This window comes from Paenibacillus silvestris, assembly GCF_009882985.1.
Classification (GTDB): Bacteria; Bacillota; Bacilli; order Paenibacillales; family NBRC-103111; genus Paenibacillus_E; species Paenibacillus_E silvestris.
Genome location: NZ_WTUZ01000020.1, coordinates 170985 through 228655, shown reverse-complemented (window position 1 = coordinate 228655; position 57671 = coordinate 170985). Strand labels below are relative to the sequence as shown.

Annotated in this window: 47 protein-coding genes (2 of these 47 cut by a window edge); 41 read left to right on the top strand and 6 right to left on the bottom strand. The window is 41.4% G+C overall.

Features of this window, described 5'->3' with window-relative positions; genetic code table 11:
* On the top strand, positions 1–1218 hold the 3' portion of the coding sequence (locus tag GQF01_RS16440) for an EAL domain-containing protein (RefSeq protein WP_161407827.1). It extends 1194 nt beyond the left edge of the window; 1218 of the gene's 2412 nt are visible here — the last part of the coding sequence; its start codon lies off the left edge, out of view; the stop codon is at positions 1216–1218.
* A gap of 20 nt (positions 1219–1238) precedes the next feature.
* Here the strand turns inward: GQF01_RS16440 and GQF01_RS16435 are convergent, their stop codons facing one another.
* The 4 genes from GQF01_RS16435 to GQF01_RS16420 all read right to left on the bottom strand — a co-directional run bounded on the left by GQF01_RS16435 (position 1239) and on the right by GQF01_RS16420 (position 6867).
* Positions 1239–1436, bottom strand: coding sequence for a hypothetical protein (locus GQF01_RS16435; protein ID WP_161407826.1), 198 nt, complete (start codon positions 1434–1436; stop codon positions 1239–1241).
* Positions 1437–1615: 179 nt separating this feature from the next.
* Complete coding sequence (locus GQF01_RS16430; protein WP_235959948.1) at positions 1616–3136, bottom strand: sensor histidine kinase; 1521 nt, start codon at positions 3134–3136, stop codon at positions 1616–1618.
* A gap of 313 nt (positions 3137–3449) precedes the next feature.
* Positions 3450–5018 (bottom strand): response regulator transcription factor, encoded by a 1569-nt coding sequence (locus GQF01_RS16425; protein ID WP_161407824.1) that lies wholly within the window; start codon positions 5016–5018, stop codon positions 3450–3452.
* Positions 5005–6867: a cache domain-containing sensor histidine kinase gene (locus GQF01_RS16420; RefSeq protein ID WP_161407823.1), complete on the bottom strand. Its 1863-nt coding sequence runs from the start codon at positions 6865–6867 to the stop codon at positions 5005–5007. Before GQF01_RS16420 ends, GQF01_RS16425 begins: the two co-directional genes overlap by 14 nt.
* A 183-nt stretch (positions 6868–7050) precedes the next feature.
* Between GQF01_RS16420 and GQF01_RS16415 the strand changes: the two genes are divergently transcribed.
* The 7 genes from GQF01_RS16415 (at position 7051) to GQF01_RS16385 (ending at position 17621) form a co-directional block, all read left to right on the top strand.
* Positions 7051–7974, top strand: coding sequence for an ABC transporter permease (locus tag GQF01_RS16415; RefSeq protein WP_161408221.1), 924 nt, complete (start codon positions 7051–7053; stop codon positions 7972–7974).
* A gap of 15 nt (positions 7975–7989) precedes the next feature.
* The gene (locus GQF01_RS16410) at positions 7990–8862 is read left to right on the top strand and encodes a carbohydrate ABC transporter permease (protein ID WP_161407822.1); all 873 of its coding nucleotides are present in this window, start codon (positions 7990–7992) and stop codon (positions 8860–8862) included.
* Positions 8863–8923: 61 nt separating this feature from the next.
* Positions 8924–10600, top strand: coding sequence for a type 2 periplasmic-binding domain-containing protein (locus tag GQF01_RS16405; protein WP_235959816.1), 1677 nt, complete (start codon positions 8924–8926; stop codon positions 10598–10600).
* A 107-nt stretch (positions 10601–10707) separates the two neighbouring features.
* Positions 10708–11658 (top strand): sugar phosphate isomerase/epimerase family protein, encoded by a 951-nt coding sequence (locus tag GQF01_RS16400; protein ID WP_161407820.1) that lies wholly within the window; start codon positions 10708–10710, stop codon positions 11656–11658.
* Positions 11659–11691: 33 nt separating this feature from the next.
* Complete coding sequence (locus GQF01_RS16395; protein WP_328803471.1) at positions 11692–13407, top strand: hypothetical protein; 1716 nt, start codon at positions 11692–11694, stop codon at positions 13405–13407.
* Between the two features lie 16 nt (positions 13408–13423).
* On the top strand, positions 13424–15646 hold the full coding sequence (locus GQF01_RS16390) for a glycoside hydrolase family 88/105 protein (RefSeq protein WP_161407818.1): 2223 nt from the start codon (positions 13424–13426) through the stop codon (positions 15644–15646).
* 274 nt (positions 15647–15920) lie between these two features.
* Positions 15921–17621: a glycosyl hydrolase gene (locus GQF01_RS16385; protein ID WP_161407817.1), complete on the top strand. Its 1701-nt coding sequence runs from the start codon at positions 15921–15923 to the stop codon at positions 17619–17621.
* Positions 17622–17687: 66 nt separating this feature from the next.
* On the opposite strand, the gene GQF01_RS16380 is transcribed toward GQF01_RS16385, so the two are convergent.
* The gene (locus GQF01_RS16380; RefSeq protein ID WP_161408220.1) at positions 17688–18245 is read right to left on the bottom strand and encodes a collagen-like protein; all 558 of its coding nucleotides are present in this window, start codon (positions 18243–18245) and stop codon (positions 17688–17690) included.
* Positions 18246–18684: 439 nt separating this feature from the next.
* Between GQF01_RS16380 and GQF01_RS16375 the strand changes: the two genes are divergently transcribed.
* From GQF01_RS16375 to GQF01_RS37100, 26 genes are all read left to right on the top strand, one after another.
* Positions 18685–19719, top strand: coding sequence for an HD-GYP domain-containing protein (locus tag GQF01_RS16375; RefSeq protein ID WP_161407816.1), 1035 nt, complete (start codon positions 18685–18687; stop codon positions 19717–19719).
* Positions 19716–20015 carry a response regulator transcription factor gene (locus GQF01_RS16370; protein WP_161407815.1) on the top strand — a complete coding sequence of 100 codons (300 nt, stop codon included), beginning with the start codon at positions 19716–19718 and terminating at the stop codon, positions 20013–20015. Before GQF01_RS16375 ends, GQF01_RS16370 begins: the two co-directional genes overlap by 4 nt.
* 188 nt (positions 20016–20203) lie before the next feature.
* A complete protein-coding gene (locus tag GQF01_RS16365; RefSeq protein WP_161407814.1) occupies positions 20204–20965 on the top strand; it encodes a YveK family protein in 762 nt (253 codons plus the stop codon).
* Positions 20946–21611 carry a CpsD/CapB family tyrosine-protein kinase gene (locus GQF01_RS16360; protein ID WP_161407813.1) on the top strand — a complete coding sequence of 222 codons (666 nt, stop codon included), beginning with the start codon at positions 20946–20948 and terminating at the stop codon, positions 21609–21611. Before GQF01_RS16365 ends, GQF01_RS16360 begins: the two co-directional genes overlap by 20 nt.
* Before the next feature lie 42 nt (positions 21612–21653).
* Positions 21654–22937 (top strand): efflux RND transporter periplasmic adaptor subunit, encoded by a 1284-nt coding sequence (locus GQF01_RS16355; protein WP_161407812.1) that lies wholly within the window; start codon positions 21654–21656, stop codon positions 22935–22937.
* A 21-nt stretch (positions 22938–22958) separates the two neighbouring features.
* The gene (locus tag GQF01_RS16350; RefSeq protein ID WP_161407811.1) at positions 22959–24680 is read left to right on the top strand and encodes a hypothetical protein; all 1722 of its coding nucleotides are present in this window, start codon (positions 22959–22961) and stop codon (positions 24678–24680) included.
* 14 nt (positions 24681–24694) lie between these two features.
* A complete protein-coding gene (locus GQF01_RS16345; RefSeq protein ID WP_161407810.1) occupies positions 24695–24901 on the top strand; it encodes a hypothetical protein in 207 nt (68 codons plus the stop codon).
* A 71-nt stretch (positions 24902–24972) separates the two neighbouring features.
* Positions 24973–25755, top strand: coding sequence for an ATP-binding cassette domain-containing protein (locus tag GQF01_RS16340; RefSeq protein ID WP_161407809.1), 783 nt, complete (start codon positions 24973–24975; stop codon positions 25753–25755).
* Entirely contained in the window at positions 25755–26024 is a 270-nt protein-coding gene (locus tag GQF01_RS16335; RefSeq protein WP_161407808.1) for a PqqD family protein, read from the top strand. Before GQF01_RS16340 ends, GQF01_RS16335 begins: the two co-directional genes overlap by 1 nt.
* On the top strand, positions 26011–26466 hold the full coding sequence (locus tag GQF01_RS16330; RefSeq protein WP_161407807.1) for a signal peptidase I: 456 nt from the start codon (positions 26011–26013) through the stop codon (positions 26464–26466). Before GQF01_RS16335 ends, GQF01_RS16330 begins: the two co-directional genes overlap by 14 nt.
* A gap of 23 nt (positions 26467–26489) precedes the next feature.
* The gene (locus GQF01_RS16325; protein ID WP_161407806.1) at positions 26490–28280 is read left to right on the top strand and encodes an ABC transporter ATP-binding protein; all 1791 of its coding nucleotides are present in this window, start codon (positions 26490–26492) and stop codon (positions 28278–28280) included.
* The gene (locus GQF01_RS16320) at positions 28246–29274 is read left to right on the top strand and encodes a nucleotidyltransferase family protein (RefSeq protein ID WP_161407805.1); all 1029 of its coding nucleotides are present in this window, start codon (positions 28246–28248) and stop codon (positions 29272–29274) included. The genes GQF01_RS16325 and GQF01_RS16320 overlap by 35 nt, the downstream gene beginning before the upstream one ends.
* Before the next feature lie 195 nt (positions 29275–29469).
* Positions 29470–31404: a lasso peptide isopeptide bond-forming cyclase gene (locus tag GQF01_RS16315; RefSeq protein WP_161407804.1), complete on the top strand. Its 1935-nt coding sequence runs from the start codon at positions 29470–29472 to the stop codon at positions 31402–31404.
* Positions 31405–31418: 14 nt separating this feature from the next.
* Positions 31419–31556, top strand: coding sequence for a paeninodin family lasso peptide (locus tag GQF01_RS16310; protein WP_161407803.1), 138 nt, complete (start codon positions 31419–31421; stop codon positions 31554–31556).
* A 109-nt stretch (positions 31557–31665) separates the two neighbouring features.
* Entirely contained in the window at positions 31666–32592 is a 927-nt protein-coding gene (locus GQF01_RS16305) for an aldolase (protein ID WP_161407802.1), read from the top strand.
* Between the two features lie 3 nt (positions 32593–32595).
* The gene (locus tag GQF01_RS16300; RefSeq protein WP_161407801.1) at positions 32596–32895 is read left to right on the top strand and encodes a lasso peptide biosynthesis PqqD family chaperone; all 300 of its coding nucleotides are present in this window, start codon (positions 32596–32598) and stop codon (positions 32893–32895) included.
* 38 nt (positions 32896–32933) lie between these two features.
* On the top strand, positions 32934–33335 hold the full coding sequence (locus GQF01_RS16295) for a lasso peptide biosynthesis B2 protein (RefSeq protein WP_161407800.1): 402 nt from the start codon (positions 32934–32936) through the stop codon (positions 33333–33335).
* 30 nt (positions 33336–33365) lie between these two features.
* The gene (locus GQF01_RS16290) at positions 33366–34550 is read left to right on the top strand and encodes a nucleotidyltransferase domain-containing protein (protein WP_161408219.1); all 1185 of its coding nucleotides are present in this window, start codon (positions 33366–33368) and stop codon (positions 34548–34550) included.
* 11 nt (positions 34551–34561) lie between these two features.
* The gene (locus GQF01_RS16285) at positions 34562–36367 is read left to right on the top strand and encodes an ABC transporter ATP-binding protein (protein WP_161407799.1); all 1806 of its coding nucleotides are present in this window, start codon (positions 34562–34564) and stop codon (positions 36365–36367) included.
* 191 nt (positions 36368–36558) lie between these two features.
* On the top strand, positions 36559–37794 hold the full coding sequence (locus GQF01_RS16280; protein ID WP_161407798.1) for a glycosyltransferase: 1236 nt from the start codon (positions 36559–36561) through the stop codon (positions 37792–37794).
* Entirely contained in the window at positions 37791–38903 is a 1113-nt protein-coding gene (locus GQF01_RS16275; protein WP_161407797.1) for a polysaccharide pyruvyl transferase family protein, read from the top strand. The genes GQF01_RS16280 and GQF01_RS16275 overlap by 4 nt, the downstream gene beginning before the upstream one ends.
* Before the next feature lie 17 nt (positions 38904–38920).
* Positions 38921–40102 (top strand): glycosyltransferase, encoded by a 1182-nt coding sequence (locus GQF01_RS16270; protein WP_161407796.1) that lies wholly within the window; start codon positions 38921–38923, stop codon positions 40100–40102.
* Between the two features lie 20 nt (positions 40103–40122).
* Positions 40123–41679 carry a lipopolysaccharide biosynthesis protein gene (locus GQF01_RS16265; RefSeq protein WP_161407795.1) on the top strand — a complete coding sequence of 519 codons (1557 nt, stop codon included), beginning with the start codon at positions 40123–40125 and terminating at the stop codon, positions 41677–41679.
* 36 nt (positions 41680–41715) lie between these two features.
* Positions 41716–42831, top strand: a complete 1116-nt coding sequence (locus tag GQF01_RS16260) for an acyltransferase (protein WP_161407794.1) — start codon at positions 41716–41718, stop codon at positions 42829–42831.
* A gap of 37 nt (positions 42832–42868) precedes the next feature.
* Positions 42869–44038 (top strand): acyltransferase family protein, encoded by a 1170-nt coding sequence (locus tag GQF01_RS16255; protein ID WP_161407793.1) that lies wholly within the window; start codon positions 42869–42871, stop codon positions 44036–44038.
* A gap of 45 nt (positions 44039–44083) precedes the next feature.
* The gene (locus GQF01_RS37100; RefSeq protein WP_161407792.1) at positions 44084–45244 is read left to right on the top strand and encodes an acyltransferase family protein; all 1161 of its coding nucleotides are present in this window, start codon (positions 44084–44086) and stop codon (positions 45242–45244) included.
* Between the two features lie 53 nt (positions 45245–45297).
* On the opposite strand, the gene GQF01_RS16245 is transcribed toward GQF01_RS37100, so the two are convergent.
* Entirely contained in the window at positions 45298–47454 is a 2157-nt protein-coding gene (locus GQF01_RS16245) for a right-handed parallel beta-helix repeat-containing protein (RefSeq protein ID WP_161407791.1), read from the bottom strand.
* Between the two features lie 194 nt (positions 47455–47648).
* Between GQF01_RS16245 and GQF01_RS16240 the strand changes: the two genes are divergently transcribed.
* The 7 genes from GQF01_RS16240 to GQF01_RS16210 all read left to right on the top strand — a co-directional run.
* Complete coding sequence (locus GQF01_RS16240) at positions 47649–50066, top strand: right-handed parallel beta-helix repeat-containing protein (protein WP_161407790.1); 2418 nt, start codon at positions 47649–47651, stop codon at positions 50064–50066.
* A 403-nt stretch (positions 50067–50469) separates the two neighbouring features.
* A complete protein-coding gene (locus GQF01_RS16235) occupies positions 50470–52299 on the top strand; it encodes a polysaccharide biosynthesis protein (protein ID WP_161407789.1) in 1830 nt (609 codons plus the stop codon).
* 64 nt (positions 52300–52363) lie between these two features.
* The gene (locus GQF01_RS16230; RefSeq protein ID WP_161408218.1) at positions 52364–53518 is read left to right on the top strand and encodes a glycosyltransferase family 4 protein; all 1155 of its coding nucleotides are present in this window, start codon (positions 52364–52366) and stop codon (positions 53516–53518) included.
* The gene (locus GQF01_RS16225) at positions 53503–54609 is read left to right on the top strand and encodes a glycosyltransferase family 1 protein (RefSeq protein WP_161407788.1); all 1107 of its coding nucleotides are present in this window, start codon (positions 53503–53505) and stop codon (positions 54607–54609) included. Before GQF01_RS16230 ends, GQF01_RS16225 begins: the two co-directional genes overlap by 16 nt.
* 5 nt (positions 54610–54614) lie before the next feature.
* Positions 54615–55505 (top strand): glycosyltransferase family 2 protein, encoded by an 891-nt coding sequence (locus tag GQF01_RS16220; RefSeq protein ID WP_161408217.1) that lies wholly within the window; start codon positions 54615–54617, stop codon positions 55503–55505.
* Between the two features lie 14 nt (positions 55506–55519).
* Complete coding sequence (locus GQF01_RS16215) at positions 55520–56584, top strand: EpsG family protein (protein ID WP_161407787.1); 1065 nt, start codon at positions 55520–55522, stop codon at positions 56582–56584.
* 29 nt (positions 56585–56613) lie between these two features.
* Positions 56614–57671, top strand: the 5' portion of a protein-coding gene (locus GQF01_RS16210; RefSeq protein ID WP_161407786.1) for a glycosyltransferase family 1 protein. Its footprint extends 79 nt past the window's final position; 1058 of the gene's 1137 nt are visible here — the first part of the coding sequence; the start codon lies at positions 56614–56616; its stop codon lies off the right edge, out of view.

Genomic DNA, 57671 nt, shown 5'->3' with positions numbered 1-57671 from the left:
CATAACAATCAGGAGACTGTGGCTGTGTTGTTTCTGGATATTTACCGGTTTAAATGGATCAACGACTCCTTTGGTCATCTTGTTGGGGATCATGTGCTGAAGCAATTCTCCGCGTTAATATCAAGCAATCTGCCAGCGAATGGCTCAGCCTCAAGACTTAGCGGGGACGAATTTGTTATCTTATTGCCGCATGGAGACAGGGAGATTGCTGAGAATCATGTCATCGATATCATGAAAAGATTGGAAATACCGTTGCAGGTAGACGGAAGAGAATTTTATGTATCTACCAATATAGGGATATCACTCTATCCGCAGGATGGACAATCATCAGAAATTTTACTGAAAAATTCAGATCAGGCCATGTATGCGGCGAAAGAGCAGGGGCCAAACAATTACCGCTTTTTCCGAAAAGACATGAAAACCAAGTTTACGCAGCGAGTTGCGATTGAGCAGCAGTTGCGTCACGCCATCGATAATGATGAGTTAACTTTAGTTTATCAGCCTAAATTTGATGCGTGTACGTGCGAATTGGTGGGAATGGAGGCGTTGCTTCGCTGGCATAATGAGGAATTAGGAAGCATTTCACCACAGACGTTCATTCCGGTTGTCGAGGAATCCCGGCAAATTATTGAAATTGGTCATTGGGTGCTCCATAAGGCTGCAGAGCAAATGAAGAAATGGCAGGACGCAGGATTAGGTGCCGTCTCGATGGCTGTCAACATATCGGCGGTACAGCTGCACCATGAGCAGTTCATTCCTTCGATTCATGAGATTCTGCAAACGTATCAATTGGAGCCTAAATGGTTGGAACTCGAAATGACGGAAAGCATCGAAATTAATCGAAGCAGTATGCTTGAGAAGCTGAGGACCCTTAATCGCATGGGCGTAAGGCTGGCTGTGGATGATTTTGGCACGGGCTATTCGTCGATCAGTTATTTGCAGAAATTTCCAATCAATTCACTTAAAATTGACAAGTCCTTCGTTCAGCGCATCTCCGGCCCTCATTCGGATCATTCACTCATTGAGGCCATTATCGCCATGGGCCGCAGTCTAAAGTTAGAAGTCATCGCCGAAGGTGTTGAAACGGAGGAGCAACTTGCTTATTTAAAAAGTCATGGCTGCCATCAGGTGCAAGGTTATTTGTTTGCAGCTCCTTTAACAGCTGGGGAGTTTGAAGCGATCTATGTGAAAGGAGCCAAACTGAACAATATGGCGTAAAAAAAACGGACCGCCAGGGCTTATCCCTGGCGGTCTCTTGCGGCAGCATCGTCCATACCCGTGTTATAAGGTAAATAAGGAAAATAAGGAATGGGGACTGGCGTACTGTTCACATTTGTAGGCTTAATAATGATGTCCCCCGGAACGGTTTTCCCAGGTGGTAATTGAATGATACCGCTTCCATCATAATACACAGGTTTATTTGGTTCTGCAGCCATTCCTTATTCCTCCTACAAAGGGGATTTTTGTGACTACTACTGATACCTAATGTATGACGATAAAAGGATTTAAACAACGTGTTTCTTACGGAAATTGTTAGGCAAATTGAATAGCACAAACAGCAGACTGGGAAGCTTCCCGATCTGCTGTTTGTTGTGCTTATAAAAGGAGCCGGCCGCTAGACTTCAACCGTTGGAAGCTTAAAGCTAAAGACGGAGCCTTGACCAATCGCGCTTTTCACTTCCAGCGCCCCGCCGTGATCGACGGCAATCTTTTGGCAAATGGAGAGACCTAGACCTGTGCCATTTTCTTTGGTGGTATAGAAGGGATTGAAGATTTGCTCCATTTCACTTTCGGACATGCCTTCGCCAGAATCTTCGATTTCAATGATCGCGAGTTCATTTTCCTGTTTAATGCGCACGTGAACATCGCCGGGATGTGTCATCGCTTCGAATGCATTTTGGATCAGATTAAGCAGGACTTGTACAATTTTATCTCGATCGATGAAGATATAGAGTGCTTCTTCTGTATCTTCAAAAATGATGGTATGCCCGCGATAAAGCGCATCCGATTCTGCTAATGACAATACGCGATCCAGACACTGCGTGATAGATTCCGGCTTCATGTTGCTGATATGCGGTTTGGAGAATTGCAGGAATTCCGCAGTCAGCTCATTCATTCTTCGAATTTCATTCATAATTAATTCATGCCAAGGCTGGATATTGTATTGGCTTTTGGTCGCGATTTGCATGAAGCCTTTGATCGTTGTAAGCGGGTTGCGAATTTCATGTGCCATCCCTGCCGCTAGTTCGCCGATCATCTTCATTTTCTCGGAACGGAATAGGTGCTCCTCCCGTTTAAGCCATATTTCGCGTTTGCTTCGGAACAAGCGCTCCTCGGCCAAAGAGATGAGTTCTTCCTTTGTTGAGGCCTCAAGAGGATGCTGAGCAAAGCTGTAAGTCACTTGAAAGCCTAAAATATTCGAATCCAAGGATTCGCTAATGTTAGAAATAAGGTTCTCTTTCTCTGGTAAAATGAGGGCAAACCGATCTCCCGCGTAACGGGACATGGCATAGGAATCATAGAAAATGCTGCCGAGCAACAGCGCGATTTGATTCAATGTTTCATTACCATTGTGTATATTCTCGTAATTTACCGATTTGAAATCCTGGAAGTCCAATAAAACTAAAACAAAATTGTAGCGTTTAATCATTAAGCTTTCAATGGTGGTTACATAGCCCTCATAATTGAGCAGTCCTGTCAGCGGATCATGCGTCGTGAGATAATCATTTTCTTCGCGCAAACGTTTCTTTTCTGATTCAGATCTAAGCACATATTGTAAAAGCAGCACGAACAAAATGGCACTTGCAATATCATAGATCGAAACGACGAGATTGTAAGTGGTAAAGGGTACATAGGATAGACGGATAATCGTATATATACCTATGTACATGAGTGCTTTCTGTATGGTGAAGGCATACTTCTGCCCGCTTTGAATGGAGAAGGCGATCAAAATATAATACAGCATTAAACACCAATTCAAATGACTGGACCAATGAAACAGCGCGAGGAGTATAAACTGGATGTTGGTTAAAAAAGGGAGCTTTCGCTCGAAGGCGATGCTGAGGTAGAACGCGCAGCCGAGTAGTATGACTGCGGTGATATTCGGTGCATTCCCCATTGCTATGGATGATACCATGGTCAAGCAACAAATAAAGGGGATGCCTATATGTTTGATTATCTGGATGACCAACGGTTAACACTCCCGACTCTTGTATAGAATTGGCAATCTTCATCTTTTAGATTATAAACGAAGTTGGATTCAATATATGTCGGTTTATGTCACGGATTTCGTTAATTTTTGATGTTTTTTTTTAGTGTGCTCGACATTAATATATTAACTGTTCCAGTACTTTATAGGGATTTAATTGAACATGTAAAAAGCCCGAATTCTCAAGCGCTTGAGAATTTGGGCTTTTATTATATCAAATGTAGGTCCTCCTCAATTATATTCATTTTCCAATTTTAATATCAGAGTTCCGATACTCCTTGGGAGACATCTGGAATTGCTGCTTGAATACATTGGTGAAATAATTCGGCTCGTCGAAGCCAATGGCGCATGCGATCTCGAATATTTTCATATCCGTGTTTCGCAGCAATAGCGCTGCTTTATCCATGCGCAGGCGGGTCACGAAGCGGGTAAAACTTTCGCCGGTTGCTTTCTTAAATAGCACGCTGAAATAGCTGGAATTGAGGTGAAGATGAGCGGCCACATCCGTCAAACGGCACTCCTCATTGTAGTGCTCCTCAATGTATTTGGTAGCTTTTTCGATGACGTTGTCACTTTTGGACGCCTGCCAGTTATTAAATAGAAACAGGAAGTTGTTCACCTGCGCATCTGCCCAGCGAAGGACGTCCTCCACCGTCCAATGCGCTTGTGGCATGTCGGTCGGTATGCGGGCTGTCGCTTCTTTGCCGTCAGGATCGAACTGCTTTTGAATGGTTCCCAGCATAGCAATCGAAAGCGTTAGCGCTTGAATTTTCATATCTTCAGGCGACTGATGGGACAGATCGATAAGCAACTGATTAAGAAGCTGCTGCAGCGCGTTTTCCTGTGCGATCAGGATAGCGGACATGAGCTTCATCTCCAGCTCATTGACTTTCGCTTGATTCAAGGAGAGCGTCATGCCCGAGCCTGTTCCCGCTTCTTTATCAAGCCGCCTGCCATCAGACTCTGAAGAGGTCCCACTGCTCTTGAATTGTTCATAAAATTCAGCAAGCTGCTTATAGGAGGGAGCAGCTCCCATAGCTTGAACGCTCACACGCATGTTCAAATACTCTAAAGAAGCATCCTGTACAGCTTGGATGAAGCTTTCGTCTGGCCCAGGCTTACCCGCGACCACGACGAAACGATCGTGTTCGACCAAGAGGAGCCTGGCAGGAATACCACAACCCTTCAATAGCTCTTCGGCGATATTGGAGAAAGCAAATTGCAGTAAGCTGAGGTCCGATTTGCCGTAGTTTTTGTGGGCCAAGTCTTCGCTGCTGAGCTGAAGCAGCCATAACTCCTTCGACAGAAGAAGCTCATCCATGTTCCTCATGGCCTCGTACGACGAAGGCAGATTTAATAAAGCTGCACGCAGCTCTTGATCCTGCTGCAAGATGCGCTGAGCAAGGAGATGCTGCTGCTGAGCGTATTTCTCATAGTACCGCTCAGAGGCTTTATTCATAACCTGCATGACATCCTGCTCTGTGCAAGGCTTGATAAGCAGATCGAGTGCTCCGAGCCTGACGGCTGCCTGGGCGTATTCGAAATTTTTGTAGCCTGTAAGGATGATAACCAGCAGGTCCGGATAATGTTTCCGTAAATGCCCTACAAATTCGATGCCGTCCATGACGGGCATGCGAATATCCGTAAGCACGAGGTCAGGCTTGACCTTATCGACCAATGCCAGAGCATCTTGCCCATTGCTGGCCTCCCCGACAACGTTCCAGCCAATCTGTCCTTCTTCGAACATTTTGATCAAGCCCTTACGGAAGTTAGGCTGGTCTTCAACAATCACTACGTTACCCTTCAACATGCTGGCTCAGCTCCTTTCTTGTTGGTTGATTAGGCAGGATTAGGCGCATCGTGGTTCCGCTATTAACAACACTTTCAACTTCGAGGCGGTAAGGCTGCCCGTGAACGAGCTCAAGCCGCCTAACAACACTGCGAACACCAAGGTGTTCCCGTCCATCTGAGCGCTGTGGCAGCGAAGTGCCCTTCGGTCCGAGCAGAATGGCAATCGCAGATTCATCCATGCCGCAGCCATTATCGGTCACTTCAATTTCCAGATGCTCAGGATGCTGACGAGCTCGAATAAGCAAGACTTTGTGGGACACCTTATTCCGAAAGCTATGTACGAATACATTTTCTACGAGAGGCTGGAGGAGGAAGCGCATCATCTCACTGCCCTGCACCTGCTCATCGGCTTGGATAATCGTTTCCAGATCGGGTTCGAATAATTCGGTTTGCAGCTTCACATAATTGCGAATTTGCTGGAATTCCTCCCTCACGGTTGTCAGTGTCCGGACGGGCATCAGGGAGTATTTAAGCATTTCCGAAATGGTAGCGATTAAGGCAGCGGTGTCCTTTTCATTTTGCAAATACAGCTTCCAATAAATTTCATTAAACATATTGTGCAGGAAATGTGGGTTGAGCTGCACCTGCAGCGCCTTGAGCTCGGCTTCTCTTTCGCTTAGCTGTGTGAGATACACTTCTGTAATCAACCTGCCGACCTGTTCGGCCATGGCATTGAAGCTCTCGCCCATATAGGCCAGTTCATCCTTGGTGCGGATTTCAATGCGGGCACTGAAATCACCGGAACGTACTTTGCGCAGCCCAAGCAGCAGATCCTTGATCGGTCTCAGGAGCTTGCCTGTCGAGATGACGATGAGAATACTTGTTAATAGAATACTGATTAAGCCCGTATACACAATGCGTTTGGATAAATTTTTGTTTTTAAGTTGAATGTCGGAAAGGGATGTTGAGCTGACAAGCTTGAAGGAGGTCGCTTTGGATACTCCCTGTACGTACAGATGATTGTTCATCACGCGGGTTTCGTTCATATCCCTTAGCAGCTGCGCTTTCTCAGCTGTTTCATGCGTGGAATTACTATACAGCAATTCCTTGTTTTCGTTGTACAAATAGACTTCGCCTGTGCCGTCTTTGGTTAATTCCTTTAATATGCCAGCAAAAAATGATTCATCCACAGCCATCACGAGAACACCGTAGGTCTGCAGGGCACTATTTTTCATCAGCCTAGCGATAATAATCGTTTGCCTGAAACCACTCGGCTCAATGGAGCTAGGCAGAGGCATGCTCATCCAGGCTAAATTCCCGTAGGTATCATTTAGTTTTGATTGAATGGTTTGAAAGGTAGGGTCATCCAAGTTCTTGATCGCAGAAGTCGTGTAGCTGAAATAAGAAGGATTTCCGTTTAAATCATACAGATACATCCCAGTAATGTAAGGCGCGTCGGATTTGATTTGGAAAATCTGCTCTTCAATTTGTTTCTTATCATAGTAGAGATTGAAGGCATCGGAATCCTCTTGTGAATTGATTCGTTTGATGAGCATTTCAATTTGCGGATTGAAGACCACGGTCTGGGAGACGCGTACAATCTCCTGAACCTTCATTTCGACTTTGGCCAAAGCCTCTTCATTCGTGCGGGAAAACTGCTTGCTGATTTCCTCTTCGAATAGTTTCAGATTATACTGATAAGTCAAATAACCGGTAATTCCGAAGGCAAGTAAAATGATGGCGGACAGGCTAATAATTAATCTAATCCTGAAGCTGCGGTTGATGCCTATGAGTAGTTGTCGCCAGATTTGCATCTCAGATTCCCCAATTTGCTTATAGTTTGCAAGCCATAACGTTGCTGAGGACATTATACAATATTTTTTTCATATAAAAATCGCTTCCATCCATTACCTAATGAATTTATAGAATCTTCTATAATTTTTTAAGGGTTTTGATACATGAACCCGCTATGATAGGATTCATACCAAAGAATTAGGGAGTGAGCAAGCATGAGCAGTCGAATCGAAGAACCTCCTGTCACTTCATCATCTATGCACCTGCACAAGACAGCTTCTTTAAACCGGAGCAGGCGATTAAAACAAAACATTCCTTTGTTCATCATGCTAATTCCAGTTATCGCTTATTATGTGTTATTCAAATATTGGCCTATGGGCGGACTTGTTATCGCTTTCAAAACCTATAATTTTGCGGATGGCATATGGAATAGCCCGTGGGTGGGGCTGAAGAATTTTAGGCTTTTATTTTCTAGCGCGAGTACACTCCAAATCATATGGAACACCTTTTGGCTGAGCTTTCTAAGTCTGGTACTCGGATTCCCGGTTCCCATTTTCTTGGCTATTTTGCTCAATGAGGTCAGGAAGTCGTGGTTCAAGAAATGGGTGCAAACGATCATTTATTTACCGCATTTTTTCTCTTGGGTCATTGTATCAGGTATCGTCTTATCGTTATTTGCAACCGATTATGGTTCCATCAATAAGGTGCTCAAACTATTCGATCTGGAGCCGATTACCTTTCTATACGAGTCGAATTCATGGATAAGCATTTTCATTGCTTCAGGCATTTGGAAGGAAATGGGCTTCAGTACCATCATCTACTTGGCCGCTCTTACGACCATTGACCCTTCGCTGTATGAATCAGCCTGTATGGACGGAGCTACGAAGTGGCGTCAGATGTGGCACGTAACACTTCCTGGCATTCGCCACACCATTATATTATTGCTGATATTAGCCATGGGGAAGATTATGGAGGTTGGGTTTGATCAGGTTTATAACTTACAGAACGCTGCTGTTGCGGACGTGTCGGAGGTTATTAGTACTTACATTTATAAAATAGGGCTGGGCAGCTCACAATTCAGCTTAACGACGGCCATGGGACTTTTCGAATCGGTCATTAGCTGCAGTCTTGTGCTGATTGCCAATCAGATTGCCAAAAAATTTGATCAAGCTTTGTTCTAGAGAGGAGGACATGTATTGAAAGCGACTAGAGGAGAAAAGCTTTTCTATACGATCAATTACGTGCTGCTTGCATGTATTGCCTTAACTTGCATCCTGCCGTTTATTCATATCATAGCGTTATCGCTGAGTGATCGGTCATCTGTAGACTCAGGTCATGTCTTCTTTTGGCCGATAGGCCTGCAGTTCACAGCCTACAAAATTTTCTTCATCGCAAGCCCAGCTTTCAATGCGTTCAAAAATAGCGTATTCATTACCGTGGTCGGCGTGGTACTAAGTTTGCTCGGCACTATTTTAGCTGCTTATCCGTTGTCCAGATCCTATTTGTTCGCTCGTCGCTATCTAGTTCTCGGCATGGTATTCACGATGTTATTCGCTGGTGGCTTAATTCCCACTTATCTGGTTGTCAAAAACATGCATCTCATCGATTCCTATTGGTCCTTATGGTTGACAGGATTCATTAGTACTTACAATATGCTGCTGATGAAAAGCTATTTTGAGAACATTCCTTATGAAGTGCAAGAAGCTGCGCGAATTGATGGATGCAGTGACACCTCACTGCTCATTCGAGTCATATTGCCGTTATCCATGCCGATGCTCGCCACTCTAGCGTTATTTTATGGCATTAATTATTGGAACGCGTTCATGAGTGTGCTGATGTATATTAACAAGAGCGAAATGATGAATTTAACGGTCGTTGTCCAAGCGATGCTGCAAAAAAACGATCTGCTCAACTCGCCTTCCCTGAATAGTGAGGAGCAAGCTGCGGTTGCTACAGAGATGGTGAAAGCTGTGGGGGTTGTTGTCATGGTTGTGCCTATGCTGGTGATTTATCCTTTCTTGCAGAAGTATTTTGTCAAAGGCGTAATGCTTGGATCCGTTAAGGGTTAATATCGTTGGTGTTCCCGTTTAACAAAACTTCACTATAAAATTTTGCAGGGGGAAAATGCGCATGAAAAACATGAGATTGTGGCTTGGAATGACCGTAGGGGTTGTTGCACTTGGAGCAACGTTGGTTGGTTGCAGCAGTGATAAAACAGAAGGAACAGCAGCTACGACGAGCAGCAAACCGGGGGAGGAGAAGCCGGCTAAGCGCGGAGATGTGACCGTATCCATGTACGATCGCGGTGCCGTTCCTGCATCGGAGGGTTCGTATGAAGAGAATCGCTGGAGCAAATGGATTAACCAGAACGGACCTGTGAACGTGAAGTATGTTCCTATTCTGCGCAGTGATTCAACGAAGAAACTGAATGTTCTGTTTGCCTCGGGTTCTGCGCCGGATATCGTCAACGAGTACACGACTCCTTTTCGGGGTAGCTTGTATGATCAGAAGCAACTGCTCCCTATTGATAACATTTTACAATACATGCCTGAATACCAGAAGCTGCTGACGCAATATCCACAATTGAAAAAAGCAGGGACGAAACCCGATGGCAAGCTGTATGAGATCGGTAAGGTCAAAGAAGCGGTTCCGGCTCATATTTTGCTCATTCGGACAGATTGGTTAAAGAAATTGAATCTGGCTATGCCGACAACAACCGATGAATTATTGAATGTCGCGAAAGCATTCGCAGACCAAGACCCCGATGGTAACGGGAAAAAGGATACGTATGGCCTCAATATGAGCACATATTCCGAGCAAGCCATCAATGAGATGTTCGGTGAGAGTTCATCTAGCTCGCTGCTAGCTTGGGATCTTAAGGATGGCAAAGTGGTCCGTGCGTGGGACAAAGAACTTGCTTCGCTTACCTTCAAGAAGCGTCTCTATGATGAAGGTTTGATTGATAAAGACTATATTAACGATAAAGACGGCGCTAAGGCGAAACAGGACTTTTTGAATGGAAAGATCGGTATTTACGTGAAGTTCACGGGAGGCTGGTATGACTTTGTCATGAACGACCTTACGACATTGCAGAAAAATGCACCTGGAGCGGGCGTGGCACCATTAGGTTATCCGAAGTCTCCGCAAGGGACATTTACGGGCGCAATCGATAATCCGGTTCAGATGACGACCGTTGTGAATGCCAAAGCGAAGGACCCGGAAGCTGTTGGCCGCTATCTTGATTTTATTATGAAGCCGGAGACGGCTAAAAAGATTGTCAATGGAGACGAAGGTACCCACTGGAAGCAAGCTCCGAATGGTTGTCCACAAGCGATAGATCCTGCTAAGTCTAAAAATGAAGTAGGCTACGCGTATGACTATACGATGTTCTTCTCATCGGGCGTTGATAAATGTACGTATGTACTCAATGGTTTCAATGCGGAAGTGCCAGCGCAAAAAGCGGGAATGGATATGTATAAGGAAGTTCAGAAGCTCTATTTTGACCCGCAAAGAGAATATCCTGGGATTACTTTAGGTGACCACATGCCTGTGTATAGTGCCGATCTTCAAGTCATTAACACAACGATTCTGAAGGAAAAAGGCGACTTATTCGTTAAAGCAATTCTTAGCGGCGCTAAATATACACCAGATCAAGCGATTAAAGATTCGCAAGCGGCTTGGGCGAAAGCAGGCGGTCAACAGCTCGAAGATTTCATGAACAAATGGTATCAAGAGAATAAAGACACAGCTTTCCTTGCGAAGGATGCGATGATTATCGCGAAGCAACAAATGGAAGCAGTCAAGTAATTTGCCGCGGCTGTCCACGGGCTTAGCTCCAAGTAGAAAGGCCAGTTCATCCCCTACTTATGGAGAAGGGTGATCTGGCCTTTTTCCTAACATAGAGGAGGCATGACATGATCGACAAAGGCGAATATTCGTTTTCAACCTGCTGGAATAGTAAGAAACATACCAATGGCCGGGATATGGTGGAGGAAATTAAGGGACTGGGCTTCCGGTATGTAGAGCTGAATTACAATGTGACCGAAGAGATGATGAGAACCATTGAACCGATGATCGACAAAGGGGAAATTGGCATTTCGAGTGTACATAATGTATTTCCGTTCATCAACGATGAGGATTATGATACCGATTCCGTCATGCTGGGTTTTGATGATGAAGAGAAGCGCAAGCGCTCGGTGGAGCTGCTCATTCGGTCCATGGCGTATGCCAATCGATATGGCGCCAAAGCCGTAGTCGTACATCCTGGTGAAGTGCCATTTGCTTATAATATCGATCTGGATTTGAAGAAGCTGTATCAGGATCACGGGAGGGAGTCGGCAGCGTATCAAGCGCTGTGGCAGAATATGATGGAAAGGCGCGAGCAGCTGAGTCCTAGGTATACGAAACGGATTCAAGATAGCTTGGACGAAGTAAGTGATTATGCAGCGAAAAAAGGATGGGCAATTGCGCTTGGCATCGAAACGCGATCGAGATCGTATCAGATGCCGACGCTGATGGAAGCCAAAACGATTTGCGACAATTTGGAGGGCAGTCCTGTTCGTCTGTGGTATGACATCGGTCATGCTATGATGATGGATCGAATGGGTTTGTACGATAATTTGAAAGAGTTAGAGGAAGTTAAGCGCTACATTTATGGTGTGCATATTCATGAAACACTAGGGCTTTCCGACCATTGGTGTCCCTATGTGCATAGTAAAGATCCACATTACTTTGATCACTTTCTTGAGGCTATCGACATGGCTGAGGTTAAAGTGTACGAGTTGAAGGCAGTCTGTCAACCGGATGAGATCGATGAGAGCCACAGGCTTATTACAAGTAAAATAGCAGCTAGGAAAGGACAATAGGTGATACAAATGGACTTCATATATAAGCGATTAGTGGCAAATAACGACGATCTGGCGGCATCTGCGCTAGACAAACAAGTGCTCGATCCAGCATCCAAGTATTACGGCGGCGTGATAGATGAGACGGGCATTGCGCGCGCAAGCCATCATAGTACGCCGGTTTATATCGCTGCATGGGCAACGGCTTTGGTGAATCCAGACTCCAGATTCTACCATAGCGAGTCAATATCAGCTGCCTTGGAGTTATCGGCCATTTTTATGCTAAACAGGCAGCATGCGGACGGGACGATCTCGCTGGGTTCAACCAATTATAACTCTCCGCCTGACACTGGATTCGTGATTGGCGGCGTAGCGCAGATTTATCAGCTGCTGGCTGGTCATAATTGGGCGGCCTTACAGCCGATAGCAGACAAATTAAAGCTGTTTCTTGAACGTACGATACCGGCCATGCTGACAGGCGGCTGTCATACGCCGAATCATCGCTGGGTGCTTACGGCTGCTTTAGCCCAGTTGTATGATATTTTCAAGAGGCCGGAGCTCCTCGCGCGAGCGGATGAATGGCTGGCTGAAGGCTTGGACATTACGGCAGATGGCGAATGGACCGAGCGGAGCAACGGGATCTACAATGCCGTCAGCAATGTTGCGCTGTATCATACCGCCCGCCTGTTGCATCGTCCCGAATTATTGGATAGCGTGCGCCGAAATCTGCGCATGATGGTCTACCTGATCCATCCGTCAGGGGAAGTGGTAACCGACTATTCAGGCCGGCAGGATTTCGGCCAAACCTACGACATGGCTACCTACTATACGATTTATCGTCTGATGGCCGCACATGACAAGGATCCAGCTTTTGCTGCTATGTGCGATTATGCGGCCGCTTTCGTCAAACGTCCTGATGGCGTAAACAATAATGCTCTGCTTCACGTACTGCTTTATCCAGAAATCGAGGAGACTATCCGTGATTTGGATCGTGCTGAGCTGCCTGATCACTATACTTGCATCCTTAATCAGCTGCACCCTATGAATGAGCACTTGGGCTTAATTGATGCAGTCGGCCATCATCTGAAAATTCAGCACAGCTCCATGCATTTGGCATTCGGCGCGCCAGTCGTACGCATTCGCGAGAAGGATAAGAGCATAACGATTATGCCGCAAACACCGTCTTTCTTTTCGCTTCGTCATGGGAAAGTAAGGCTGCTGGGCATTAAGCTGTCTACGTCCTTCTCTCCGGGTATCGTCAAATTCGATCAGTTAACCGCTGAAGATGGCGTCTATCGACTAGGAGTCGTTATGGAAAAAGGCTACAACGGACCTATCCCGCAGCAGCACCTTCCCCTTTCGGCGAAAGGCACGGTAAGTCCTTGGTATTTGCTGCCGCATCAGCATCGGCCGATGACACATTTGCAAACGCATGAGCTGCAGGTGGAGATCAGACCCAATGAATCCGATTGGACAATCCGCATTCATTCCGATGAGCGTGAAGACATCTTTACGCAGCTGACCTTTATTCTGGGCAATGAAGGAGCAGCAGAGGGGGAAGATTTGCAGGATGCAGGAGACGGGAAATATTTCCTCAAAAGCGGGTCTATGACTTATCAAGTGGAGGAAGACCGCATTGAAATATCCACAGGAGCTTTCGAACACTTGCTGCCTATACTTCGAGAAGATCAGCACCCGGCGGGCTGCCAATATGTCCACGTGAACCTAGTGACGCCATTCGACCGAACCTTCACGGTACGGCTGCTGTAGAAAGGATTGTGGAGAGATGACAACCTATTTCAATGAGCAAGAGAGCATTCAGTCGCGCTTAGGTCGTGACGAGAAACGCATGCTTAAAGTGCTTGCTGACCGGTATATCGGGGCCAATCCTCCTGTGCCGTTCGCCTTTCGGGCGTTCAATCGGTCAGGCATTTTGCAAAATGACGAGGGCTTATTCGACCTCAATCTTCGCCATAGATTCCCAGAGGCAAGGCAGGGACAAATTTCCTATGCTTACTCGCTTGTATGGAGTGATAGTGATCGGAATCTAGACGTACTGATGCGTTGCTTGGGCCCGATTCAGTTTTATTTTAATGATGAACTCTCCTATCGTTCCAACGTTATGGATGAGCTGAAGCCTGATGCCACCGTCAAGTTAAACCTGAATTTCGTAAAAGGCTGGAATCGTCTCTTGATAAAAGCCAAAATGACCCCAGCAGGCTTCGGATGTTTATTCGGATCCGACGAAGCTAAAGTCAGAATCCTGAATGTGCGTTCTCCTTTTGCAGAAAGAGTGGGGCAAGCAGGATGGGTCTACTCTGTTCCTGTCGACTCTGATCTGTACGAGAGGAGCCCACTGCCCGCAGCGTTTTCTTCCGAGAAGGAGCACGGCGTCACTTGGTTGCCGGCATGCAATTGGAGCGAAGAGGAATTAGCCATGCAGGTTTGTGAGCGCTTGTTCGGCCTGCAACCCGGAAAGGTGGCATATGCTTGGACTCAGCTGGATGCTGTCAGCAGCGGCAAGGTCTCTTATGTGCTACAGGGGGCCACAACAGGGGCGCTGACGGTTTGGGTAGACGGCCATCAGGTGGCAGCGACGAAGACGGAAGGCAGCTTCCAAGTCGAAGTGCCGCTTGCTTATGGCAAACATGATGTTGTTGTCCGCAGCGAGTGTGAACCCGCTTCACGTTCGTGGGGCTTTACGCTGCATGCGCACGCGGGCGGAGAACAGGTGCCGTTCCATTCGCCTGTTGATGTGCATGGTTCGGGTGAGGCATGGCTCTATTTGGGTCCCTTTGATGCCGATATGGAGCTGAATACCAACGAAATCGCCACGACGAAGCGCGTTTTTGCGAACCAGTATTGGCGCTTAGACCGCCCTGAGACGTGGATTCGTCCCTACTATGAGAACGCCATGCTGAGTAACAAATGGACCGTCGGGAATGTTACCAACTTTGCTCGCTGGGATTATCCGCTGGGGGTGACCGTCTATGGTCTGCTGCAAACAGGTCGTTTACTGGAGCGGCCGGATATTCTCACGTATGCGCAGGAGCACGTTCAAAGCTGTACCGACATGTTCGAGTATTCGCTCTGGGACCGCGAGCAGTATGGGTTCCCGGCTATTAATCAGCAGTTGGTCATGATGAAAATGCTCGACAACTGCGGCTCGTTCGGATCTGCCATGCTGGAATCATATAAAGAAGATAAACATTCGAGTTACCTGCCAATTGCTGAAAGGATTGCCAACTTCATGCTGCAGCAGCTGGAGCGGAAGGAAGACGGAGCCTTTTATCGCGTGTGTCAGGATGAGTATTCGGAGAATACCATGTGGGCCGACGATCTCTACATGAGCACGCCTTTCCTGTGCCGTTATGCGGCGGTAACGGGAAACCGTGAAGCGCTTGATGAAGCGGCCAAGCAGTTCCTATTGTTCCGGAACTACTTGTTTATGCCGGAGCAGCGCCTCATGTCCCACGTATTTGATTTCAAATACGGGATGCCGACAAGAATTCCGTGGGGACGCGGCAACGGATGGACCTTATTCTCCCTCACCGAGGTGCTGGAGGCATTGCCGGCAGATCATGCGCTTCGCGCTGAGCTTATCCACTTCTTTGGCGAGCTGTGCGCGGGTTATGCCGAGCTTCAAGCAGAGAGCGGATTGTGGCATCAGGTGTTGAATGATCCGGACGCGTACCAAGAAGCTTCTTGCACGGCGATGTTTGCGTATTCGTTTGCCAGAGGCGTCCGTTTCGGCTGGTTCGAGGAGCCACAGCAGTACATTCAGGCCGCGCTCAAAGCTTGGGATGGCCTGACGCGGTATGCTATTGACGCACAGGGGAATGTGCATGGCGTTTGCAGCGGCTCAAGGTACGCTTTTACAGCCGACTATTACAAGAAAGATCTGCTTACCGTTACGAACGATAACCATGGGGTAGGCATTATGATGCTGGCGGGTACGGAGATCGTTAAGCTGAAGGGTTGGTTAATGGAGCTCGCAAGCAAGGGGTAAGGACAGTCAGTCACGGCGGAGTTTATGCTTAAAAAGTTCTATTTATATTTGTCGATTACTGACAAAATATGGTATTCATAGTTCATTCCTCTAGTATGCGAGAGAGATTCTCTCAAAATAGTAGAGGTTTTTTTGTGTTTTCTACAATTTATTACAGTTTACCTAAGCAAATAGTGCTAAAGGTGCATAGTATAGGATTATGGCAGAAGGAAGTCTGCTAGATTCATATAAAAAGTATGCAATTAAACCATAACATTGCGAGGTGAGTAGGAGGATGCTTCCGATTAATTCAAAGGCTAGCCAGAAAACGATTGATGTTTTGAATTACTTGTATACGATATCAGGTTCCAAAACATTAACGGGTATTCATAACTGGCTGGAGGACCCAAATGGTTACGTCAATGAAATCAACAAGTTGTACGGTGATTACCCTGGAGTTGCCGGGTATGAAATGGGACCTATTTCAAGTCAGACAGCTGCACAGGTCACAACTCAAAGACAGAATGTAACGAATGCAGCGAAGAAATATGTTCAAAGTGGCGGTATTGTGACTATGATGTGGCACCAGAACTATCCGCTCACTACCTATACGTGGTCCAATGTGCAAAGGAGTACGACAGATGCGGAATTCAACCGTGTATGTACACCAGGTACAGCGGAGTACAATTGGCTTATCTTGGAGTATGATAAGGTTGCGGTCTTTTTGAAACAGCTCAGAGATGCCAATATTCCTGTTCTTTGGCGCCCGTACCACGAGATGAATGGTGGCTGGTTCTGGTGGGGGAAGAAGCAAAACTATCGAGTACTCTGGGACATTATGTATGATCGGTTTACGAATTATCATGGCTTAAATAACTTACTTTGGGTTTGGAATGCGAATGCGCCTAAGAGTTCAGATATTAACCCTTACTTGACACATTTCGTAGGGACGAGCAAATGCGATATCTTAGGCACGGATTTATATATGTATGGCAGCGAACCCTTTAAGCAGGAATATTATGAGGGTCTCGTGGCCCTATCAGGTGGCAAACCAGTTGCCGTTGCAGAGATCGGCCAATTATTCCCAAGCTCAGCCTTTACTAACCAACCCAAATGGGCATGGTTCATGGTGTGGGCGAATCATCTGTATGACTATAATACCTCATCTCAGCGAAATGCCTTATACACGACTTCCGTAACAAGAACGTTGAATCGAAGTGAGGTCACGATGCCAGCTCCGGATATTCAAGCGCCGACAATGCCGACGAACTTGGCGGTGTCTTCCAAGACAATGACCTCGGTTACACTGGCATGGACAGCTTCGACAGATAATATTGGCGTAACGGGATACGAAATTTATGTAAATAACACAACTTTAGCGGGAACTACAACAATGACCAGCTTTACTGTCACTGGTCTAACGCCGAATACGGCGTACCGTTTCTTGGTAAAAGCCAAAGATGCTGCGGGGAATAATTCTGCTTTTACGCCACCGCTTACTGTGACAACCGATGCCATTTATACGAATTTTGTTCGTGGCATTAATTTTGGTGGGTCATCTGTCACGATCGACGAACAAGGATGGCTGGCAGGAGATCATGCTTTCGTCTTTTATTCATCCCAAGTAAAAACTTACGAAAATTCACCAGCCATTACTCCGGTTCCTGCTGTTGACATCGCTTCAAGCGTAATGCTTAATTCTAAAGTGTACGCTTCAGAATCCAGTTTTACGGTTGCTCAAACGCTGTCTAATGGCAGTTATCAAGTGTATATTTGGTCCATGGAAAGTTATCAAGTAAATGCATGCGCCTTTGATGTAGCTCTTGAAGGTGTGCAGGTGACAACGGCTCCAATCGGTTTGCTACCGCTAAATAACTGGGCCAAATACGGTCCTTACAGTGTCAGTGTGAAGGACGGCGTATTGAATATGGATATACGGCGGATCACAGGTGATCCAGGCATAACGGGGATGGCGATCTACACAGCTGCCGTCTAATACGAAAAAGTCCGACATCCACGTAATGTGTGTGACGGACTTTCTGCATTTATTTTTCTTTGGCTACTAGCAAGTAAAGGAATCAATGAAACGTAAATCAATTCCGAAAAACATCCAAGAGAAGCCATTCCAACGGAAGCCGGCAATGGAATTACGACCGACAAAAGTCGGGTAATACCAGAACTGTTGGCCATTGCTTAGCCATACATAGGTGAAGCGGAACATGCAGCGTCTAATGCCGCCCGGATCTACAGCGAATGTAGAACCAGCCACAGATTGCGGCTTTTGCGGAGTGTACGCAGGTGGAGCCGATGTGGGTGCTTGCTCATTGCCACCTGGCCCTCCGGAGCCTGGGAAACCAGGCTGCCCCGGGAAACCGGGCTGCCCTGGGAAACCAGGCTGCCCTGGGAAACCGGGCTGTCCTGGGAAACCGGGCTGTCCTGGGAAACCGGGCTGCCCTGGGAAACCAGGCTGCCCTGGGAAACCAGGTTGCCCTGGGAAACCAGGTTGCCCTGGGAAACCAGGTTGCCCTGGGAAACCAGATAAGCCGGGCTGAGGGAAACCTGGTGTCAGGTTTCCAGTGCCGGGCAAGCCTACACCAGGGAAGCCAGGAAGTCCAAGCATGCGTGTGTCATAGACAGGTACCCAAGCGTAAGCTTGCGGCACAGGATAGCCGTATGCGTAAGGCGCGGGTTGAGGATAGGATTCTTCATACGCAGGGGCAATTTCGGGCTGCTGCAATACGTCATTGTCCCGTTCCAAATTCCGAGTCTCTTGTTTTTTGTTTGAAGTCATGAATGTAAGTCCTCCTTAGGTTAAAGCGGATTAGGCGATACTTACTATATGCAGGGGGATAGACGAATGTCACGGTTAGAACTGGTCAATAGGAGTGATTTTGCCAAACTATACCAATAGTCCTAATAATATTTTGATTTATGAATGACCTAGTCTTTTTATCCTAGTAATAAAGGAGAAATACGGGATTTACCTCCCATGGTTGTATCCTAATTTGTCGTATATAATAGAAATTGGTTATATTTTGAAATAATTGGGGCGGGGTTAATTGAGAGAACTTACGGGGAAAATGTTGAAATACGATGTAACAACGAGCTATGGACTCGTATTAGCGCCAAGCTTAACGGTTCTAACGGCCGAACATTTAGATTTATTCAGACAGCATCGTATTGACTTCATGGATATTATTACGACAAATCCCCAAGAGCTATTGGAACAAGAACTAGAGGTTACCGACTCCCAAGATTCTTCAGAAATTCTAGTACAGAAAGCTTCCCAGTTCGCCAAACAATTCTTCGAGCAAATGGAGTCAGAGAAGAAGATTCCGTTGTTTGAAATTAGAAATCAACTCATTCCTATCGTACAACAAGCGGCCGAACACACTGATTTATTTGAATTACTTGAAGCTGTGAAAGCCAAAGATGAGTACACACATCAGCACAATGTCGGAGTAGGCATCCTTTCGACACTAATCGGAAAATGGCTTAAGATGGATGACAAAGAGGTAGCACTGTTGACGCTTGCCGCTACTTTGCACGATGTCGGGAAAATTAAAATATCGCAGGACATTCTCCATAAGCCGGGGAAATTAACCAAAGAAGAATTCAATGAAATGAAACAGCATACCATTCGTGGCTATAACATGCTTAGGGAAACTGTTGGAGTTCACTACCGAGTATCACTTGTTGCCTTGCAGCACCATGAGCGAGCAGATGGAAGTGGATATCCCATGGGTTTGAAAGAAAGCCAAATTGACCGCTTGAGCCGTATTGTTGCCGTTGCCGATGTGTTCCATGCCATGTCCTCGAATAGACCTTACCAAGACATGATGCCATTCTATGAAGTCGTGCGACAGATGCGGGCAGGCCTTTTTGGAGAGTTGGATCCGCACATCGTATCCGTGTTGCTGAAGAATATGATTCGAAGTTTAGTTGGCAGGAAAGTGAAACTAACGGATGGTCGATGGGCAGAAGTCGTCTATATTAATCCTACAGATGATACAAATCCGCTTGTGAAAGTGGATGAGTTATTTGTAGATCTTAGCCGAGAACGCCACATTCATATAAAGGAAGTTGTTGTATGATGCATAATTCAAACGCAGAGAATACAGTTTTGCAACAATTTTTCACGAATTATGGACTGACACAGCGAGAATCGGAAATTCTTTCCCTAATCGCAACTCACGGGTACACCAACAAGGAAATTGCCGAAAGCTGTTGCATTAGCGAGAAAACGGTCAAGATTCATTTGGCGAATATTATGAGTAAAATTGGTATCGGGTCGATGCGCCGGTTGCTGGCGCTACTTTTGCAGCAAGCGTTAATGGTTTCAGGGCTTACGAATGAGAAGACTTTAGTGAAATCAGTGGGCATGAATTAAACAAAAAGAGGGGGCCTTTCGAGGTGCTTTTCTTTTTTTTTATGGGCATTTTTAGTGATACAATTTGGAACTTAAAAAAGGATTATTAGGTTGACATGATACGAAAAGTATCTTAAAGTAGTAATAGAATTAAGATACAAATAGTATCATTCGATTTTAAAAAAGAGGACTTCTCACGGAGGGGAAACATGGAAATTAATTTAAAAGAATACTTGATGATTATAAAGAAGCGTTGGTGGCTAATTGTATTAATTGTATTCGGTTGTACGCTTCTTACAGCCATGTATACGACGGCCAATTACGTCCCGATTTATCAAGCTTCGACCAAACTAATTGTCAATAAAACATTCGAGCAGGACCAACTAGGCACTGAGCAAATTGATTATGGAGCAATTGGCGTTAACATGGCCCTCATTAATACGTATAAAGAAATCATTAGAACCCCAGCTATTATGGATAAAGTTGTTCAACGATACCCCGACTTAAATGTATCCACCGATCAATTAATTACGATTGTGAATGTCTCGAACCTCAATGAAACGCAAGTCATGTCGATTACGGCTCGACATTTTTCACACGAAAGAGCAGTGAAGATCGCGAATGCGGTGTCAGATGTCTTTCAAACTGAGATCCCCAAAATTATGAAGGTTGATAATATCACCATCCTGAATAGAGCCAAAGTTCAGGACAATCCTATCCCTGTGAATCAAAAATCAAATCAGTATATCATCCTCAGTTTCGTGGCATCGCTCGCTGTTACAATTGGTATCATTCTTCTGTTGGATGCTTTGGATGATACTTTGAAAACGGACGAGGATGTGCGAGAAGCTTTTGAACTCTCGACCTTAGCTTACATACCGAAGGTAAAGACCAAGGCATTAAGGACGACGCAGAAAAATAAATCTAGGAAAAAAGTGGAGGATATTGCATATGCCAAAACAAGCCACTGATTCTGCCATTATGATGCAAAGAAATCCCAACTCTCCTGCAGCAGAAGCTTATAGATCATTAAGATTTAATATCGACTGTTCAGTTTTCGGTCGTGAGGCCAAGACAATTACCGTCACTTCTTCAGGCAGAGGTGAGGGGAAGACCACGACGGCCATTAATCTGGCTGTTGCATACGCACAAACGGGCAAGAAAGTGGTTCTTGTTGATGCAGACCTGCGAAATCCATCCATTCATGTTACTTTTCGTGAAGATAATGGAAGAGGGCTGACTAGTTATCTCGTTAATCAGAGTGCTGTGAATGAAATAGTCCGGGAGTCCTACATTGAAAATTTATCTATTGTAACATCGGGTCCAACACCTCAAAATCCTTCTGGATTATTAGCGTCCAACCAAATGGATATCTTATTGGCAGAGCTTAGTTCGGAATATGACATGGTTATTGTAGACACCACTTCCATTCTAACGGTCACAGATGCCAAGATCATGGCAACAAAGTGCGATGGGACACTCCTCATCGTCAAGTCAGGGAAAGTGAAACGTGGTATTGCCAAGAAAGTGAAAGAGGAGCTCCATCTTGCAAATGTGAATCTAATTGGCGTCGTGATGAATGAAATTAAAAGCGATCATGCGTCGTCGTATCTTTGACCATTGCGGGAAATCAAAGTAAGGGGAGAGAGTTTATATCCAATGAGAAAAAAACGGCGGAAGTCGCAACCAAAAGTCGTGAGAACCCTTTGCATTTTGACTTTAAGCATTGGCATATTGGCAGGGTGCTCAGATACGGCAGTTAATAATTCAGACAGCAATTCCATGTACAGTGATCAAGCGCCGAAAAGCATTAAAGCATTCAAGGTCATTAAACAGAAAATTGGTGATCCGCTAGAACGTGCGGCAGAAGCGCAATCATCAGCACAATTCGGCATTACATCGAAGGCAGCCGGGGATATTGATCAAATTTTGAAGAAGCGCGGAGATATGGTTCAAGAAGGCGATGTGATTCTTCGATTGAGGTCTGGTGATCTCCAGACGCAGAGAGAAACCGCGGCTCTTGCTGTACAAACAGCTCAGGATGCCATAGAAAAAGCAAAAGCAAGAGCTAAAAAAGAAACGCAAAACCAGAAGTTAGACATGAGCAATGCCATTCAAAAGATGGAATTAGCCATGACGGGTTTAACACGAAATTACAATAAAATGAAGAACGATTATGATATTGGACTGGTTACTAAAGCTCAATTATATCAGATGGAAACTCAAATGATGAGTGCACGCATGGATCTGGATCAGCTTAAACAGAAACTAAGTGCAGTAGAACCGCAGGAAGTATCTGATGAATTGGATGTACAGCTCAGAAATGCTCAGGTTAACTTGCAGCAGCTTGACCAATCTATGAAAAACCTCGAAGTGAAAGCCACAGTAAGCGGCTTATTGACAGAGATGCCGATGGAAGCGGGGATGACGCTGCAGCCTGGCGCTAAGGTTGGTGTCATTCAAAGGTTGGACCCGATTAAAATTAAAGCCCAATTATCGGAAGCAGAAACGAATCGAATTGGTAATAAGGCTGAGCTCTCCTATTACATCGTAGGGGGGAGCGAGAAATACAAGGGAGCTATCAGTTATCTCTCCAAAGTGATCGATCCGGAAACGAAAGCCTATGAAATTAATCTCGAGGTTCCGAACAAAGATTTGGCTCTGAAACCTGGGACGAAGCTTAAGCTTCAATTAACCGAAGAGAAGGATCAAATTGTGGTGACAGTTCCTTCCTATAGTATTGTCAAAGAAGGTGACAATGCTTTTGTATTCGTGCTTTCAGGAGATACCGTTGAGAAACGCAGCATTCAATTAGGCAGATTGAATGAGCCTAATCAAGAAGTGCTCTCGGGTCTCAAAGAGGGAGAACTGGTCGTAAAGACGAGTCCAAGTCAATTAAGCGATAAACAAAAAGTTCAAATGACGGCTATTGAAGAGCAATAAATAAAATTGGAGTGACTTGACTTGAAAATAAACTGGAAACATACGTTGGTTATGTTCATTTTATCCGTTTCACTAGTGATTCCATCAGCGGCCTTCCATGTAGCAGCCGATGAAAAATATGCATCGACAACGACGGTGAAAAGCTATCCATTGACAAGCGATATCAAGGTAGAAGTGAAAAGTGTTTTAAATGAAACAACCTCTGAAGGAGGTAGAATCGGCACAGTTGTACGTTTGTACAACGATGGGGATCGCTTAACAGGTGTGCCTGAGTATGAAGTTCGTGCTAAGACCCAAGATGGCTTGGAATATATCCTGCGTCCAAGTCAGGCTAATCCCAAGAACATTCAACCCAAAGAAACGGTAGAACTCAGTTATATGACGGTCATTGAGCGTTATGATGTCTTTTCATTAATTGAACTTTCTTTCTATGATGTGGATGAATTCGTCTATCCCAAGCAAGAAAAGAAAATCATATCCCTGCCCATTTCAGACATAGAATGGAAGGGTGAAAAGGCCGTCCTTACCGATCCTTCAACGATGAAGACGTGGGAAGATAAGTTTACGCTTCCAGTACTGTCTACCACATTGACGTACAAGCCGGTCAGTCTTGCTGAACAGAATACGCCAGACGGTCCCATGACGATCGTTACATTGCTTGTTACGAATACTGGGGATAAGAAGACAGTCATCCCTGATTTCCGGATAAATGGAAAATCAGAGAATAAGATTTACAGCGGAAAGCGAATAGAGAAAGATCCAATCACGCTTGAACTGGGTGAGGAGAACTACATCCATTATGCGATTCCAATCCGAAATAAGATGGATCTGAAAAGTTTATCGGTCCTGACGCCAGAAGACTTCGTCGGCGAGGATAATAAACATACCGAATATTTAATCGGTAGATTAACGATCACTCCGCCAGGTGCTAACAATGTAAGGTTCTTTATGAATCAATTGTCACAATATGAGTGGAGTAAACCGATCCAGATTGATCCGTTGACGAAGCTAATTCGGCCAGATATCAGTATTTCAATGGTGGATCTTCGCGTGTATGAAAGCGCGGGAGGCGGGTTTAAGGCAGCCGTTGCCAAGTTCAAGCTGCTCAATAAAAGTGAGAGTCCCTTGCAGGTTCCCGAGTTCCAGACGGTCCTAACAAGCATTAGCGGAAATAAATATCAGGGTACAAGACAAAATACGCAGGTGAAAACACTCATCCCGAATATTAGTTATGTCATCTATTACTCATTTATTATTCCAAATGCGGAGACCGGCGAGCAGCTGGCAATGGAAATTACGGATGGGAAAAGCGTAGAGCCCTACAACCTTCCACTTGCAGCCTTTAAGACAAAAGTTATGGATGAGACTGACGATAAGGATGCAGCGTTCTATCCATTCCAAGTCACTTTGAATGATTGGGCAAAGAGCACCAACTATACGATGGGACAGGGAAGTATGCCTTATTCGTATAAAATGAACTTAGATTTTGGCATTAAACTTCAGGACGAAATCGTCGTGGATCAAAGCTTTTCAAAAATGAGGGTGGAGTTCGCCGATACTAACAACAGAATTATGGCTTCAAAGGAGCTATCCTTTACAGGTGATAATAAGTTGGTTAGCGGTGTACAAACGATTGAGTTTAACTCGGATCGATTTGAAACTACGATTTACCTTCGGATGTATGAAATCATTGATACGCCATTTGGTGAAGCAAGACGCCTTGTCCAAACCGTGAAACGATAGGAGAGCGAATGTCGATGAAAGATGAAACGAAGAAGGAACCCAAAGTGTATACGCGTCCAATGGTTCTAAGTCAACAACCGGTTCGCTTTGAGACAGCTCAGAGCTGGAATAAAGGTCATGGTAATCAGAATCACCCTGGTAAAGGGAACGGAGGCATCAATTATCCAAACCCGCCGTATAACGGACCACAAAATGGCAATGGAAATGGCAAGCATAAGTAGAACTTTCCGAAGAGGTTAACGGCAAAAAGCCGTTGACCTCAAATATGAATAAACTCCCAAGGGGATGTACCATGACGCGTATTCACACAACAATTGGGGAGCATCTTATTCAAATCATGTGCGACTCCGATAAGATAACGAAATGGATTGAGCGAAATTTTCCAGTAGTAAACATAATCAAGCCTTTACCGGATCTCTTCATTAAACTTGAAGAGGGATATGGGACTGCTTTTGAGGACTATCACGTGGAAATTGCTAAAGATGCGGATAAGATTTCCTTCCAAAGGGCCGATTATTTGATCGAGACTAGCTTGGATTATCATGACTCTAACATTGCTGTACATGATGAGTTGGCGTTAAAACATGCGCTGATGAATCTATACAGTTCCTATCTGGTTTACCATCAGTGGGGACTGTTGATTCACTCATCATGCGTGATAGATAAGGGTAAAGCTTACATGTTTGCTGGTCATTCGGGAGCTGGCAAGTCTACTGCGGCTAAGCTATCGCATCCGAGGGAACTCCTTTCCGATGAGGCGACTATTATTAAAATCGTTCCTGGTCAGATTACCGTGTTCGACTCTCCATTTCGAAGTGAGCTGGTCAGATCAGGTGCTAGTGAGAAAAGCCCTTTAACAAACATCTATGTATTGCATCAGGCCACGGATAATCACATCGATCCACTTAGCCAATCGAATAGCCTTCTTGTTCTTATGAACAAAGTGTTTTATTGGTCTCACAGTTTGGATGAAACGAGGAAGATCTTCCGACTGCTGCAGCATGTGGTCACTTCGGTTTCAATTTCCGAGCTGCATTTTCAAAAAAACGAGACATTTTGGGAGTTGATATCCTAATGACCAAATACCTTCGGATGAATGATTATGAGTCAATTCAGCTGGATACGGAATGTATTATTTTGAACACAGATGAATTCACTCTGACGAAATTAAATGAAGTAGGCGGCTACTGCTGGTCATTACTCGGCGAAGCACAGACGGTTAGTTCCATAAGCGAAGCGGTACGGGAAGAATATGCCTCTGTCGACGAGAGCATCGAAGAGGATATAGAAGCATTTTTAACAGAAATGATCGGGCGGGGTTTGGTCCAATATGCCGTTTCATAAAGAATCTTTTCAACTTCTTATTCGTGTGATGAGAAGAAGAGGCTGGATTGAACTTCCGGCACGGGGAACAAGTATGTATCCTTTTATCCAAAAAGGTGATATTTGCCGCTTCATCGTCACTAAGGAGGAGAGCATAAAGAAAGGCGATATCCTTCTATTCCGCACATCAAGCGGTAACTTGGTTGCGCACCGATTTTGCCGGATGGTTACCAGGAATCAGCAGTTACATTACCTTTGTAAGGGTGACACCAATTTAAAGCACGACGAAGCTATTTCACTGGATCAAATGATTGGGAAGCTGACGCGCATTGAGCGTAACAGGCGGATCATCCATGCAACGGATCTATTTGCTTATGTTTGGGGACGAACCATTCTAACATTTCCAATGATTGCGCTATTATTAAGATTCTACCTAAATCGTAAAGAAAGCTTGCAAGCATAGACTTTCAGTGGAGTGTCGCGGATATGATTGACATGTTGACAATAAAAGATGTTCGCACGACTTACTCTATTATGAAACCCTACATGATTGCGCATCGCAAGGCATACATAGGGCTATTCCTCTTGCTATTCGTAGATATCGCATTAACGCTAGCCTTCTCATGGTTCTTTGGCGATCTCACGGATGCGGCCATTCATAGTCAATTTGGACGTATGAAATGGTTGGTGCCCTTAGGGGGTTTCCTTGTTGTTGTAAGCATTACATCGACCTATTTGACTACTCTGTGGGAGACCATCGCAACGAATGGGGTAAAAAGGGATTTCTCGGCGGATGTTTTCAAACATATCATGCAGCTGCCAGGAAAGCATATCGATGATAAGCATTCTGGGGATCTGCTAGCTCATTTTACCAATGATATTCATAATTTGGATGGGATTATTGGCAGCAGCCTGATTCATTTGATCAAATTGCCGTTCATCTATGTGGCTGTTTTCATTTATTTGCTTCAAATCAGCTGGAAACTGGCTCTCGTATGCGTGCTCGTGGCGCCTGTTGCGATGGTTTCTGGCGTTATTTTTGGTGTTATGCTTCGCACAAATAACCGCTTGATTCAAGATTTGGTGGCGCAAATGAATGTGCTGCTGAATGAAACGTTTAGTGGATTGTTCGTTATCCGCTCTTTCCTAATGGAAAAGTTCATTTTCGCCAAGTATGTAAGTAGGAATCAAGAACTGTATGCGCTAGAGCTGCGTAATGCCAAGTTGCGCGGATGGTTCTATGTGGGGAGTCAAGCGGCTGCTTCTTTCACTTTTCTGATAAGCCTATGTTTGGGTTCCTACTACGTCTCAGACGGTATCCTTACCGTAGGTGCATTATTAACCTTCATCAACCTTGTTAACCATTTGGTATATCCACTGACAGAGCTCGCTGGACAATGGGCAGGCCTTCAGAAATCCGTTTCCGCTATGGAAAGAATATTTAAAATCCTGGATATAGAGCTTGAATCCGTCAGTTTACCGGAGGCGATCCCCTACAAGCCTATGTTGTCATCCATTCAATTCCAAGATATTTCATTCAGCTATGAGGGGCAAAAGCCTGTTTTTGATCAATTTAATTTGCAAATTCCGGCTGGGAAGGTCGTTGCTATTGTTGGTTTAAGTGGGGCCGGAAAGACAACCTTGTTTCATTTGCTTCAAGGCTTCTACTTACCGCAAGTAGGTACGATTACAATAAACGGCCATTCGACTGCTTCACTTACGGTATCTGAACAGAGGAGCTTATTTGCTCATGTTTCCCAAGAAACCGTGTTATTCAGCGGTACGGTTAGAGAGAATCTGCAGCTAGCCAAACCTGGTATTACGGATGTCCAGATGATACAGGCGGCGACGGTTGCGGGCATACATAGCTTTATTACATCTCTTCCTTGCGGGTATGATACCGAGATTGGGGAGAGAGGCTCCAAGTTTTCTGGTGGGCAACGGCAGCGTATGGCTATTGCACGTGCCTTATTAAAGGATGCGCCGATTCTATTGCTGGATGAGGGAACATCAGCTCTGGATAGTGAAACGGAGTATCATGTGCAAAAGTCGATGGAAAAGCTGCTTCATAATCGCACCACGATAGTCATTGCGCATCGGCTATCCACGATTCAAAATGCGGATCTTATTATCGTCATGGATGCAGGGAAGATCGTGCAAATGGGCCGCCATGAAGAGATCATTAGGCAGGATGGGTTGTATCGTCGATTATACCGGTTGCAATCGGAGAAAGGAGTTCCAAGTGACGGTCATTCCTTTGATACACGCGTTGTATGATCCGCGGGCTTCTTTACCTCTGGATGCTGCTTTTTATGAAAGAGCGCTTGAGGATATTGCGTATTTTGGCATAGCTTCCCAGGTTTATTTTTTAATCCAGCAGCAGGGTAGATGGTCTCAAGTTCCGACTTTTTTTCAAGAACAGTTACAACAACCTTATAACGAAACGTTATATCTTAATTTTTTTATTAAAAATCAAACGGAACAGCTGCTTAAGAAATTCGAAGAGTGGGCGATTCCGGTGATTCCGCTTAAAGGCGTCTATTTTGCTGAAACCTATTTTGGTCACCTAGGGGCTAGAGGGACAACCGATATCGACGTGTTGGTGCAGAAGCCTGATCTGGAGCGAGCCATTCAGTGTGTGAAGTCGCTTGGTTATACAACCGAGCAAGAGCACACGGCGTTACATTTTCACTGGAGCTTATCCAAATCATTGCCTAACTGTTCCGTTCCGCTTACGGTTGAACTTCATTGGGATCTATTAATCGAGAGAACTTCGAATTTAAATATGGATGAATTCTGGGGAGAAGCGTCGCAAGTAGGCTCTTTCCACTATGTGAAGGAGCTGTCTGTTTACCATTCCTTTTACATGATTTGTTTACACGGCTGGAGTCATTATATGAATTCACCCAAATATTTTATAGACATTATCCAAGTTCTCCATTCACGGCAGGATCAGATTGATTATATTCGGTTATTAGAGGATGCGGCATCACACAAAACGCTGCGAAGAATGATAAGAACGTTGCTCACCGTCTATCGCTATTTTCCACATGTATCTGAGATCAAAGAACTGCCATTGCCTTCTGGGCGTACAATCAACTTTTATGGGGAGTATGGGGGAAGCAAAAGTCGAAATTACAAGCAATTTGTAGGTAAAATTTACAATAAGTTTTTTAATTATGATTCTCTTGCACACTCATGGGCAGCACTCGCTACGTACATATGTAATCTAGGAAAAATGATGTTTTCGAGTGAAATGAAAAAGTTTTAGTTAGCTGTTGACAGTAAAGAAGTAAGATGATATCCTGAAATTGTTCTCGATAAAGAACGACAGGCGGTCAAATAAATGAAAAGTTTGTGGGCTTAGCGAACAAGTTAGGGATGGCACAAGTTTATATGATCGTTCTTTAAAAAGAACGTCACAACAGTGAAATACCAATTAATTAATCGTACTGCGGGGTATAAAATGAGTGCCATAGCCGGGATATTCCATTATGATCAAGAACCCATAAATATCGAACATGGTCATCGCATGATGTTCGATTTAGAGAAATATCCAGCTGACGATGTTCAGGTATGGCACCATGAGAAGATCTTCCTGGGCTGTCATGCACAGTGGATCACGCCAGAGTCGATTGGTGAACAATTACCCTACTATGATCAGAATAGAAAATTAGCGATTACGGCTGATGCGATTATAGATAACCGAGAAGAATTATTTGAGAAACTTCAAATAGAGCGAGGTCGGAGAGCTGAGATACCTGATAGTGAACTTATTTTACTGGCCTATCACAAATGGGCTGAGGATGCTCCGAAGCATTTGATTGGCGATTTTGCCTTTATGATTTGGGATGAGAGGAAACAAAAGCTCTTTGGAGCCAGGGATTTCTCGGGAAGCCGAACCCTCTACTTTCATCAAGACCAGAGCAGGATTACCTTTTGTACCCTGATGCAGCCACTGCTAGCTCTACCTTACATACCCAAAAAGCTCAATGAAGATTGGGTTGCTGAATTCCTAGCTATCCCTCTAACGGTAGATGCAATGGATGGTTCAGCTACCGTGTATGAAAATATTAAACAAATACCGCCATCACACTCCGTTTCTGTGGTGAATGGCAAGGTGAGCTTTACTAGATACTGCAGCTCGCCGATGGGGCAACCGTTGCTATTGAAGTCCAACGGGGAGTATGAAGAGGCATTTCGCGAAGTTTTTCAACAAGCCGTATCCGCGAGACTGCGAACACACCGTCAAGTAGGTGCGCATCTAAGCGGAGGTTTGGACTCAGGGTCTGTTGCAAGCTTTGCTGCAAGGACATTGAGAAATGAGAATAAACGGTTACATACGTTCAGTTATGTTCCCGTTGATGATTTCAAAGGGGATTGGACACCTCGAAGTCGATTCGCCGATGAAAGACCGTATATTCGCTCCACTGTACAGCATGTAGGCAATATTAACGACAGCTATTTCGACTTCCAAGGGTTAAGTCCTCTGAGTGAAATTGATGATTGGCTGGATACGATGGAGATGCCTTACAAATTTTTTGAAAACTCCTACTGGCTTAAGGGAATTTATGAGAAGGCTCACCAGCAAGAGATCGGAATTCTGCTTAATGGACAAAGAGGAAATTGGACCATATCGTGGGGACCGGCACTAGATTATCAAGCTATGCTAATGAAGAAGATGAAATGGGTCCAACTTCACCATGAGGCTAAGCAATATAGCATCAATATGGGGAGTGGCAGGAAGCGTGTCCTTTCGTTGGTAGGAAAGAAAGCCTTCCCATTGATCGGGAAATTATTTACGCCTAAGGAAGTCGAATTTCCGAGCCTGATCAACCCACAGTTCGCACAGAAAACTAATGTTCACTCCAAAATTCAAGAGCATGGTTTCCATAGGACGGACTACTCGAATCAAAGTGCCTATGAGATTAGGAAAACCCAATTCGAACAGCTGTATTATTGGAGTTTGAACGGTACAATCGGGACCAAATTATCCTTGCGCTACGCCCTTTGGGAACGTGATCCAACGAATGACTTAAGGGTCGCTCGGTTCTGTTTATCCGTACCCGAGGAACAATATGTTCAAAATGGTGTAGATCGTTCCTTAATCAGAAGGGCTACTGTCAACTACTTGCCCGATAAGATTAGGTTGAATCAGCGAACGCGTGGTGTACAAGGTGCTGATGGCGTACACCGTATGGCTTCATCGTGGGATGCCTTTATTCAGGAAGCTGAAGCGTACGTACAAGATCCAATGATTACACCGTATTTAAACGTTCAAGAATTGAAGCGGGCTATCTCAAAAATTAGGGATGCTAAGCCTGAATATGTGTATCAATTCGATTTTCGAATCTTAATGCGTGGCCTTATATTCTCGCGATTCATCAAAAAATTTGCATGAGAGGGGGTGAATATATGCAAAATCTAACGAAAAAAGAATGGGCAGTTCCTACATTAGAAGTTCTTGATGTAAAGATGACAATGGCAGGACCAGGAATTCATCTTCCTGATGCGGTTCAACCGGATCCAACAGAAACAGTTCACTATAGCTAATCACTACTAACTTAGAAAAGTGGTACCTATTGCCCTTATACTGTGACAGGTATAGGGGCTTTTATTAAAATATTGTGCGTCAAGACTCGAAACATTTGGAGTGAGAATAATGATAGAAACCATAAATAAGGTCGTTTATAAAGCTTTCGGGTTGTACATAGCCAGCGAAGTATTGCTGCCTGAGTTAGCGCAAGCAATGAGTCCTGATGAGCCGATAAACGTTGCTATTGAAATAACAGATTTGACGGACTTGTGGGATCAATCAGGCAGGCAGAATGACATCTATGTAGTGAAACAGAACTTTTTTATGTTTCAAGTAGCGGATACAGGTATATTCGCCATACAGAACGGAGACACCATTCAAGTCTCGCCAATAGCTGGAGCTGACGAGGCTAAGATTCGGTTATTTCTACTCGGTTCATGCATGGGTGCTTTACTTATGCAGAGGAAAATCCTCCCTCTCCATGGCAGTGCTATTGCCATTGACGGCAAGGCGTATGCCTTTGTCGGACATTCAGGAGCAGGGAAGTCGACCCTGGCATCGGCTTTTATTAACAAAGGATATCAATTGCTGAGCGATGATGTCATTGCTGTCACTTTTACGGAAGCTGGGATTCCGATGGTTATGCCATCTTACCCTCAGCAGAAGCTTTGGCAAGAAAGCCTAGTGGAATTCGGTATGGAGTCAAGCAATTATCAATCGATCTTCCAGAGAGAGACGAAGTTTCTGGTTCCAGTATCCGATCATTTTTTAGCCGAACCAATCCCGCTGGCAGGGGTGTTTGAACTGAGACCAACGGATAATGATCAGGTCGCTATGCTGCCTATTGAAGGATTATCACGGCTCAGCACCTTGTTCTGTCAGACATTCCGAAGTTCACTCCTAGCGCAGCTGCAGCTTCTGGATTGGCACTTTGAGACCGCCGTGAAGGTATCCAAACACATACTCATGTATCAATTGCATCGACCCAATACAGGGTTTACAGCTCCGCAACTCACATCCTTAATACTCGAAACCGTCCATGAGGGGGAATAGTAAATGATTAAGAATCCACATCTCACACTGCAGACTGGGGTTGTACAAGAACAAGGTAACATCGTTAGTGATATGGACGGTGACAAAGTCATGATGAACATTACAAACGGGAACTACTATAACCTTGGCCAGATAGGTGGCCGTATATGGGAACTTATTGCCGCGCCCGTTTCAGTAGGAGAAGTCGTGAGTACCCTCATGACGGAATATGAGGTCGAACAATCCGAGTGTGAGGAACAAGTTTTTTCATTTCTGAAGCATCTGTTGGACCAGAAGCTTATCCAGATTGGTGATGAGCTGTGAATCGAGTCAAAGCTATACTTTCACTAGATTTACCAACGATGCTTCTATTCGTAGAGGCCTTGTTTTACTTGGGCTGGGCTCGTATTTTAGTGAAACTCCCGTTCACCAAGGTGGCTCCTTCGCTCGGAATGGCGATGCATGAAACATCTACAACGCAAGTGGAAACGAATCGAATCATCCTGCGGCAAATATCCAGTGCGATAGACATTATGAGCAAGTACACGCTCTGGGACAGTAAGTGTCTTGTAAGGGCTATAGCAGGGATGAAAATGCTGAATCGGCGCCAGATTGAAAGCACTCTGTATTTGGGGACAGCGAAAGATGAATCCAAGAAGATGATTGCACATGCATGGCTGAGAAGCGGACATTATTATGTAACAGGCAAAGAAGGAATGGAGAAATTTACTGTCGTTGGCAAGTTCGCCAAAACGAATCCATAGCGGCAAGGGATAGGGAGTTATACGATGGGAATGGGAACTGATTGGAACTTGGATTTAGCAGTCTTGCCGAATGAATTGAAAATGCTGCTCTTACTCGTGAAGAATGAAAGCGAGGGAAGCAAAACTCCGCTCGTCGAAGAGCAGTTTTATGGCACAGATTGGAACCTCTTCTTGGAACTAGCGCGGCATCATCGTGTCTATCCCTATATATTCAATCAAGTGAAAACGATGGATAGTTTCGTACCTGCCTACGTGATTCAAGAGCTGCGCCATGAATATCAGCGTAATACGTTTCATATGCTGCGTTTAAGCGGAGAGATGGAGCAATTCTGTAAATTACTATCCGACAATGAGATTAAGGTCCTACTACTTAAAGGCCCAGCGCTCGCTGCAGACTTGTATGGTGATCTATCCAAGCGAACTTGCAGTGATTTGGATGTGCTTATTTCCATAGATGATTTGGAGCATACACATGAATTACTGGAAAGTGGCGGATACGTAAGAGATGAATACTTCTCGACGGTTTTGAATGACTGGAAATGGAGACATCATCACATGACCTATTTCCATCCTCAGAAGAAAATTAAGCTTGAAATTCATTGGAAACTGAATCCCGGCCCTTCATTTGAACCAGCCTTCAACGAATTATGGGCAAGGAAGAGGCTTAGCACATTAACAAGTTCTCCTGTGTATATGCTGGGTCATGAGGATCTCTTTATGTTCCTTGTTTCGCATGGTGCACGTCATGGGTGGTCAAGGCTTCGCTGGTTACTGGACATGGATCGTATCCTAAGGATTCATCACGGCTGGGGAAGACTAGGCTTTCTTTTAAAAAAATATCAGCTAAAACATGTAGGAGGGCAAGCACTTCTATTATCCTCTGAGTTGTTAGGAACTCCTATGCCTATGGAATTTAGCTCACTAGCCGCCAGTAAACGAGCTAAACAATTAGCGCAGGAAACTTTGTTCTATATTAAACAAATGATTCACCTGCATAATGAACCTTTGCCTGATGATGTTGCGAGATATCATAAACGCCACTTGTTCAATTTAATGTCCTTTCAGTTAAAGCTGCTGCATGTACTAAGTTTTCTATATCCCTATCCAATGGATGTGGAAATAATGCCGTTGCCAAAGAGCCTCCATTTCTTATACTTTCCTCTGAGACCTTTCTTGTGGATCTGGAGAAAAACGCGGAAACAGGCATGGCTATAGGGGGAAACACAATGGGCTACATCATTCATTATTTAAAAAAGCTATATGCTTATTCAGGTAATAAACTAATTATTAGTGTCATTGGCATGGTAGTCATTAGTTTACTTGATGGTGCGGGTGTATTTTTGCTGCTTCCTATCATAAGCGCTAGCGGCATTGCCAGCGTAAATACAGGTGCATCTCCGATTGCGGGCCTCTTGACCTTTCTGCAAAGTTTTCCTAAGGCATTAGGATTGCCCCTTATTCTCGGGATGTTTGTTGTCTTGATGCTTGGTCAAAATTGGCTGCAGCGGTTTCTCACCATTAGAGAAGCAACCATTCAGCAGAAGTTTCTCCGTCACCTACGATTGGACACGTATACAGCTTTAATGCAGTCGAATTGGGTCTTTTTTATAAAACGTAGAAAATCAGATCTCATTAACTCTCTAACTACGGAGCTAACCAGAGTGGGATTCGGAACAACGTTAATCCTTCAACTCATTGCTTCTGTCATCTTTACATTGATTCAAATCGGTTTAGCTTTCTGGCTATCTCCGGTCATGACGCTCTTTGTTCTGGCCTTCGGTTTCATCCTCACCTTATTTTCTCGTAGATTTATCAAAAGCGCGAAATCCCTTGGTGGGCAAACCTCCGAATTGTCACAAAGCTTTCTTGCTGGAATTACGGATCAGCTTGGAGGCATGAAGGACATTAAAAGCAATACGCTGGAGGGATCCAGGCTAGCTTGGTTTCACTCCCTAACTCAGAAAATAATGAATGAGCAGGTTGATTATATAAAGCTAAGATCAGCTTCCCAATTTTTCTATAAAGCAGCCTCTGCGTTATTAATTGCTTCCTTTATTTATCTCTCTGTCACCTTGTTTCACACGAAAGTGGAGCAGCTCTTGTTGATTATTGTGATTTTCTCCCGGCTGTGGCCACGTTTTACAAGCATACAGTCCAATATGGAGCAGATTGCTTCTTCCATTCCTGCCTTTCGTTCACTACTGCAATTGCAAGAGGAATTTGCCAGTGCTAAGGAGTTTCATACCGAGAATAAACAGGATTCTCAAGCGATATCTCCGATAGCTGTGAAATATGGCATCGAGTGCCGGAATGTGTCCTTCCGTTACAATCGGAACGAGCCTACATATGCACTAACGGACATTAACCTCCATATCCCTGCCTTGCAGATGACAGCAATTGTGGGTCGTTCAGGTTCCGGCAAAAGTACCCTAGTCGATATCATTATGGGACTTATGCAGCCCGAGGTCGGTCAGGTATTGATTGATGGGGAGCCGCTTCAGGACGACAAGATCTTGTCCTTACGTAAATCCATCAGCTATGTTTCACAGGATCCTTTCCTATTTCATGCAAGTATTCGGGAGAATCTGTTGATGATTAGTCCAGAGGCATCTGAAGGGCAGATGTGGGAAGCACTGGAGTTCTCGGCTGCTGATGAATTCGTCAGGAAGCTCCCTCAGGGGTTGGATACAATCATCGGTGACCGGGGCGTACGGTTCTCTGGTGGAGAACGGCAGCGGCTTGTGCTCGCCAGAGCGATCTTGAGAAAGCCGTCCATCCTAGTGCTTGATGAGGCAACGAGTGCTTTGGATACAGAGAATGAGGCAGGGATTCAAGAGGCACTAGATTTGCTCAAAGGAAAAATAACGCTGGTCGTTATCGCTCACCGCTTATCAACCATCCGAAATGCTGATCAAGTGATTGTTCTCGATCAGGGAAGCGTTATTCAGCAAGGAGATTACGATCAATTGGCTGCAGAACGTGAGGGACAGTTTTCCAACTTGTTGGGTAACCAATTAGTGGTTAGTTCTTAGTTAAGAATTAAGACTGTGTAAAAGTTCTCTAATGAAGGTTATTAAGGTTGACATGTTCTTTATAAAGAACTAATATAGAGAATGAGCAGATGTTCTTTATCAAGAACTATGCTGCCTTAGACACAGGCTGTCGGATAAGGGAGATTATGAAATGACAATTCCAATTAAAAGGGAAAAGAGCTATATTCAATATGCATAAAATACTGATTACTGTCTATGACATGGAAATTGGCGGAATCGAAAGAAGCTTAATCAACATGCTCGAAAGCTTCGATTACGATAACTATGAAGTGGATTTATTTATCTGTCATCATTCCGGTGATTTCCTTAGCTTACTACCAGAGAAGGTTAATCTACTGCCACAGATATCTAAATACTCAGTATTTAGAAAATCAATGATTGATTGTCTAAAAGAAGGGCATTTCTTGGCCTTATTTATTAGATTACTGAGTAAAACAATGGCATCTATGAAAGCTAGAGCTAGACGATTAAAAGAGGGCTCTGGTTATATTCAAATGCAGCTAGATCTTAAATACAATTCCTATGTGCTGCCTAGGTTAAAGCAGAATTACGATTTGGCCATTAGCTATGCCTGGCCTCATGACCTTGTGGCAAATAGGGTATCCGCGGCTAAGAAAATAGCTTGGATCCATACAGACTACAGCGAGCTAGAAATAGATAATAACATTGATTTAGTTGTTTGGAAGAAATTCGATGTTATAGCTTCCATCTCGGATGCCTGTACAGATGCATTTCTAAATACATACCCTTCCCTACAAAATAAGATTAAGCTTATTGAGAATATTACTTCACCTAGCTTTATTCGAAAGATGGCGGAAAGTGAAATCCCGTCAAATGAAAGATATCAAGATAGCTTTACCATCGTATCTGTTGGAAGACTGTCTTATGTTAAAGGTTTTGATATGGCTGTCAAAGCATTGAGACTGTTACATGATAAAGGTCTAACCCAAATAAAGTGGTTAATTGTCGGGTATGGTGGTTACGAGGATGAACTTAAACAGTTAATAGCCAATAACCATTTAGAAGAAAGCTTCGTGTTACTAGGTAAGAAAGTAAATCCATATCCTTATATTAAGGCATGCGACTTGTACGTCCAGCCCTCCAGGTATGAAGGCAAAGCAGTGACGGTAACTGAAGCGAAAATACTAGGTAAGCCGATCTTGATTACCAATTATACAACAGCGAGCAGTCAGATTGAGGATGGAGTAGAAGGTTTGATTTGTGAGTTAAGTGTTGAAGGGATCGCAGCGGGGATAGAGCGATTGCTTGCGGATAGTAAGTTAAGAGCTAGCTTTGCTAACAAGTGCGCGCAAACGGATTATAGCAATAACGATGAATTGAATAAACTATATAACATAGTGCATGTATCAGAGCAGAACTATGTCATGAAGGAAGTGACAGTATGAAGGTTTGTACAATTACTTGCCATGATGTTTATAATCATGGTGCTTCGTTGCAGGCCTATGGGTTATTGAAATACCTGAAGAATAGCGGTCATGAAGCAGAAATCATTGATTATAAACCTGATTATTTAAGTAATCATTATAATTTATGGAGCGTAAGTAACCCTAGATGGGAGAAGAACTTCGCCACCAAGTATCTTTATTTAACCTTGAAATTACCAGGTAGATTGCGAGAACGAGCTAGGAAAAGGGCATTTGATAAATTTAAAGATGATTACTTACGAATTACAGAGAACAGATATGAATCCAATGAGGAATTAAAGAACAATACTCCTTACGCGGATGCCTACATATGTGGCAGTGATCAAATTTGGAATTGTTTACATAAGAATGGTAAGGATCCTGCGTTCTACTTAGATTTTGTTCCAGATAAAAAGATAAAGGCCTCATATGCTGCAAGCTTCGCGACAGACACCATTTCCTCCGAGTATCAACCTGTTGTCAAACAAAGAGTTGAGAAGCTAGATGCTATCGGTGTGAGAGAGAAGAGTGGCGTTGAAATCCTAAATAAGTTGAACATCCAGAAGGCCAATCACGTTGTTGATCCCGTGTTCTTGTTAGACAAGAATGATTGGAACGACATGTGTAAACAGGAATTCCAAGAAAAATACATACTCATATACGATTTTGATAACAGCAGCCTGATTAAGAAAATAGCTTTGGAAATTGCGAAGGAAAAGGGGTATAAGATTTACACGATTTATTCAGGCAAGCTTAAATATGCGGATAAGTACTTTACATTAGATGGGCCTGAGACCTTTGTATCTCTTGTCAGAGACGCACAATTCGTTATATCGAATTCGTTTCATGCTGCTGTTTTTTCCGTTCTTTATGAGAAAATGTTCGTTATTGTGAACAGAAATGAAGCAATAAATACAAGAATGAGAGATTTGTTAGACGATTTACAGTTAAAGGATAGGCTTGTTGACGAGAAATACAACTTAGACAAGGTACTATCAGTAATTGATTATAAAGAGAGCAATGCGATATTACACGAAAAAATTAGATTTTCAAAAAAATATTTGCAGGATGTACTTGCCATTCAGAAATAAAGTGAGAGGACTCATGTATGAAAAAGATCCTTTTTGTCATTGATTCCTTGCACAGCGGGGGAGCTGAGAAAAGCTTAATATCTTTACTTTCCTTATTTGATTATGAGAAATATCAAGTGGATTTGCTTATGTTTTCACAGAATGGATTGTACCTCCCACTTCTACCTAAAGAAGTTAATGTATTAGATGTGCCTGCTTATATGCAAGGACAGACGAACGGAGTTAAAAATCTAATTATTAATAGAAAGTTCAAAGAGCTGTATTTAAGATTTAGAGGGTCAATTGCGCTGAGAAATCCATATAGAATTAAAAAGATGCATGGAGCACAAATCAGCTGGGACTGGACATCTAAGGGAATCGATAATTTAACAGAAAAATATGATGTAGCAATAGCCTACAGTCAAGGGACACCAACTTACTTTGTTGCTGAAAAGGTCATTGCAAATAAAAAGATTTGTTGGGTTAATACGGATTATAGAGTTGCTCCGTACAATAAGAGCTTTGATCTCGAGTACTATGAAGTTTTTGACTATGTTACTGCTGTATCGGAATTAAACAAAGAGGTATTCGTTCAAGAAATGCCAATTGCCAAAGGTAAAACTAATGTTGTATATGATATTATCTCACCGAATTTAGTTACTTCAATGGCTAACGATCAAGGTGGTTTCACAGATGAATATGATGGAGCACGGATATTAACCATTGGAAGATTGGTAGATGCTAAAGGCTACGACATGGCAATTGAAGCTTCTTATAAATTGAAAAATCATGGGTTTAAACACAAGTGGTATGTAATTGGTGAAGGGCAATTGAAGGAAAGTTTGCTAGCAATGATTAGGAAATATGAGTTAGAAGATACATTCATTTTTTTGGGAACTTTTCATAATCCGTATGTGTATTTAAAACAATGTGATATTTATGTCCAACCATCGAGATTCGAGGGATTTGGTTTAGCTATTGCAGAAGCCAAGATACTGGAAAGACCTGTTGTTGCCACAAACTTCACTGTTATTCATGGTCAGATTAAGGATGGCGTGAACGGATTAATTGTAAATATGAACTCTGATGATCTGTTTGTTGGTGTAAGTAAAGTTCTAGCTGACAGCAGCTTAAGAGAGCATATTCGCGGGAATCTAAGGAAAGAAAGCATCGGTACGGAAGATGAAATAAATAAAGTGTACGCTATGATTGAGTCATAACTAAAGATGGTGAGCTATGAATGAGAGTCCGTAAAGCAAGTATTAACGTTATCGTAAATTTACTAACCTTTATGCTAGGGTTATTGCCATCTTTTATTGTGAGGAAGGTATTTTTAGATTCACTAGGAAATGAATTATTAGGGCTGACCTCATTGTATACCAATATCATTGGCTTACTCTCCATTGTTGAACTTGGTATCGGGAGTGCCATCATTTATTCCTTATATAAACCTTTTGCTGATAACCACCAGGTAAAGGTTAATGGGTATTTGCAGTTTTACTCTAAATTCTATAACGCTGTTGGAGTCATCATCTTAGTACTTGGTGTAATCGTCTCTTTCTTTTTACAATTTTTCATTAAAGATCAAATTAACATTCTGGATGCACAGCTTTATTTTCTATTATTTTTAATAAATACGATAATAAGTTACTTTTTTTCTTATAAGATATGTATCCTAAATGTGGCGCAAGATGGCTATAAAGTCGCAATAGGCACTACGGCAAGCAAACTAGTCATGTCCTTATTACAATTGGCAATGTTGAAGGTGTACCCGAGTTTATATGTGTTTTTAATTATTCAAATCATAGTTAGTTTACTGTATTTCTTATTTATGAACTTATACATTAAGAAGAAATATCCTTGGATTAATCAGACAGCAGGGAAAATAAATACAGAAGAAAGAACGTCGCTAATTAAAAATGTCAAAGCACTATTCATGCATAAAATCGGCGGTATTTTAGTTTTAGGAACAAGTAATGTTGTCATTTCTGCGTTTATCAATCTTACGGTAGTAGGCATATTTAATAGCTATAGTATGATACTTGGTGCCGCTCAAGGGCTAATTTCCAGCTCGCTTTCTGGTGTGTCAGCTAGTGTTGGCAATTTGCTAGTGGAAGAGGATAAGAGTGCGGCATATAAAGTGCATAGGAAGCTATTTTTCCTAAGTTTCTGGTTAGTTTCTTTGGCAAGCATTTCATTACTGAATACAGTTCAGCAATTCGTGTTGCTGTGGTTAGGCGAGGGTCAAGTACTTGATCATCTGAGCATTATCTTGCTAGTGATAAACTTCTATTTCTTTTTGATGCGGGGATCTGTTGAGCGCTTTAAAGAGGGTGGGGGAATTTACGTTCAAGATCGATATGCACCATTAGCGGAGGCGGCTATAAATTTAGGTGCGTCCATTATTTTGGTTAAGTTAATTGGCTTACCTGGTGTACTTTTAGGGACCTTATTAAGTAATGTGACCGTTATTTTCTGGGTAAAGCCCAAAATGGTCTATAAGTATATTTTCAAAGTTCATTTAGTTGAGTATTTCAAAATGTATGCCAAATACCTGCTCATTGCTTGTATTCCTCTAACCCTTACTTACTTTGTGACAATGCCTTTGAAAGATACGAAAAGTATCTATGCGCTTATGGGGAACTGCTTGATCAATCTTGTACTGATTAATGTTGTTTATTATTTGATATTTAGGAAGAACGAAGAGTTTGCTTATTTTAGAGGGTTGGTAGGGAAGTTAGTTGAATCATCGAAAGTTCGAATTGGCTCAGTACGTATGAAATTTAAAAATTTATAGTTATTTATTGTTTCTCATTCTCAGGGGGTGAATGACATGACATCATTAGAAGTAAAGAGTAATAGTAGATTTCCAGAATTAGATTTTATAAGAGCAATAGCTGTAATAGCAGTTATTGCTATTCATGTGACCAGCATTACCTTGACGAAAATGCCTGCGGACCAATTCACATTTATTTCAAGCATTGTGATAAATCAACTGAGTCGCTTTTGTGTGCCGGCATTTTTATTTGTTTCTGGTGTGTTAGCATATCAAAGCTATATGAAGAACAGCTATTTGCAATTAATTAAAGGGAAAATCAAAGATTTAATTGTTCCATATCTAGTTTGGACTAGTTTGGGCTTAATCTTTTTCCTCTCTTATTCTAGTAATTATAAAGGCATTATTATGATTTTTTTAACCGGTAATGGACCATTCTACCAGCTTTATTACATTCCTTTACTGTTCCAGATGTTTATTTTCTTGCCATTGATTATCAAACTAGCTAGAAGTAAAAAGGCAGTAATTAGTTTACTGCTTATTAATATTTTAATGTATGTTGGATATCAAATATTAGTGGTGGGGGCTGTTTTACCCAAAGATTTAGTTGGATCCGCGAGCTCAATCCTGCAATCTACATTTATTATTTGGATGAGTTACTTCTGCTTAGGTGTGTATGCAGCACAATATTATTCAAAGTTACTTGAATTTATAAAATCAAAGTCATTAACTATTTTTATTGCTATTTACATAGTGTCTGCTATTGCTTTAATCATGGATACCTTACTAAGCTTTGGAATTGAAAAGCAAATGGAATTAATGGGTTATTTCAGATTAACTGTCATGATCTATTCTTTTGCGTCTATGGCACTGATCGTAAAAATAAGTATGACATTGCGAAATCAACCCAAATATATAACGTCTATTTATCGAAATTCTTTTGGTATTTATCTTATCCATGTCGCGATTATCAAGGTTGTTCTTATTGTCTCATCCCTATTGTTCACTAATCTTTTATTTATAGTGCTTACTACACTCCTAACATTAATTGTCTCTTATTGGTTCGTTGAACTTATCAAGATGACTCCTATTTCAACCGTATTTCTCGGGCAAAAAAGCAATAGAAAAAAACATGTTCCTGTTGAGCCTCTAATTAATAGATTGGATAGCTAACACGGTACCTGCGAAATTATATTAATTGGGGTGTTTAATGAAAACGCGGTTTGAAGAGCTTGATTCATTAAGAGGTTTTGCAGCAATCTTCGTTGTCTTTTCGCATATGTATTTGATAGTTCCCGGAGATAAGTTTTTAAAAATTTTTTTTGAGTACAGTCCATTTCGTTTATTAATCTCTGGTGGAGAATCGGTTGTGTTATTCTTCGTATTAAGTGGATTTGTGCTATCTTTACCGTATTTTAATAATAAACAATCCAATTATTTTACATTTGTTGTAAAAAGAGTTTGTCGGATTTATCTTCCGTACTTATTTATGCTAGTTGTTGCAGTTGGTTGTAGATTGCTTTTTTATAATGGGCAATTAAAAAGCTATAGTGGATGGTTCAATTCATATTGGGTAACATCAATAAACTCCGAAGTGATAGGGAATCATGCTATCTTAATAGGAACATTTCTTAGCAATATTAATCCTGTTATATGGTCTTTATTACATGAAATGAGAATATCACTCATATTTCCATTTTTAATGCTACTGATAGTCAAAATGACCTGGAAACAGGGAGTAGCTATGAGTCTAATATTTAGCTTGATTGGAATTATGATTTATCATCTATCGAATCCTGCTAATACGGGAACAGAACTTGTAGCTACAATTAATTACACGGCTATGTTTGTAATAGGGGCATTACTTGCTAAATACAGAGTTGCTATTACAAATAAATTTATGCTTCTAACCAAAAAGTTTAAGATCATATTATTCGTAATGGGCCTTTTCATCTATTTATTTTTCCATCCCTCTTTTGGAATTAAATTATTTCTATATCCAGGGATTTCGCCATTTTACAGAACGGTTATTGACTCTTGGGCAGTAACAGGCGGAGCTGTTATTTTAATCGTTTTTGCCCTGAATTCAAGTCTTTTTTCTAGGCTGCTGAGGAACTATCTGATTAACTACTTAGGTAAAATATCATATAGCTTATACTTGATACATATTGTAGTTTTATTTACAGCTGTTCAAACATTGCATAGTATACTTCCGTTATGGTGTATTTTCCTTCTTACATTAATTGTTAGTTTAACTATCTCAGTGGGCATGTATCACCTGATAGAAAGGCCATCAATTCAATTAGGCAAGGCGCTAACAAATAATACATTCAGAGGATCAAAACTTCGATTTAATAATGAAACTAAAAAAGCAATTTAATTAAGTTGAAAAAGTTAATACATTCATTTCTCATGGGGGTCTTTTGTGAATAATCGATTTGATGAATTAGATTCTTTGAGGGGTTTAGCAGCTTCTTCTGTGCTTATTTCTCATTTATTCCTCGCTATTCCAGGAGCTTATTTTCTTGAGAAGTTTAAGAATACCCCCGTGCATTCATTATGGGGTGGGCATGAGGCGGTAATCTTATTTTTTGTGCTTAGTGGCTTTGTGCTTTCGTTATCCTATTACAAAGATAAAGCTCCGAAGTATAAAGATTATTTGATAAAAAGAATATGCCGAATTTATTTCCCATATTTGGCGTCAATATTGCTATCCATCATCCTAATGAGTATGTTTTCGCGAATGCCATTAGTTGGGTTAGATAAAGCCATAAATAATACATGGCTAAATACTTTTACAATGGAGTCATTAATAAATCATGTTATCTTTGTAGGTGACTTCCAAAGCCAAATGTATAATCCTGTTGTATGGTCGCTTATTCACGAGATGAGGATATCAATCGTTTTTCCCTTATTGATGTATTTTTTAGTCAAACTCAACTGGAAAAAAAGTATAGTAATAGCCCCGGTTTGCACGGTCCTCTATTTTGTTATTTGGTATTTCGTTTTTAAGGTTTTCCATGCTAATCCAACTTATCTGATTACCTTACACTATGTTGGATTCTTCATACTTGGTTCTCTAATAGCTAGACATAGAGAGTACCTTAAGAATTTATATACTAATTTCTCGAATATAATAAAGATAATTGTACTGCTTGCAGCAATTCTTTGTTATACGTACACGTGGTGGTTCTTACCTAATGTAGTATATGCACATCTAACAATTATTAATGATTGGTTTATTGCTTTAGGCGGTTCAGTCTTCATAGTGTATAGCAATAATACAGCTATGATTAAGAGGTTGCTACTTTTTAAGCCAATACATTTTATAGGAAAGACCTCCTACAGCCTTTATCTCTTCCATTTGCCAGTCTTCCTAACTTTAATCAATATATTTTACGGAAAAATACCAACTTGGTTAATACTTATTATTTCGTTCATCGCATCCTATGTCTTCGCTGGAATCATGTATTACTTAGTCGAGAAGCCATCAATTTTATTGGGTAGAAGACTAACAACAAATAAGAATAAGTTAACTTTAAATAGCGGTCAATTTAATGAAATAAAAGTCAAATTGTATAGGTAAACAAAGATTCCCCCACTGGCCGTATTGGCTGGTGGGGGAATTTTATTTCAATTCTACAGGGATAACTCTTGATTCTTTTCTTTCGTATCGTTCGTTTTTAATTTTAATTTTGCTACATTAAAGATATTGTTTGAGATCGTGTAGGCTGGCGCCCCAGTTCCTGCTTCTATTGAGTCAATCCCAAATAGTGCTTTATTAGCAATTAATGTGCTATTCCTGATTGTAAAGGATTTAACTTGTGTTGGTTTAGTTGAACCTCCTAATGATCCTATTTTAATATATGGTGTATTGTTAATTGTAAGATTTTTAGCGGTTAGTGTACTGTTTAGCAGCGATAACTGTTTTGCTCCCTGCACATAAATCGCGGCCGCGTAACCAACATCTTTAGCAATATTAAATTTAGAATTATTAAAGGTGATATCTGGTTCCCCATATAAACTATTCATTGTAAATATCTTACCTAAAGCACTAAATGAGCAATTGTTTAAAATAAATTTACCGGATTGATTAATGCTTAAACCTACAGATTCGTTATTTGTCGAAGAGAATTTGCAATTATTATAGGTTCCAGCAGGAAGGGTAGTACCATTAAACGCATTATAATCTTGAATATCGAAGTTATCATAGATATTTTGATCTGTTCCTTTTCCACCTAGCGTTGAAAGCTTGGTTAGTCCTTGAATGGTAATATTCGAAAGGTGAACAGGACGACTCCCTATATTTAAAGAAGTTGAAACGGATACATCCGTATTGGTCATAGTTATATTTTCTACTTTTGATCCAAAGGAGTCCGTATTATTCAAGTTTAAATTACTATTGAGGAAAGTAGCATTGGTTAATGTATTAGTTGTTGCATTTAGATTAACTTCGGCATTCGTGAATGTGTTTAAATTCGCAGTTCCAGTACCTCCCATTGTAAGTCCACCATTGTTGAAGGTATTGTTGTTAACAACTGTATTTGGAAAGGCGTTATAAGTATATACTCCTTTACTACTCTCAAATAAGTTATGGCTTATTGAAGCCGTGTCCCCATCAGCGAATACAATGTCTCCACCTTTATTGTTATAGAAGTGATTATTACTAATAGTAAGGTTCTTGTTTGGGTAAAAACCTGCAGCTTCTGCATCAATTCCAAATTGTGGCGCAGTGCCGCTTATGTCATGAATTTTGTTATTACTAATCATAATTCCATCTACTCCGACAATTGAAATTCCTTGCCTTCTATTAAACGCTATCTCTGAATTAGTAATGGTCACATTTCTAGAAACATCGTTGCTAAACAATTTGACAAAAAACTTAGCGATAGTAGTAGAACTAAAAACTGGATAAAAGCTCTTGGCATCTTGTGGAATCTGAACGAGATCCATTCCAAATCGGACTTGCTTCACTGAAGATAAATAAGTTCCATCGTTTTTATAAAAATAGACATCATATTTATTGCTCGCAACGCCCTGTGGTTGTTCAAAAGCAAAGTACTTTCTCCCCTTGTAATTAGGATTTGAGAAGTCCATTGCGGTTTTAGGCCTAATCTTTGTTGTCGAATTAATAAATCTTCCTGAACTATCAATATCGCCATAAAGATAGTCTTTCCCGTAGGTACCTGAGATTCCAGGATTTGAGCCTGCGATTGTAATTCCATCACCTGTGAAGTTAATTGTTTTAACAGTATCAATAGTTAAGTTATAGGCTCCTTCTACGAATATTCCGCTACCAAACTCGTGAGTCCCTACGCTGCTTGCATCGTCTTTCTTGTTATAATTATGAGCATCTCTATCTCCTTGATAAGTACCGCCTTTAATTGTTGCCTGATTAACGCCATAGCCAACGTATAAGATTCGATACTTCTCATAACCATTCGTTTCTTTTTGAATAATGGCTAAGTCATCAAGTAAGAAAGTCATATTACTAACCATATTAATTTGAGCCTGCGGATCATTAGGACTACTTCCTTTGCTAATTAAATATTTACCGGCAGGAACTTTAAATACTTGATATCCTTGCTCGCTGGACCATTGCAACGCTTTATTTATACCGGTAGTTGTTTCGATTGGATGCGTTCCGTCATTAGATATATTCCAACGTGAAAGTTCTAAGTTGTAGGTTCTCGTTGTTACCGATTGTGTAGAATTGTCTAGAGGAACGGCTTCAACAAGTAAAGATTGAAAAGAAAGTATGAAGAATGTTAGAACTATTAGTACCCTTTTAATCATTTGCTTACCATCCTTGTGAGTTATTTAAATACAGGTATCATTGTACACTTAAAATTGGAAAAAAAGTCATGGGAAGGCATGAAATGGATTTTGAATTTTTAATGTCAGTATACTGCGGCATAAGACCAAATATAAGTATTTTGTAACCATCTACTTAACTATTGAATATTCTTTGATAAGGAGGTGTTTAATAGATGGCAGATGCAGGAACTACTTACATGATTGATTTAGCGCGTTGGGGGATTAAGAACGATGGAACGGATGCTGTGAAAACAAGTAAGGGGATAAATGATGCATTAAAATATTCGTTTGATCAAGGTTATACAGAAGTATCATTGCCAAAAGGAATATATTTAATAGATGTAAATAATCCTATTGAACCTCAAAGCTTTATGACCTTTAATCTCAATGGTTCGACATTAAAGTTGCAAGCAAACGGGGCATTAAATTACGCAATTATTTTATTACAAAGAAATCAACAGTTCTGTAGAATTACCAATGGAAAAATAGAAGGCGATAGAAATGAGCATGATTATACAACTATACCGGGTACTCATGAGGGAGGACATGGTATTAAAGTAAGTAATACACCGCTCGTTGGTTCAAATATTAGATTCTTATTTATTGATAGTTTAGAGATATATAATTGTACAGGTGATGGTATTGCCTTAGGGAGTCTTTATGGTCAAATTCCAGGTTATAATTTTGACGGTAAATTTGAGTCAGGCGGAATTAGCTTAACAGATGGTAAACCAGTGGTTGATGATACGAGAATTAGAAATACCACAGTAATAGATCTGAATCAAGCCAATATTGCAAAGTGGGGTTATTTTGGGTTGTATGGGGGGAGTTACGGAGGATTAGGTGCAGGAATAATCTCCAATTTGTATGATCTAGTATTTTATAAAAAAGATAATACATTTCATTCATCCAAAATAAATATACAGTTTTTCGACGAAGTCGAAGTTCCGGTAGGGGCTAGTTATGCAAAATTTATTATCCATCAGAATACAGTTCCTCCTATTGGACAAAGCTCAATAACTTTAAAAGTTGTTGAATTTGCGAAGCAGGTATATATCGAAAAAAATAATATACACGATTGTAGAAGACTTGGAATAAGTGTAACTGGTGCGAAATACGTGTACATTAAAGAGTGCGAAATTCATCATATCAAAGGAACGGCGCCACAGGGTGCAATCGATATTGAAGATATGTATGATTTTAATCAATATATTTATATTGAAAATAACAATATCCATGATAACTCAACATACAACATAATTGCTGTAGCTGGAAGGCATATAAGCATAAACAATAATGCTGTTAGCAGCGGAACATTTGCACTCAATGAGAATGTTGACAGTGCAATAGTTAGTGGAAATGATTTCAGGGATATCGGTGGTTTAATTGCAGCTGAAGTTATTTTTTCAAACAATCATATGTATGGGTCCAAAATAGTTTTATCGCAAAGTAGTAGAGAAGCTCTGGTTAGTCATTGCTATTTCCACAACAGTCCTTTAAATATTAGTAGAACAAAACCTTATAGTGTTCAAGTGGATAGTTGCAGGTTTATAAATGATATTGATTTCAATAGCACATTTTCTAATCTAGGATCAACGTTACTATTTTCTACAGAACCACAAACTCTTTCTAATTGTTTTATTGAGGGTAGTGGTGCAAAAGGTAGCGGTTTAACTTGGGTGTCAAATGCAACAAAGAACGGATGGCAGTTTAATCATGTATCTTTCGTAAACACTAAGCACGATCAGAATATAGTTACTGGTTTGCCTCCGGGGAATTATTCAGATTGTACGTTTAAGAATTCAGGCCCAATCTCAACGATAAATAATTCTCAAGCAGAATACCAATTTAATAATTGTTCATTTGAGTGGGATGGATATACACTGCTAACAATTGATCAAAACAAGAAGAATGCATTACTTGATTTTAGCGATAGCTACTTTGTCAGTAAAGAAAGCACAGCGTTACTTTTTAGAGATATGGGTGGTGAAGTCGTATTGAGTCATAATACGTTTAACTATAATCCAACGAATACGGGAACAATAATTGATTTTTGGTGGCCTACTTTTGTCGCTAAATCATTCATGATGGATGGTAATATGATGAAGTCGACTAAAGTTATGAAAGCAATAAATGCAAGCGATCCCAAGTCAGCATTAACTGAAATATTATTTAGCAATAATGTAGTAAAGATAGCCAAGATAGAACTACTAGAACATCAAAATCATGTAAAGTTAAACAACTATATAGATGGTATTGTGGATCCGTATTATAAACTTGCTAGTCCACCCACTTCTGGAAGTTATAGACGGGGCCAAATCATTTATAACACCACTCCACTTACTGGCAGTTATATTGGATGGGTAGCTACAGTGTCCGGTACAGCAGAGGATACGGCATGGACGGCGGACACTTCATATCCGATAAATACCTATGTATTTGCAAACGGGAAAGTTTATAAATCTAATGTGGCAGGTAAAAGCGGTAAAGTACCACCTTCGCAAACCAGCGGTACTTCAACAGATGGAAGCATAATATGGGAGTACGTTGATTTGCTAGCAGAATTCAAGCCATATGGATTAATAAGCTAGAGGAATACTAGCACAGAGGCCACCATAGTGTGGCCTATTTTGATTTATCAATGAGCGTAGCAAGCAAGAGGATTTGAAAACGATGTTGACATGTTCTCTATAAAGAACTAAAATGAACGTATATAGTTGTTCTTTATTGAGAATTTTATTGTTATTCATAGCGTTGTATTCAAAAAAATTTACCCCGTCGTTCTTAATAACATACAACCTTCGGTGATGCCTCCTAACCGTTATCAACGGGGGCACTCGGCCATGCTGTGGGTTGAATCGACCTTAGACGCGAGTCGTCAAAAGTGTGGTGCGAGGTGGGGTTAGATGCCCCTAATAAGATTAAAGGATTTAATTATATGGTCTTTTTACAAAGGCCTTATACTTAAGAACTTTAATGAGAGGGTGCATGCATTTGTCGTATAGGCAAAGATTATCTTTATTAGTCTTCATTGACTCTTTTATTGTTTTCACTTCCATTTTCTTCAGTCGTTTTTTATTAAGCGCAGATTTTGACGTTATCACGTTGCCCTTAGTTGTTAGTTCCATTACCTTGCTGGTTAGTCATCATGTATTTTCTTTCGTGTATAAGCTATATAAGAAAGCTTGGGAACATGCGAGCATTGGGGAACTCATTTTTATTGTGAAAGCTACCACCTACTCGTTAATTACCGTTGCTTGTGTTCAGCAGTTGATCATTCATGATATTTATTTCCGGTTGCTTGCGGTGACATGGATGCTGCATATGATTCTTATTGGTGGCTCTCGCTTCTGTTGGCGCATTATTCGTAATACATATATCAAGAAATCAGTGGTTAAGAAAAGAACCTTGATTGTTGGTGCTGGATCAGCTGGGACTATGTTGGTTAGGCAGCTTTTTAAAAATAACGATGCTGAAATGTTTCCTGTAGGGTTTATTGATGACAATGTAAAAATTCATAATCTTGATATCTTGGGGATTCCTGTAATTGGGGGAATTGAGCGTATCGAACAAGCGGTTAAAGAACTGAATATTGATAACATCATCATTGCTATTCCATCACTAAGTAAAAAGGAATTAAACCATATCTTCCAGGAATGTACGAAAACCAACGCAAAGACACAAACACTCCCCAAGTTAGAAGACCTGGTATCGGGAAAACTCTCGGTTAATCACTTTATGGATGTACAGGTAGAGGACTTATTAGGCCGAGATCCAATTGATTTGGATATTGAGAGTATTTCAGGATATATCACGAACAAAGTGGTGTTGGTGACTGGTGCTGGTGGGTCGATTGGATCTGAAATTTGCCGGCAAATCTCCAAGTTTACTCCTCAGATGCTAATTCTATTAGGACATGGCGAAAACAGTATTTATTCCATTGAAATGGAATTAAAAGATTTGTACGAAGCTGCTTCCATTGAGTTCATTACGGAAATCGCTGATATCCAGGATGTTAAGAAGATGATTTCGATCATGAACAAATATCATCCGGACGTCGTCTATCACGCCGCTGCTCATAAGCATGTACCTCTAATGGAACGTAATCCTGAAGAGGCATTTAAGAACAATGTGATAGGTACGATGAATGTAGCTATTGCAGCAAGCCAAAGTGCGGTAGATACGTTTGTCATGATCTCCACGGATAAAGCTGTTAATCCAACAAGCGTCATGGGAGCCACCAAAAGAATGGCTGAAATGGTTATTCAGGATATGGATCGAAACAGCAGCACGAAGTTCGTGGCTGTACGTTTCGGCAATGTGTTAGGGAGTCGTGGCAGCGTCATTCCTCGATTTAAGCAGCAAATTGTAAAAGGTGGTCCGGTGTCTGTTACTCATCCTGATATGATCCGCTACTTTATGACGATTCCAGAAGCCTCCAGATTAGTGATTCAAGCAGGTGCCTTAGCCAGAGGCGGGGAAATATTCGTTCTTGATATGGGAGAACCTGTGAAAATTGTTGATTTGGCTAAAAATCTGATAAAGCTATCAGGAAACTCGCTAGAAGAAATAGGCATTGAATTTACTGGTATGAGACCGGGGGAAAAGCTTTTTGAAGAGTTGTTAAATAGCGATGAAATCAATGAAAAACAGGTTTATCCTAAGATTTATATCGGGAAAACATCAGAATTGTACATGGAAGAAATAAAAGAAATGATATCCAACTATACCACACTAGATAAAGAAAACTTAAGATCTCAGTTGCTAAATCTAGCAAATAGTCAAGTCATTTCAATTCCCAAAAAATTAATTTCAATTGTATAAAGCTGTTAATTACCAATCATAAAAAATATCTTTCCGTGTTAATGGAGAAAGAAAGATGCAAAAGATGCAAAAAAAAGTACTATTTTGTGCGACGGTTGATTATCATTTTAAAGCATTTCATTTACCGTATATGAGTTGGTTTAAGGAGCAAGGATGGGAAGTTCATGTTGCAGCAAGTGGGAATATAGAACTCCCCTTTGTAGATGAGAAATTCGATATTCCCATTCAAAGGTCACCATATTCGTTGAAAAATATGAAGGCTTACTCTCAATTAAAATCTATTATAGATACAAATAACTATGAGATCATCCATTGTCATACCCCTATGGGCGGATTGCTTGCTCGTTTAGCAGCACGCAGCGCAAGAAAATACGGAACTAAAGTAATCTACACAGCTCATGGATTTCACTTTTTTAAGGGGGCTCCTTTTTTAAATTGGCTACTCTATTACCCACTTGAAAAAGTTCTTTCGCACTATACAGATTGTCTTATAACCATTAATGGGGAAGATTATAAACTGGCCATCGATCATCGTTTTAAAGCCAAAAGAATAGAACACGTTCATGGAGTAGGTGTCAATACAGAACGTTTTAAACCTGCTGATGATAACTATAAACGAGAATCAAGAATGAAACAGGGTTATAGCCCAGAACACTTCTTGATGTTTTACGCTGCCGAATTTAACAATAATAAAAATCAAAAGATGCTCTTAAATGAATTTGCGCTAATTAAGGATGTGGTTCCTCACGCAAGGCTTTTACTAGCAGGAGTTGGTCCTCAGCTGGAGCAATGCCAAAAGCTTGCGAGAGAGTTAGACATAGCTGACAAGGTTGATTTTTTAGGGTATCGTCATGATCTTGATAACATATTGCCCTTTTGTGATATAGCCCTTGCATCAAGTTTAAGAGAAGGATTGCCAGTCAATATTATGGAGGCTATGGCTTGTGGACTTCCGATAGTGGCTACTGACAATAGAGGTCATAGAGAGCTAGTACATAATCAAGAAAATGGTTGGATCATAGCATTGAATGAAAAAGAAACAATGTCGGAGAAGATAAAATTACTGGCCAGCAATCATAACTTGAAGAATAAGCTCGGAACGTCAGGGCGGAACATCATTGAAAAAAAATACGCTATTGATAAGATACTTGACGAGAAGAGTAGAATTTATTCCAGGTATATGGAAGAAGAGGAGAAGGTCATATGGGCGGTCCAGTAAGAGTATTACATGCAGTCGTGAATATGAACCGCGGTGGTGCAGAAGTATTAATCATGAACTTGTATCGAAACATAGATCGCACTATGATCCAATTTGATTTTTTAACCTGTAAGGAAGGGGAGTTCGATGCAGAAATCATTGAGATGGGCGGGAGAATTCACCGCATTCCTTATGTTTCAGACGTTGGTCATTTTGCCTACATCAACGCATTAAATAAGTTCTTTTTGGACCACTCCGAATATAAAATTGTTCACTCACACATGGATAAAATGAGCGGATTTGTATTGCGATCAGCTAAGAGGGCAGGCGTCCCTGTACGAATTGCTCACAGCCATAGCACAAACAATGAAGGTAGCTTTTTAAAAAGAATGTATAAGATGTACGCAGGAAAAAGCATCATTTCTAATGCAACGCATTTATTGGCTTGCTCCAAAAATGCGGCAAAATGGCTTTTTAAAAAAGAGGCTGATAAAGCTGATATATTAAAAAATGGTATTGAATGTGAAAAGTTTCTCTTTTCATCAGAGGTTAGAGAGCAGGTAAGAGAGGAGTTAAATCTTCAGACGGAAGATGTTGTAGTAGGACATGTAGGAAGATTTTGTCATCCTAAAAATCATACCTTTCTCTTAGATATCTTTTATGAATTTTCGAAATTAATTCCTAATTCCGTCCTTGTGTTAGCTGGGGACGGCCCTTTGCGTTCTGACATCGAAATGAAAGTGAAAAAATTAAATTTAGAAAATAGAGTGAAATTACTGGGAGTACGAAATGATATTAATCGTTTACTCCAAGCATACGATGTATTTGTATTCCCATCCATTTATGAGGGCTTGCCAGTAACATTAATTGAGGCACAAGGTGCGGGGCTTCCTTGTGTGATTTCAGATGTTGTTACAAAAGAAGTGGATCTAGGAGTTCATTTAATTGAGTATTCTTCATTATTCGATCAGGCGATATGGGTGGAAAAAATTAGGGATATCGCTGCAAGAAATAGGCATAGGGAAACATCAGCTTCGATTTTATTTCAAAAGGGCTATGATATTCGACATTCTGCAAAATGGACGCAAGAGTTTTATCTACAATCGAGGTGAATGATTTGAATCTTCTAACGGTTTTTACTCCTACTTTCAATAGAGCTTACTGTCTTGGAAATTGTTATGAAAGTCTTAAAAGTCAGTCTTCCAAAGAGTTTGTTTGGTTAATTATTGATGATGGTTCTACTGATCAAACGAAGGAATTAGTTGAGGGGTGGATCAACGAGAACATAATCCCCATAAGGTATCATAAGCAGGAAAACCAAGGGATGCATGGTGCCCATAACACAGCATATGAGTTGATTGATACAGAACTGAATGTTTGTATCGATTCTGATGACTACATGCCTTATGACGCTGTAGAAAAAATAATCACTTATTGGAGAGCAAACGGGAGGGACAGTGTAAGTGGAATAATTGGTTTGGATGCATATGTAGACAAACGCATTATTGGTTCTAAGCTGCCAGAGTCCCTTAAGAGCTCAACGCTTTTTGAACTTTACAATAGACATAATGTTACCGGTGATAAAAAGCTTGTTTATCGAAGTGAATTAACTAAGAAATATCCATATCCCATCTTTCACGGTGAAAAGTATGTTGGTTTAGCTTATAAATACTATATGCTTGATCGAGAGTATGAAATGCTTCTAATGAATGAGGTTCTTTGCTATGTTGAATACCTGCCTGACGGATCTTCTATGAATATGTTTAAGCAGTACAGAAGTAATCCTAAAGGCTTTGCATTCTTTCGCAAAGAATTGATGAAGCTGCCATACGCAAATCTTTTTTTTAAATTCAAACAAGCAATTCATTATGTTTCAAGCAGCTTAATTTCAAAGAATCAAATGTTTATACGAGAAACACCGTATAAAGGCTTGACTATTTTGGCAAGCCCGATTGGATTCATTCTTTATCTGTATATTTTAAGGAAAACTAGATTGTTAAAGTATTGAGAAGGGAGATTCCAGTGACCCTAATATGGATTAATTTGGCCTTAGTATATTCCTTATCATTAGTTTCAAGGGTATTTCCTTTGTCTACGACAATGGGTAGTTCTTTGGTAAAACCTAATAAAATAATCGCCTTTTTTGTGGCTTGCCTATTAATTTTAGTATCGGGACTCCGAAAGAATATTGGTGACACCTACTTCTATAAGCTCACCTATACAAATGTTCCGACATACACTTGGGAGCATATTTCATCAGCTAAAGAAAAGGGTTTTATCTTCCTGCAACTGTTATTAAATAAAATTACACCCGATCCGCAGATTCTTATATTTACCACTGCTTTGCTTACGAATGCTCTTATCGTTATGGTTCTATACCGATATTCAAAACTTTTCGAGTTAAGTATATACACTTACATTACATCAGGGCTGTACATCATCTCTATGAATGGAATGAGGCAATTTCTTGCCGGAGCTATTCTATTCGCTGGTACCAAGTACCTCATGGAGGGTAATTGGAAAAGATATATGCTTCTAGTATTATTAGCATCTAGTATCCATCAAAGTGCTTTAATATTAATTCCTATATATTTTATTGTTAGAAGGAAAGCCTGGACGAAGACTACAATGTTATTACTTGCAGCAGCTATATTTGCAGCGATTGGTTACAATCAAATATCTAGTGTGATATTTGAATCTGTTGGCGACTACGGTCAATATCAAGATTTCCAAGAAGGTGGAGCTAATATTATTAGGGTAGTTGTTCAAACAGCTCCGCTTCTCGTAGCATATTTTGGGAGGAAAAAGCTTAGAGAGCTATTTCCGAAAAGTGACTATATTGTTAATATGGCCCTATTGGGTTCAATTTTTATGATTATATCGCTTCAAAACTGGATATTCGCAAGATTTATTATTTATTTTGGTTTGTATAATGTCATAATTCTGTCTTGGGTTGTACACCTTTTTGTTAAAAGGGAGCAGAAACTCATTTATTATGTTCTATTGATTTGTTATTTAGCTTATTCATACTATGAAAATGTTATAAGTCTTAATCTAAACTATCTTAGTGATTACTTATCTTTTTAACTCATTATATCCGAAAAAAGGGTGTATATATGAACAAGTCAACAACCCCTCGAAGAGTTCTGCACATTGTTAGTGCTATGAAGCGTGGTGGAGCTGAAACATTATTAATGAATGTTCATCGTAACCTGGACAGATCAAAAATTCAATTTGATTATGTTTCTCACCTAGATGAGAAATGCGACTATGATGATGAAATTAATTTACTTGGTGGTAGAGTGTTCCGTATTAAGAGTCTAGGGCAATTAGGACCATTAGGATACATAAACGAATTAAAAAGGATCATGTTACAAACGAACTACACAGCTGTGCATGCACATACTGATTATCAGACTGGATTTGCCGCGTTTGCAGCTAAAAGAGCTGGAATACATAAAAGAATTTGTCATTCTCATAGTAATAATTGGGGAAAAGGAAGTGGATTTAAGGGAAAGATTGTGTTGAAAACTTTGCAAGCTTTAATTAAATATGCTGCAACCGATTATTGTGCGTGTAGTAAAGATGCAGCGCGTTTTCTTTTTGGTGAGTCATGGATTGAAAAAAATAAGTTTCTTCTTTTAAAAAACGGTATAGATATATCCCAATTTACTAAGTCTACAAGCGATAACTCGAATATTAGACAAGAGTTAGACATCGCGTCTGATACCAAAATTTTAGGTCACGTTGGCAGGTTTTCTCAATCAAAAAATCAAAAATTCCTGCTAATGATTTTAAAGCAGATGCTAGATGATGGTAAAGATGTAATGGCTATTTTAGTGGGTGATGGTCCTTGTTTACAGGATGTCAAGGATGAAGCTAGACGACTGGGGATCTTTGAACATATACGTTTCGTAGGAGTGCGACAGGATATCCCTAGCCTAATGCGAACGTTTGATGTATTCTTATTTCCTTCTTTATTTGAGGGCTTTGGTATTGTTGCATTAGAAGCACAAGCTTCGGGTACACCCTGTATTGCCTCAGATGTAGTATCAAGATCAACCGATTTAGGTTTAGGATTAATATCATTTATTAGTTTAGAAGAACATATTGAAATATGGATTAAAGAAATCGAGAAGTCTTTCATGCAAATAAGACCAGACGATCAGCAAAT

What these genes read in the sequence shown, in the direction of transcription:
- GQF01_RS16435 (WP_161407826.1), bottom strand. Translation starts at nt 1,436, where the DNA reads ATGGCTGCAGAACCAAATAAACCTGTGTATTATGATGGAAGCGGTATC.
- GQF01_RS16430 (WP_235959948.1), bottom strand. Translation starts at nt 3,136, where the DNA reads ATGGTATCATCCATAGCAATGGGGAATGCACCGAATATCACCGCAGTC.
- GQF01_RS16425 (WP_161407824.1), bottom strand. Translation starts at nt 5,018, where the DNA reads ATGTTGAAGGGTAACGTAGTGATTGTTGAAGACCAGCCTAACTTCCGT.
- GQF01_RS16420 (WP_161407823.1), bottom strand. Translation starts at nt 6,867, where the DNA reads ATGTCCTCAGCAACGTTATGGCTTGCAAACTATAAGCAAATTGGGGAA.
- GQF01_RS16415 (WP_161408221.1), top strand. Translation starts at nt 7,051, where the DNA reads ATGCACCTGCACAAGACAGCTTCTTTAAACCGGAGCAGGCGATTAAAA.
- GQF01_RS16405 (WP_235959816.1), top strand. Translation starts at nt 8,924, where the DNA reads ATGAAAAACATGAGATTGTGGCTTGGAATGACCGTAGGGGTTGTTGCA.
- GQF01_RS16400 (WP_161407820.1), top strand. Translation starts at nt 10,708, where the DNA reads ATGATCGACAAAGGCGAATATTCGTTTTCAACCTGCTGGAATAGTAAG.
- GQF01_RS16390 (WP_161407818.1), top strand. Translation starts at nt 13,424, where the DNA reads ATGACAACCTATTTCAATGAGCAAGAGAGCATTCAGTCGCGCTTAGGT.
- GQF01_RS16385 (WP_161407817.1), top strand. Translation starts at nt 15,921, where the DNA reads ATGCTTCCGATTAATTCAAAGGCTAGCCAGAAAACGATTGATGTTTTG.
- GQF01_RS16380 (WP_161408220.1), bottom strand. Translation starts at nt 18,245, where the DNA reads ATGCTTGGACTTCCTGGCTTCCCTGGTGTAGGCTTGCCCGGCACTGGA.
- GQF01_RS16370 (WP_161407815.1), top strand. Translation starts at nt 19,716, where the DNA reads ATGATGCATAATTCAAACGCAGAGAATACAGTTTTGCAACAATTTTTC.
- GQF01_RS16365 (WP_161407814.1), top strand. Translation starts at nt 20,204, where the DNA reads ATGGAAATTAATTTAAAAGAATACTTGATGATTATAAAGAAGCGTTGG.
- GQF01_RS16360 (WP_161407813.1), top strand. Translation starts at nt 20,946, where the DNA reads ATGCCAAAACAAGCCACTGATTCTGCCATTATGATGCAAAGAAATCCC.
- GQF01_RS16355 (WP_161407812.1), top strand. Translation starts at nt 21,654, where the DNA reads ATGAGAAAAAAACGGCGGAAGTCGCAACCAAAAGTCGTGAGAACCCTT.
- GQF01_RS16345 (WP_161407810.1), top strand. Translation starts at nt 24,695, where the DNA reads ATGAAAGATGAAACGAAGAAGGAACCCAAAGTGTATACGCGTCCAATG.
- GQF01_RS16340 (WP_161407809.1), top strand. Translation starts at nt 24,973, where the DNA reads ATGACGCGTATTCACACAACAATTGGGGAGCATCTTATTCAAATCATG.
- GQF01_RS16335 (WP_161407808.1), top strand. Translation starts at nt 25,755, where the DNA reads ATGACCAAATACCTTCGGATGAATGATTATGAGTCAATTCAGCTGGAT.
- GQF01_RS16330 (WP_161407807.1), top strand. Translation starts at nt 26,011, where the DNA reads ATGCCGTTTCATAAAGAATCTTTTCAACTTCTTATTCGTGTGATGAGA.
- GQF01_RS16325 (WP_161407806.1), top strand. Translation starts at nt 26,490, where the DNA reads ATGATTGACATGTTGACAATAAAAGATGTTCGCACGACTTACTCTATT.
- GQF01_RS16315 (WP_161407804.1), top strand. Translation starts at nt 29,470, where the DNA reads ATGAGTGCCATAGCCGGGATATTCCATTATGATCAAGAACCCATAAAT.
- GQF01_RS16310 (WP_161407803.1), top strand. Translation starts at nt 31,419, where the DNA reads ATGCAAAATCTAACGAAAAAAGAATGGGCAGTTCCTACATTAGAAGTT.
- GQF01_RS16305 (WP_161407802.1), top strand. Translation starts at nt 31,666, where the DNA reads ATGATAGAAACCATAAATAAGGTCGTTTATAAAGCTTTCGGGTTGTAC.
- GQF01_RS16300 (WP_161407801.1), top strand. Translation starts at nt 32,596, where the DNA reads ATGATTAAGAATCCACATCTCACACTGCAGACTGGGGTTGTACAAGAA.
- GQF01_RS16295 (WP_161407800.1), top strand. Translation starts at nt 32,934, where the DNA reads ATGCTTCTATTCGTAGAGGCCTTGTTTTACTTGGGCTGGGCTCGTATT.
- GQF01_RS16290 (WP_161408219.1), top strand. Translation starts at nt 33,366, where the DNA reads ATGGGAACTGATTGGAACTTGGATTTAGCAGTCTTGCCGAATGAATTG.
- GQF01_RS16285 (WP_161407799.1), top strand. Translation starts at nt 34,562, where the DNA reads ATGGGCTACATCATTCATTATTTAAAAAAGCTATATGCTTATTCAGGT.
- GQF01_RS16280 (WP_161407798.1), top strand. Translation starts at nt 36,559, where the DNA reads ATGCATAAAATACTGATTACTGTCTATGACATGGAAATTGGCGGAATC.
- GQF01_RS16275 (WP_161407797.1), top strand. Translation starts at nt 37,791, where the DNA reads ATGAAGGTTTGTACAATTACTTGCCATGATGTTTATAATCATGGTGCT.
- GQF01_RS16270 (WP_161407796.1), top strand. Translation starts at nt 38,921, where the DNA reads ATGAAAAAGATCCTTTTTGTCATTGATTCCTTGCACAGCGGGGGAGCT.
- GQF01_RS16265 (WP_161407795.1), top strand. Translation starts at nt 40,123, where the DNA reads ATGAGAGTCCGTAAAGCAAGTATTAACGTTATCGTAAATTTACTAACC.
- GQF01_RS16260 (WP_161407794.1), top strand. Translation starts at nt 41,716, where the DNA reads ATGACATCATTAGAAGTAAAGAGTAATAGTAGATTTCCAGAATTAGAT.
- GQF01_RS16255 (WP_161407793.1), top strand. Translation starts at nt 42,869, where the DNA reads ATGAAAACGCGGTTTGAAGAGCTTGATTCATTAAGAGGTTTTGCAGCA.
- GQF01_RS16245 (WP_161407791.1), bottom strand. Translation starts at nt 47,454, where the DNA reads ATGATTAAAAGGGTACTAATAGTTCTAACATTCTTCATACTTTCTTTT.
- GQF01_RS16240 (WP_161407790.1), top strand. Translation starts at nt 47,649, where the DNA reads ATGGCAGATGCAGGAACTACTTACATGATTGATTTAGCGCGTTGGGGG.
- GQF01_RS16230 (WP_161408218.1), top strand. Translation starts at nt 52,364, where the DNA reads ATGCAAAAAAAAGTACTATTTTGTGCGACGGTTGATTATCATTTTAAA.
- GQF01_RS16225 (WP_161407788.1), top strand. Translation starts at nt 53,503, where the DNA reads ATGGGCGGTCCAGTAAGAGTATTACATGCAGTCGTGAATATGAACCGC.